Origin of the sequence: Pseudomonas sp. 6D_7.1_Bac1 (assembly GCF_025465945.1) — a bacterium.
Lineage (GTDB): Bacteria > Pseudomonadota > Gammaproteobacteria > Pseudomonadales > Pseudomonadaceae > Aquipseudomonas.
This window is the reverse complement of the sequence record NZ_JANLNW010000006.1, coordinates 1-56,724: the sequence shown is the minus strand read 5'-3', so window position 1 is coordinate 56,724 and position 56,724 is coordinate 1. Positions and strand designations below refer to the sequence as shown.

At 60.0% G+C, this 56,724-nt stretch carries 51 protein-coding genes and 2 pseudogenes (1 of these 53 only partly in view); 29 read left to right on the top strand and 24 right to left on the bottom strand.

The window, feature by feature from the left end; all coding sequences use genetic code 11:
* On the bottom strand, positions 1–106 hold the start of the coding sequence (locus NTD87_RS01545; RefSeq protein WP_262111386.1) for a GDP-mannose 4,6-dehydratase. It extends 809 nt beyond the left edge of the window; 106 of the gene's 915 nt are visible here — the first part of the coding sequence; the start codon lies at positions 104–106; its stop codon lies beyond the left edge, outside the window.
* Between the two features lie 427 nt (positions 107–533).
* On the opposite strand from NTD87_RS01545, the gene NTD87_RS01540 reads away from it, so the two are divergent.
* From NTD87_RS01540 to NTD87_RS01510, 7 genes are all read left to right on the top strand, one after another.
* A complete protein-coding gene (locus tag NTD87_RS01540; RefSeq protein WP_262111385.1) occupies positions 534–2,111 on the top strand; it encodes a glycosyltransferase in 1,578 nt (525 codons plus the stop codon).
* Complete coding sequence (locus NTD87_RS01535) at positions 2,105–3,409, top strand: glycosyltransferase (RefSeq protein ID WP_262111383.1); 1,305 nt, start codon at positions 2,105–2,107, stop codon at positions 3,407–3,409. The genes NTD87_RS01540 and NTD87_RS01535 overlap by 7 nt, the downstream gene beginning before the upstream one ends.
* On the top strand, positions 3,406–4,293 hold the full coding sequence (locus NTD87_RS01530) for a class I SAM-dependent methyltransferase (RefSeq protein ID WP_262111381.1): 888 nt from the start codon (positions 3,406–3,408) through the stop codon (positions 4,291–4,293). Before NTD87_RS01535 ends, NTD87_RS01530 begins: the two co-directional genes overlap by 4 nt.
* Positions 4,290–5,444 carry an acyltransferase family protein gene (locus tag NTD87_RS01525; protein ID WP_262111379.1) on the top strand — a complete coding sequence of 385 codons (1,155 nt, stop codon included), beginning with the start codon at positions 4,290–4,292 and terminating at the stop codon, positions 5,442–5,444. The genes NTD87_RS01530 and NTD87_RS01525 overlap by 4 nt, the downstream gene beginning before the upstream one ends.
* Positions 5,438–6,271: a class I SAM-dependent methyltransferase gene (locus NTD87_RS01520; protein WP_262111377.1), complete on the top strand. Its 834-nt coding sequence runs from the start codon at positions 5,438–5,440 to the stop codon at positions 6,269–6,271. The genes NTD87_RS01525 and NTD87_RS01520 overlap by 7 nt, the downstream gene beginning before the upstream one ends.
* A 75-nt stretch (positions 6,272–6,346) precedes the next feature.
* Positions 6,347–7,549 (top strand): DUF3142 domain-containing protein, encoded by a 1,203-nt coding sequence (locus tag NTD87_RS01515; RefSeq protein WP_262111376.1) that lies wholly within the window; start codon positions 6,347–6,349, stop codon positions 7,547–7,549.
* On the top strand, positions 7,536–9,680 hold the full coding sequence (locus tag NTD87_RS01510) for a hypothetical protein (RefSeq protein WP_262111375.1): 2,145 nt from the start codon (positions 7,536–7,538) through the stop codon (positions 9,678–9,680). Before NTD87_RS01515 ends, NTD87_RS01510 begins: the two co-directional genes overlap by 14 nt.
* On the opposite strand, the gene NTD87_RS01505 is transcribed toward NTD87_RS01510, so the two are convergent.
* Entirely contained in the window at positions 9,677–10,306 is a 630-nt protein-coding gene (locus NTD87_RS01505; protein WP_262111373.1) for a LysE family translocator, read from the bottom strand. The genes NTD87_RS01510 and NTD87_RS01505 overlap by 4 nt on opposite strands.
* A gap of 143 nt (positions 10,307–10,449) precedes the next feature.
* Here NTD87_RS01505 and NTD87_RS01500 point away from each other — a divergent pair, with 143 nt between their 5' ends.
* From NTD87_RS01500 to cfaB, 7 genes are all read left to right on the top strand, one after another.
* Positions 10,450–10,923 carry an Lrp/AsnC family transcriptional regulator gene (locus NTD87_RS01500; protein ID WP_054594814.1) on the top strand — a complete coding sequence of 158 codons (474 nt, stop codon included), beginning with the start codon at positions 10,450–10,452 and terminating at the stop codon, positions 10,921–10,923.
* 177 nt (positions 10,924–11,100) lie between these two features.
* Positions 11,101–13,074 (top strand): protease modulator HflK, encoded by a 1,974-nt coding sequence (gene hflK, locus NTD87_RS01495; protein ID WP_262111369.1) that lies wholly within the window; start codon positions 11,101–11,103, stop codon positions 13,072–13,074.
* Positions 13,071–14,120, top strand: coding sequence for a protease modulator HflC (gene hflC, locus NTD87_RS01490; protein ID WP_262111368.1), 1,050 nt, complete (start codon positions 13,071–13,073; stop codon positions 14,118–14,120). Before hflK (NTD87_RS01495) ends, hflC begins: the two co-directional genes overlap by 4 nt.
* Entirely contained in the window at positions 14,117–15,175 is a 1,059-nt protein-coding gene (hflK, locus tag NTD87_RS01485) for a protease modulator HflK (RefSeq protein ID WP_262111366.1), read from the top strand. The genes hflC and hflK (NTD87_RS01485) overlap by 4 nt, the downstream gene beginning before the upstream one ends.
* A complete protein-coding gene (locus NTD87_RS01480; RefSeq protein ID WP_262111364.1) occupies positions 15,172–17,082 on the top strand; it encodes a heavy metal translocating P-type ATPase in 1,911 nt (636 codons plus the stop codon). Before hflK (NTD87_RS01485) ends, NTD87_RS01480 begins: the two co-directional genes overlap by 4 nt.
* Entirely contained in the window at positions 17,079–17,276 is a 198-nt protein-coding gene (locus NTD87_RS01475) for a hypothetical protein (RefSeq protein ID WP_410017447.1), read from the top strand. Before NTD87_RS01480 ends, NTD87_RS01475 begins: the two co-directional genes overlap by 4 nt.
* Before the next feature lie 84 nt (positions 17,277–17,360).
* Positions 17,361–18,548: a C17 cyclopropane fatty acid synthase CfaB gene (gene cfaB / locus NTD87_RS01470; protein WP_262111362.1), complete on the top strand. Its 1,188-nt coding sequence runs from the start codon at positions 17,361–17,363 to the stop codon at positions 18,546–18,548.
* Positions 18,549–18,558: 10 nt separating this feature from the next.
* Here cfaB and cls read toward each other — a convergent pair whose 3' ends face one another.
* Positions 18,559–19,998: a cardiolipin synthase gene (cls, locus tag NTD87_RS01465; RefSeq protein ID WP_262111360.1), complete on the bottom strand. Its 1,440-nt coding sequence runs from the start codon at positions 19,996–19,998 to the stop codon at positions 18,559–18,561.
* A gap of 131 nt (positions 19,999–20,129) precedes the next feature.
* Between cls and NTD87_RS01460 the strand changes: the two genes are divergently transcribed.
* The gene (locus NTD87_RS01460) at positions 20,130–20,651 is read left to right on the top strand and encodes a DUF3617 domain-containing protein (protein ID WP_262111358.1); all 522 of its coding nucleotides are present in this window, start codon (positions 20,130–20,132) and stop codon (positions 20,649–20,651) included.
* Between the two features lie 19 nt (positions 20,652–20,670).
* Here the strand turns inward: NTD87_RS01460 and NTD87_RS01455 are convergent, their stop codons facing one another.
* Genes NTD87_RS01455 through folE2 form a run of 6 tightly spaced genes read right to left on the bottom strand, consistent with a single transcriptional unit; the run spans position 20,671 to position 25,891 of the window.
* Complete coding sequence (locus tag NTD87_RS01455) at positions 20,671–22,008, bottom strand: dihydroorotase (protein ID WP_262111356.1); 1,338 nt, start codon at positions 22,006–22,008, stop codon at positions 20,671–20,673.
* Positions 22,009–22,010: 2 nt separating this feature from the next.
* Entirely contained in the window at positions 22,011–22,571 is a 561-nt protein-coding gene (locus tag NTD87_RS01450; RefSeq protein ID WP_262111354.1) for a DapH/DapD/GlmU-related protein, read from the bottom strand.
* On the bottom strand, positions 22,568–23,452 hold the full coding sequence (locus NTD87_RS01445) for a metal ABC transporter substrate-binding protein (protein ID WP_262111352.1): 885 nt from the start codon (positions 23,450–23,452) through the stop codon (positions 22,568–22,570). Before NTD87_RS01445 ends, NTD87_RS01450 begins: the two co-directional genes overlap by 4 nt.
* An 11-nt stretch (positions 23,453–23,463) precedes the next feature.
* On the bottom strand, positions 23,464–24,330 hold the full coding sequence (locus NTD87_RS01440) for a metal ABC transporter permease (RefSeq protein WP_262111350.1): 867 nt from the start codon (positions 24,328–24,330) through the stop codon (positions 23,464–23,466).
* Positions 24,330–24,998, bottom strand: coding sequence for a metal ABC transporter ATP-binding protein (locus NTD87_RS01435; RefSeq protein ID WP_262111349.1), 669 nt, complete (start codon positions 24,996–24,998; stop codon positions 24,330–24,332). The genes NTD87_RS01440 and NTD87_RS01435 overlap by 1 nt, the downstream gene beginning before the upstream one ends.
* Positions 24,995–25,891, bottom strand: a complete 897-nt coding sequence (gene folE2 / locus NTD87_RS01430; RefSeq protein ID WP_262111347.1) for a GTP cyclohydrolase FolE2 — start codon at positions 25,889–25,891, stop codon at positions 24,995–24,997. Before folE2 ends, NTD87_RS01435 begins: the two co-directional genes overlap by 4 nt.
* Positions 25,892–25,977: 86 nt before the next feature.
* Between folE2 and NTD87_RS01425 the strand changes: the two genes are divergently transcribed.
* Positions 25,978–27,189 (top strand): N-acetylmuramoyl-L-alanine amidase, encoded by a 1,212-nt coding sequence (locus tag NTD87_RS01425; protein ID WP_262111346.1) that lies wholly within the window; start codon positions 25,978–25,980, stop codon positions 27,187–27,189.
* Here the strand turns inward: NTD87_RS01425 and NTD87_RS01420 are convergent.
* The gene (locus NTD87_RS01420; protein ID WP_262111345.1) at positions 27,186–27,563 is read right to left on the bottom strand and encodes a glutamine synthetase; all 378 of its coding nucleotides are present in this window, start codon (positions 27,561–27,563) and stop codon (positions 27,186–27,188) included. The two genes, NTD87_RS01425 and NTD87_RS01420, sit on opposite strands and share 4 nt — an antisense overlap.
* Positions 27,564–27,666: 103 nt before the next feature.
* Between NTD87_RS01420 and NTD87_RS27925 the strand changes: the two are divergent.
* From NTD87_RS27925 to NTD87_RS01410, 3 genes and pseudogenes are all read left to right on the top strand, one after another.
* Positions 27,667–27,783 (top strand): annotated as a pseudogene (locus tag NTD87_RS27925) (RNA polymerase-binding protein DksA); the annotation flags it as partial.
* A gap of 27 nt (positions 27,784–27,810) precedes the next feature.
* Positions 27,811–29,019 (top strand): zinc metallochaperone GTPase ZigA, encoded by a 1,209-nt coding sequence (gene zigA / locus NTD87_RS01415; RefSeq protein WP_262111343.1) that lies wholly within the window; start codon positions 27,811–27,813, stop codon positions 29,017–29,019.
* A complete protein-coding gene (locus NTD87_RS01410; protein WP_262111341.1) occupies positions 29,019–29,660 on the top strand; it encodes a DUF1826 domain-containing protein in 642 nt (213 codons plus the stop codon). The genes zigA and NTD87_RS01410 overlap by 1 nt, the downstream gene beginning before the upstream one ends.
* A gap of 1 nt (position 29,661) precedes the next feature.
* Here the strand turns inward: NTD87_RS01410 and NTD87_RS01405 are convergent, their stop codons facing one another.
* Positions 29,662–30,018: an NADH:ubiquinone oxidoreductase gene (locus tag NTD87_RS01405; RefSeq protein WP_262111339.1), complete on the bottom strand. Its 357-nt coding sequence runs from the start codon at positions 30,016–30,018 to the stop codon at positions 29,662–29,664.
* A 27-nt stretch (positions 30,019–30,045) separates the two neighbouring features.
* Between NTD87_RS01405 and NTD87_RS01400 the strand changes: the two genes are divergently transcribed.
* Complete coding sequence (locus NTD87_RS01400; RefSeq protein WP_262111338.1) at positions 30,046–31,017, top strand: CobW family GTP-binding protein; 972 nt, start codon at positions 30,046–30,048, stop codon at positions 31,015–31,017.
* Between the two features lie 12 nt (positions 31,018–31,029).
* Here the strand turns inward: NTD87_RS01400 and NTD87_RS01395 are convergent, their stop codons facing one another.
* Positions 31,030–31,428: a DUF3301 domain-containing protein gene (locus tag NTD87_RS01395; protein ID WP_262111336.1), complete on the bottom strand. Its 399-nt coding sequence runs from the start codon at positions 31,426–31,428 to the stop codon at positions 31,030–31,032.
* Between the two features lie 115 nt (positions 31,429–31,543).
* Here NTD87_RS01395 and pdxY point away from each other — a divergent pair, with 115 nt between their 5' ends.
* Positions 31,544–32,416 carry a pyridoxal kinase PdxY gene (gene pdxY / locus NTD87_RS01390; RefSeq protein WP_262111334.1) on the top strand — a complete coding sequence of 291 codons (873 nt, stop codon included), beginning with the start codon at positions 31,544–31,546 and terminating at the stop codon, positions 32,414–32,416.
* Positions 32,417–32,481: 65 nt separating this feature from the next.
* Here pdxY and NTD87_RS01385 read toward each other — a convergent pair whose 3' ends face one another.
* Positions 32,482–32,964, bottom strand: a complete 483-nt coding sequence (locus NTD87_RS01385; RefSeq protein WP_071552703.1) for an acyl-CoA thioesterase — start codon at positions 32,962–32,964, stop codon at positions 32,482–32,484.
* A 254-nt stretch (positions 32,965–33,218) separates the two neighbouring features.
* On the opposite strand from NTD87_RS01385, the gene NTD87_RS01380 reads away from it, so the two are divergent.
* Positions 33,219–34,982 (top strand): cation:proton antiporter, encoded by a 1,764-nt coding sequence (locus NTD87_RS01380; protein ID WP_262111333.1) that lies wholly within the window; start codon positions 33,219–33,221, stop codon positions 34,980–34,982.
* A 21-nt stretch (positions 34,983–35,003) separates the two neighbouring features.
* Here the strand turns inward: NTD87_RS01380 and NTD87_RS01375 are convergent, their stop codons facing one another.
* The 4 genes from NTD87_RS01375 to uvrD form a co-directional block, all read right to left on the bottom strand.
* Positions 35,004–35,411 (bottom strand): SMI1/KNR4 family protein, encoded by a 408-nt coding sequence (locus tag NTD87_RS01375; protein ID WP_008073570.1) that lies wholly within the window; start codon positions 35,409–35,411, stop codon positions 35,004–35,006.
* A 135-nt stretch (positions 35,412–35,546) separates the two neighbouring features.
* Positions 35,547–36,416, bottom strand: a complete 870-nt coding sequence (locus tag NTD87_RS01370) for a Tim44 domain-containing protein (RefSeq protein ID WP_262111332.1) — start codon at positions 36,414–36,416, stop codon at positions 35,547–35,549.
* Between the two features lie 178 nt (positions 36,417–36,594).
* Positions 36,595–37,035 carry an EamA family transporter gene (locus NTD87_RS01365; RefSeq protein WP_071552707.1) on the bottom strand — a complete coding sequence of 147 codons (441 nt, stop codon included), beginning with the start codon at positions 37,033–37,035 and terminating at the stop codon, positions 36,595–36,597.
* A gap of 164 nt (positions 37,036–37,199) precedes the next feature.
* Positions 37,200–39,383, bottom strand: coding sequence for a DNA helicase II (gene uvrD / locus NTD87_RS01360; protein WP_262111330.1), 2,184 nt, complete (start codon positions 39,381–39,383; stop codon positions 37,200–37,202).
* 259 nt (positions 39,384–39,642) lie between these two features.
* Here uvrD and NTD87_RS01355 point away from each other — a divergent pair, with 259 nt between their 5' ends.
* From NTD87_RS01355 to NTD87_RS01345, 3 genes are all read left to right on the top strand, one after another.
* The gene (locus NTD87_RS01355; RefSeq protein ID WP_262111328.1) at positions 39,643–42,513 is read left to right on the top strand and encodes a putative bifunctional diguanylate cyclase/phosphodiesterase; all 2,871 of its coding nucleotides are present in this window, start codon (positions 39,643–39,645) and stop codon (positions 42,511–42,513) included.
* Positions 42,514–42,667: 154 nt separating this feature from the next.
* On the top strand, positions 42,668–43,534 hold the full coding sequence (gene hexR / locus NTD87_RS01350; RefSeq protein ID WP_123427501.1) for a transcriptional regulator HexR: 867 nt from the start codon (positions 42,668–42,670) through the stop codon (positions 43,532–43,534).
* Positions 43,535–43,748: 214 nt separating this feature from the next.
* Entirely contained in the window at positions 43,749–43,958 is a 210-nt protein-coding gene (locus NTD87_RS01345) for a PA3496 family putative envelope integrity protein (protein WP_262111325.1), read from the top strand.
* On the opposite strand, the gene NTD87_RS01340 is transcribed toward NTD87_RS01345, so the two are convergent.
* The gene (locus NTD87_RS01340; RefSeq protein ID WP_262111324.1) at positions 43,900–44,862 is read right to left on the bottom strand and encodes a LysR family transcriptional regulator; all 963 of its coding nucleotides are present in this window, start codon (positions 44,860–44,862) and stop codon (positions 43,900–43,902) included. The genes NTD87_RS01345 and NTD87_RS01340 overlap by 59 nt on opposite strands.
* Positions 44,863–45,052: 190 nt before the next feature.
* Here NTD87_RS01340 and NTD87_RS01335 point away from each other — a divergent pair, with 190 nt between their 5' ends.
* Positions 45,053–46,468, top strand: a complete 1,416-nt coding sequence (locus tag NTD87_RS01335) for an acetyl-CoA carboxylase biotin carboxylase subunit (RefSeq protein WP_262111323.1) — start codon at positions 45,053–45,055, stop codon at positions 46,466–46,468.
* Between the two features lie 11 nt (positions 46,469–46,479).
* The gene (gene oadA, locus NTD87_RS01330; protein ID WP_262111322.1) at positions 46,480–48,303 is read left to right on the top strand and encodes a sodium-extruding oxaloacetate decarboxylase subunit alpha; all 1,824 of its coding nucleotides are present in this window, start codon (positions 46,480–46,482) and stop codon (positions 48,301–48,303) included.
* Between the two features lie 79 nt (positions 48,304–48,382).
* Here oadA and NTD87_RS01325 read toward each other — a convergent pair whose 3' ends face one another.
* On the bottom strand, positions 48,383–49,885 hold the full coding sequence (locus tag NTD87_RS01325; RefSeq protein WP_262111321.1) for an autotransporter domain-containing protein: 1,503 nt from the start codon (positions 49,883–49,885) through the stop codon (positions 48,383–48,385).
* A gap of 341 nt (positions 49,886–50,226) precedes the next feature.
* On the opposite strand from NTD87_RS01325, the pseudogene NTD87_RS01320 reads away from it, so the two are divergent.
* A pseudogene (locus tag NTD87_RS01320) lies at positions 50,227–50,328 on the top strand (transcriptional regulator); the annotation flags it as partial.
* A 491-nt stretch (positions 50,329–50,819) separates the two neighbouring features.
* On the opposite strand, the gene NTD87_RS01315 reads toward NTD87_RS01320, so the two are convergent.
* Genes NTD87_RS01315 through NTD87_RS01305 form a run of 3 tightly spaced genes read right to left on the bottom strand, consistent with a single transcriptional unit; the run spans position 50,820 to position 52,587 of the window.
* On the bottom strand, positions 50,820–51,491 hold the full coding sequence (locus NTD87_RS01315) for a GNAT family N-acetyltransferase (protein WP_262111319.1): 672 nt from the start codon (positions 51,489–51,491) through the stop codon (positions 50,820–50,822).
* Between the two features lie 17 nt (positions 51,492–51,508).
* Positions 51,509–51,955: a GNAT family N-acetyltransferase gene (locus NTD87_RS01310; RefSeq protein ID WP_262111318.1), complete on the bottom strand. Its 447-nt coding sequence runs from the start codon at positions 51,953–51,955 to the stop codon at positions 51,509–51,511.
* A 2-nt stretch (positions 51,956–51,957) separates the two neighbouring features.
* Positions 51,958–52,587, bottom strand: coding sequence for an FMN-binding negative transcriptional regulator (locus tag NTD87_RS01305; RefSeq protein WP_262111317.1), 630 nt, complete (start codon positions 52,585–52,587; stop codon positions 51,958–51,960).
* A 104-nt stretch (positions 52,588–52,691) separates the two neighbouring features.
* Between NTD87_RS01305 and NTD87_RS01300 the strand changes: the two genes are divergently transcribed.
* Entirely contained in the window at positions 52,692–54,242 is a 1,551-nt protein-coding gene (locus tag NTD87_RS01300) for a PLP-dependent aminotransferase family protein (protein WP_262111316.1), read from the top strand.
* 90 nt (positions 54,243–54,332) lie between these two features.
* Here NTD87_RS01300 and NTD87_RS01295 read toward each other — a convergent pair whose 3' ends face one another.
* Together NTD87_RS01295 and NTD87_RS01290 are read right to left on the bottom strand one after the other, a co-directional pair.
* Entirely contained in the window at positions 54,333–55,448 is a 1,116-nt protein-coding gene (locus tag NTD87_RS01295; RefSeq protein WP_262111315.1) for a polyamine ABC transporter substrate-binding protein, read from the bottom strand.
* A 12-nt stretch (positions 55,449–55,460) separates the two neighbouring features.
* Positions 55,461–56,492, bottom strand: coding sequence for a histone deacetylase family protein (locus NTD87_RS01290; RefSeq protein ID WP_262111314.1), 1,032 nt, complete (start codon positions 56,490–56,492; stop codon positions 55,461–55,463).
* Between the last annotated feature and the right edge of the window lie 232 nt (positions 56,493–56,724).

Here is a 56,724-nt window from a genome sequence, read left to right as displayed (position 1 = left end):
ATGGGACAGGCGACAACTCCCAGCCCGAGTCAGAAGAGTTCAGACGGGATTGGATATGACGTCCTACGAATCCACTCAGACCCGTAACGAACAGACGCTTCTTCAAGCAGCAGCCCCCTCAATGAGCCAACTTCGGCAACCCCAGTCTTTGCTGGGTAAACCGGATAGCACTAACTGCTTTCTCGGAAATTTCTGACATGCGAAGTCGTTGTTGTAGTTGTTTGGTAGCCAATCTGTGCCAATTGCGCGGCAATTTCAACAGGTCCTACCGTGACTGGTCAGTTCTCGTTTGCGTAGCCTGATTTATTCTCGCCAGGCGGTTCACGAATCCTCAACGGATGTGTTTAGAATGCCCCTCATCACGATTGCCCAGCGATCGGCATGGCGGTTATCCGACCAGGCGAAGCTGACCATTAAAACAAGAACGCAGGCGGGCATGCAGACGATGGGCGAGCACCGTTTAACGGTCCGACCTGTGGCGCTACCGTCATAAGAGTGAGGCTGCCGGGACGGCGGCTTCATCGTGGGATGCCATGAATTTCATTCTCTACTCGGACGTCAACGACAGCTCCATCAGCCAGAGCCTCGGTCGCCCCGAATACAGTTACTACTTCGTGCTCAAGGCCTATCGCCCAGTGCTTGAAAGCCTGGGGCGGGTGCATGTGGTGTCCTCCACCGCCGAGGTCGATCCCCTCTACCGACAATGGCTTGCCGCTGGCGAAGACAGCCTGTTCCTGTCCTTCACGCCGCTACAGAAAACCCCGATCGACCTTGAGTGCCCGACGATCTGCGTGGTGGCCTGGGAGTTCGACTCGATTCCCGATGAGCAGTGGGACAACGACCCGCAGCAGAACTGGACGCACATGCTGGCTCGCCAGGGCCGGGTCATTACGCTCTCCAGTCACACCGCCCGGGCGATTCGCCGAGCCATGGGCGAAGACTTCCCGGTGTTGGTATTGCCGACACCGTTGTGGGAAAACTTCGCGGCCATTCGTAGCCGACACACCAGTCTACCGGTCAATCCGGGTTCGTCCCTGGACATCAAGGGGTGCATTCTCGATACCCGCACGCTCGGGTTGTCTGCCGATGCGCTGATTCCCGTTCCGCTGACCGCCGAGCAGTTGGCTGAGAGGGAGGCTGAGCTGGAGGCTTTGCGGCCGCCACCGCTGACGCTGAAACGGCGCTTCGTCATTGCCCGCCACTACCTGCGCCTGTGGGCGCTGGATCTGGGCAAGGCGCAACCGGTGCCGGTCGATCGCACGCATTTCCTGAGCCAGTGGTACCGGGAGGGGATTCGCGATCTTTTGTCGGACGCTGCCCATGACCGACTGGCCAGCTACCTGCCCGCTATCGCCGGCCCGCAGTCGGTTGCGGTGCCCGAGCCTGCCTCGACGGGTTTGCCCGACACTACGGCCCAGGTCGAAACCCGGGTCGATGGCGTGGTCTACGTCAGCGTGTTCAACCCCCAGGACGGTCGCAAGAACTGGCATCAACTGATCACGGCGTTCTGCTGGGCCTTCCGGGAAACCGAGGACGCCACGCTGGTGCTGAAGATTACCCACAACGATCTGTCGTCCTACTACAGCGAACTGATGACCTTGCTGGCGCAGCTGTCGCCCTTCGCCTGTCGGGTGGTGGTGATGCACGGTTATCTGGACGATCCGCAATACGCCCGGCTCTACGAAGCCGCCAGCTATTACGTCAACGCTTCGCGCTGCGAGGGCCTGTGCCTGCCGCTGATGGAGTTCATGGCCAGTGGCAAACCGGTGATCGCCCCGGACCACACCGCCATGGAGGACTACATCGACGAGCGCGTGGCGTTCGTGGTCGGGTCCAGCGAAGAGCTGACCATCTGGCCTCAGGACAGTCGCATTATCTATCGCACCCTGCGTTACCGACCGGACTGGGGCTCGTTGAAAACGGCTTACGAAAACAGCTATCGAATGGCCAAGGAGCGACCGCAGCAGTATGAGCATATGTCCCGCGCCGCCATCGAACGCATGCACGACTACTGCGCCTTCGCCCCGGTGCAGCAGCGCCTGTCGGATTTTCTCGGGCTGGTACCGCTGGTTTTGCCGGCAGCGGCCGTGACGGATAACGCCTCATGCTGATCATCATTCATTCGGAAACCAACCAGCACACCATTGCCCAGAACCTCGGCCGCTCGGAGTACAGCTATTACTTCGTGCTGAAGGAGTACCGACCGGTGCTGGAGCGGTTGGGGCGGGTGGTGGAGGTCAGCGACCCGCAGACCGAAGTCGATGCCCTGTACCTCGACTGCCTGTCCCGTGGGGAAGACTGCGTGTTCCTGTCGTTCTCGCCACCTCATCGCACACCGGTACATTTCGCCTGTCCGACCCTCGCGGTGTTTGCCTGGGAGTTCAGCACAATTCCCAACGAGCCGTTTGCCGGAGAACCCCGCAACGACTGGCGTAACGTATTGCGAGCGTCAGGCGCGGCGATTACCCATTCCAGCTATACCGTCAACGCCGTGCGCGAGGCCATGGGCTCCGACTATCCGATCATGGCGGTGCCCGCGCCGGTGTGGGACCGTTTTGCCGCGCGCGGTGCGCAGTTACAACGCCAGCCGCTGGCCAGTCAGGTGCGATTGACGATCAAGGGAGTGCTGGCAGACAGTCGCCTGCTCGACTTGCGTGCCTTTGGTCCTGCGCATTTGCGCGCCGGCGAGGGTATCGATTTCCAGGCGCCGGCTCGCGAGCACGAACTGGTACTCGACGGTGTGATCTACACCTCGGTGTTCAACCCAAGTGACGGGCGCAAGAACTGGGAAGATATGCTCAGTGCCTTCTGCGTGACCTTCCGCGAGGTGGAAGACGCGACGCTGGTGCTCAAACTGACCCACCATGATGCCGAAGAAGCGCTGAGCGACATCCTCCATCACTTGTACAAGAATCAGTCCTACCGCTGCCGCATCGTACTGATTTACGGCTACCTCGCGGATGCGGACTACGAGCGTCTGGTGCAGGCCACTAGTTACGTGGTGAACACCTCCTACGGCGAAGGCCAGTGTCTGCCGTTGATGGAGTTCATGTCCTGCGGCAAACCGGCCGTGGCACCACGCACCACGGCGATGATTGATTACCTGGACGCCGATAACGCTTTCCTGATCGACACTACCGATGAGCTGACCGCCTGGCCCCATGATCCGCGCCGGGCGTTCCGCACACTGCGTTACGTCACCAACTGGGCGTCGTTGTGCAGGGCCTATCGGGCCAGCTATGACGTCGCCAAAGACGATCCCGTGCGTTACGCGCAGATGTCCGCCCACGCGGTGGCCAGTCTCGAAACCTTCTGCAGTCAGGCAACCGCGGAGCAACGCCTTGGCGGATTTTTCGCCCGACTGTTCCAGGCCCATGCGGTGTCTGCCGTGGAAACCCCCGAGGCATGATCCGCGCACTGGTGAAACGTCTGTTTCCTGCGGTGAAAGCCGAACCGTTAGCGGTCGTGCCAAGCCCGGTGTCCCCCAGGGATGTAGGCTTGCACGACGCCATGCTCGACGGCTGGTTTCTGGGTGACAGCGGTGAGTTGCTCAAGGGCTTCGCCATCACGGCGGATGACACCTTGCTGGATGTCGGTTGCGGTGAAGGGGTGGCGACGTTGTTTGCGGTACGTCAGGGCGCGTCGGTGATCTTCACCGACAGCGAACACGACAAAGTCCGCGACCTCGCCCGGCAGGTAGCGGCGCAGTCGGACAAGCCGAATCTTGGGCTGGTGAGCAACAGCCTGCCGCTGCCCTTGGCCGATGGCTGTGCGAGCAAAGTGGTGTGCATGGAAGTGCTCGAACACATCGATCAGCCCGAGCCATTCATGGCCGAGCTGGTGCGTATGGGACGTCCCGGCGCGTTGTACCTGCTGAGCGTGCCGGCGCCGGTGGGCGAGCATTTGCAGCAGGGCATCGCACCGGCCAGCTATTTTCAATCGCCTAATCATGTGCAGATTTTCACCCCCGAGCGGTTTGCCGCATTGGTGGAGGACGCCGGACTGGTGATCGAGCATTGTCAGGCCACGGGATTTTTCTGGGTCATGGGCATGATCTTTTTCTGGGCCAGCGAGCGGGCCGCCGGGCGAGATCCGGGGGGCGCGGTGCGAGACCGGATTCAGGCGCCGTACCCGCCGCTGATGGAGAGCTGGGCGAAAACCTGGCAAGACTTGCTGACACACCCCGACGGACTGGCAATCAAGCAGATGCTTGACCGGTTCATGCCCAAGAGTCAGGTGATCATTGCCCGTAAACCGGTGGATGCCGATGCAACGTCCAGGAGGATGGCATGAGCAGCAAGCGAATCATGGATATCGAGTTGTTGCGCGGCATTGCGGTGCTCGGGGTGTTGTTTCATCACATGCAAGGCAGCCTGTTCACCGACACGGTGCCCCTGCTGCAAGCCATCACCGCGTTTGGCCAACCCTGGTGGGGCGTCGATCTGTTTTTCGCCATCTCGGGCTTTGTCATCGCACGCAGTCTGATACCGGCGTTGCAAGGTTGTAGCACACGTCAGGAGTACTGGGAGCAGACGCGCAACTTCTGGCTGCGCCGAGCGTTTCGGCTGTTGCCGTCGGCGTGGCTGTGGCTGGTGCTGATGTTGCTGGCGTGTGTGTTTATCAACCGCTCCGCCGCCTTCGGCACACTGCACGCCAACCTGCAGGCGACGCTGGCCGCGGTGGCGCAGTACGCCAATTTCCGCTTCGCCGACAGCTTCTACCATTACGAGTACGGCACCAGTTTCGTCTACTGGAGCCTGTCGCTGGAGGAGCAGTTTTACCTGTTGTTTCCGCTGTTGATTCTGGTCTGCCGCAAGCACCTGGTCTGGGCGTTGCTGGCGTTGGTCGCGGTACAGCTGTTTACGCTGCGTACGCCGATTCTGATGGTGGTCCGAACCGATGCACTGGCCCTGGGCGTGCTGTTGGCCATGTGGAGTGCGCAACCCGGTTACGTGCGCTGGGAACCGACGTTTTTGCGTCGGCCATGGGTCGGTGTGTCGGTGCTGTTGGCCATTGCGGTGGCGCTGAGTGTGCTGGCGACTGATCGTTTCACATTCATCAACTCGCGCATCGGTGCGATTGCCGTGCTCAGCGCGGTGTTGGTCTGGGTGGCGTCCTACAACCGTGATTACCTGATGCCAGCTGGACTGCTGAAGAGCCTGATGACCTGGATCGGCAGCCGCTCCTATGGAATCTACCTGATCCACATCCCGGCCTATTCGCTGGTCCGCGAATTGATCTTCCGCTTGCAGGCGGCCGGTCTGCCCAGTCCAGCCGGCCATCCGATCCTGACAATACTGATCGCTGGCGGGGTGATCGTCCTGTTGAGCGAGCTCAATTATCGCTTCGTCGAAATGCCCATGCGCAATCGCGGCGCTGCCCTTGTGAAACGCCTTGGCACGTCCCGAACCGCCGTTCCATCCTCTGGAGTCACCTCATGCTGAGCCTTTTGAAGAAACTCACGGCGAGGGCCCCAGCCCCCGCTCCCGTGCAGCCAGAAGTGCCTGCAGCCAAGGTCGATCCGTACATGCTGGGGCTGTATGACGCGACCCTCAGCGGCTGGTTCAATCAGCAAACCGGCGAGCTGTTCACTGGTTTCCCGGTGACCACCGAGGACACGTTGCTTGATGTAGGCTGCGGTGACGGCGGTAACGTACATTTCTGTGCCACACGCGGCGCGAAAATTATCATCGCCGACATCGATGCGGCCAAGGTCGAGGCGACTCGTCAGCGTCTGAGCGACACCATCGCGCCTAGCGTCGAGTGTCACGTGACCGACTGCGCACCGCTGCCGATCGCCGATGCGACGGCGACGCGGGTGGTCTCCACCGAGGTCATCGAACATGTGGACGATCCGGCACAGTTCCTCGCCGAACTGGTCCGCGTGGGCAAGCCCGGCGCGCTGTATTTGCTGACTGTCCCCCATCCCAGTTCCGAAAACCTGCAAAAAGGCATCGCCTCTCCCGAGTATTTCCAGAAACCCAACCACATCCGCATCATCAGCGAAGCGCAGTTCAAGCAGATGGTCAGCGATGCCGGCCTGGAACTGATCAGCCACAGCCAGTACGGCTTCTACTGGTCGATGTGGATGCTGCTGTTCTGGGAAGCCAAGGTCGATTTCAGCAACGCCGATCATCCGCTGCTCAATCACTGGGCTAACACCTGGCAGGCTGTGCTGGATTCGCCGCGAGGGGAGCAGATCAAGCAGGCGCTGGACGCGGTGGTAGCGAAAAGTCAGGTGATCATTGCCCGCAAGCCTGTGGCTGCGTAGGCTGACACGCTGAGCAACAAGGGCCCTGCGAGGCCCTTTTTGCGTTAAGGGATAACGTTCCGCTCAAAGGCCTTTATGTCAGCGACTTATTTCGCTCTGTGCGCGGTTTTTCTGGCCGTTTTGGGGCTGCTCAACGGTTGCCGGCAGCAGGACGCGCCACCGCTCGATCAACAACTTTACGTCTGGCAGCGGCAATGGACTGACGCCCATGACGCCGCCCTGGCGCAATCGCGCGAGGACTTTTCGACGCTGCGGGTGCTCGCCTTGCAGACTTATCCACAGGCCGGCTGGCGCCGTGCGCGGATCAATCCGGCGCTATTGAAAAACGATGGCCGTCCACTGATCGCGGTGATTCGACTCGATGGCCAGCTCAAGTCGCTGGATCAAACCGAAACCACAGCGCAGATCCAGCAGGTAGTCGCTGATTGGCAGGCCCAAGGCCTGACACTGACCGGCGTCGAGATTGACCACGATGCCGGCACGGCGCGCTTGCCGGCTTACCGTGAGTTTCTCGCCAGGTTGCGCAACGTACTGCCGGCCACGCTGAAACTCAGCATCACCGCGCTGCCTGCCTGGCTCGACAGTCCACAATTGCCGGCGTTGCTGGCGGTGGTCGACAGCAGCGTGTTGCAAGTGCATGCGGTGAGCAATCCCGAGCGCGGGTTGTTTGATCCCGTTCAAGCAAAAGAATGGGCCGGGCGCTGGAGCCGGATCACCGCGAAACCCTTTTACCTGGCGTTGCCGGCGTACGGCATCGCGCTGCTGCCGGGGGACGGCGGGGCGCCGCTGGTTGAAAGCGAAGTGCCGATCGAGCGCGTTGGGTCGCGCCGTGAACTGTTGGCCGATCCGCTGCAATTATCCAGGCTCGCCTCCCAACTGCGCGCCGAACCACCGGCCCATCTGGCGGGGTTGATCTGGTTCCGTCTGCCGCTCAAGGGCGACCGACGCGCCTGGAGCCTGGCAACGTTACGCGCCGTGTCGCAGGGTGATCGGCTGGAGAGCCAACTGAAGCTGAACCTTTCCGACAACGACGGTCTGTACGACATCGCCGTGAGCAATCGCGGCAACCTCGATGGTGGTCTACCCCAGCGCGTGACGCTGGCCGTCACGCAATGCGATGCGGTGGATGCGCTCAACGGTTATGCCGTGCAACAGACGCCCGGACAACTCAGCTTTACCCGCCTCAAAGACGGCCGTTTGCCGGCAGAGGCCGAGCGCGCCATTGGTTGGGCGCGCTGCACAAAAATTGATCAAGGAAGCTCGCATGTCTATCCGTAACTGGCCGCGTCACTTACTCGCTATAAGCCTCTGTCTACCGCTGGGTTCGGCGATCGCCTGTGGGCCTGATTTTCCGCTGCGTTTGCTGGGTGACCGGACGCAAACCCTGGGCGAAATGCCGGAAGGCAGCTTCCTGTTCGAAGTGAATCGCCTGGGCAAAACCATCGCCGGTCTGAAGCCTGCCGAGAGGATGACGCAGGTCTACGTTTACGGCTCGGGCGACGATTTTTATGTGCAGGCGCGAAACACCGATGAGCAGGTGGGGTTGAGCGACGCTCAGCGGGCGCAGGTGGCTCAGCTGCGAACGCAACAGGTTCAAGCCGACGGCGTCAGCCTGCCGCCTGAACTCAGTCTGTACACCACAGGTGCTGTGGCCTTCAACGCGGGCGAACATGCCGTGGCAGCGGAGTATTTTCGCAAAGTGCTGGCGCTGCCGGCCGATCAGCGCGCGTTGCGCAGCACATGGGCCGCGTATTCGCTGGGTCGGGCCTTGTTCGCCATCAGCCAGGAGGCCAATGACCTCGACGACGCTGGCCGTCGTGAGGCGCTGCAACAGGCCCGACAGGTGTTTGTGCTGACCCGCCAATTGAGTATCGAGGGCTTCAGCGATCCTCAGGAGTTGGGCATCGCCAGCCTCGGCGAAGAAGCACGGCTGGTACGTCTGGCAGGCGATTGGAACACCGCCGTCGAGCTTTACGCGACCCAGAGCCTGCAAGGCTCGCAGGTCGGTCTCAGTTCGCTCAAGCAATTGCTGCAAGAGTTGAGCGCAATGCCTGAGGAGCCGCTGCGCGAGTTGCTCAAAGGCAAAGCGGTGCAGCAATTGGTCACGGCGGCGTTGATCAGCCATGTCGGCTGGTCGTACGGTGAACACCCCCCCAGTGAACAAAAATTGATCAAGGCGCTGACAGGGAGCACCGTCGGCAGTCTGGATAACGCCGACCGCCTGGCGGCGCTGAATTATCAGATCGGTGACTACGCCACCGCCAAAGCCCTGCTTGAACACGCCGGCGATAGTGGTCTGGCCTGGTGGTTGCGAGCCAAAATGGCCCTGCGTGAGGGCGACAAAGCGGCGGCTGCCAGCGCCTATGCCAAGGCGGCCAAAGCCTTCCCGCAGAATGAAGACTGGGGATATCGCAGCACCTCAAGTGGCGATTATGAAACCCTTAAACCGGGCTGCCGGGTCGACGGTGAAAGTGCGCTGCTGGCGCTGGAGCGTGGCGATTATCTGCAAGCGTTCGAGCAGTTGTATCGCAGTCAGGATCTGTATTGGGAGGACGCGGCCGTCGTGGCGGAGCGGGTGCTGACCGTCGATGAGCTCAAGCAGTTTGTCGACCGCCAGGTGCCGGCGCCGACGCCGTTGACCCAGCAGGATCGCGACCGCCACCAGCCATTGTCGGTCGCGGCACGTCTGCGTGAATTGCTTGGGCGGCGCTTGCTGCGAGAGGAGCGCTACGACGAAGCGCCGGCTTACTTTGACAATCCCGAGTTGCAAGCCAAGGCACGAGCCTACGGGCAGTTACGTCAGGATGCCGAGTCGCGCTGGTGGCCAACCCGTCGTGCAGCGGATTATTTCAACGCAGCCTGGATGGCACGCGAGTGGGGGATGGAGCTTCTCGGCTACGAAATGGCTCCGGATTACGTGACGTTTGACGGCAACTACAGCCTCGAGCGTACTGAGCTGAAAGTCGGGCCGCTGATCACTGAAGGTGAGGTACAACGCCAGCTAGCCAGTGCAGCCAGACCGGATGAGCGCTTCCACTATCGGTATGTCGCCACGGGGCTGGCCAGCAAAGCCGCCGACCTGCTGCCCCACAGCAGTCAGGCGTTCGCGGCGGTGTTATGCGCAGCGGCGGGTTGGGGAACCAGCCTTGAGGAAGAAAGTGCGTTCTATCAGCGCTACGTCAAAGAAGGTCCGTATGTGGAGTGGGCGGTGAACTTTGGGCATCAATGCCCGTATCCCGATTTCCAGAACGCCGACAAACGTTATGTGACCCAAGTGCTGGAACCCGTGCGCTCAGCTTTGCGGCCGTATAAACCGTATAAAAAATGGCTGCAAATGGGTTCCGTAGTGGTGTTCACGGCTCTGGCGCTGTGGCTGATCAATCGCCACAAGCGCAAGGCAAGACCTTAGGCCTGTTGCACGAAAGTCAGGCGCAGTGCAAATCCGATCAGCAGGCTGCCAAACAGCCATTGCTGCACGCGCTGCGCCGACGGGCTGCGTTCCAGCCAGCGACCGAGCCAGGCCCCGATCAGCGCGTAGCAACTGTCGAACAGCAAACCGGCCACCACCAGCAACATGCCCAACGTCGCGAATTGTGTCAGTACTGGCCCTGCCTGCGGGTCGATGAATTGCGGCAACAGCACCGAGCAGAACAGCAATGCCTTGGGGTTGAGCAGGTTGGTCAGCAAACCGCGTTGGATTGCCTCGCGCCACGCCAGTTTCGACGGTGTGACACCTCCGGCGTTCAGGTTCGGCAGCATGTTCGAGCGCAGGCATTGAATCCCCAGCCATAGCAGATACGCAGCGCCGGCCAGACGCACCACTTCGAAAGTCCAGGGCGCCGCCTTGAACAGCGTCGCCAGACCCAGCGCGGCCAGCGCAACGTGGCAACCACGGGCAATCGCCAGGCCGATGGCGGTGGCCAGCGCCGCGGCTTTACCCTGCCTGGCGCCGGTTTGCAGCAGCAGAATCATGTCCGGGCCGGGCAACAGGTAAACCACCGCCAAGGCCAAAAAGAACATCCAGAGCTCTGCCATGTTGCACCCACTCGTTAGCGATTCGGTGATCAAAGTCTAGGGCCGAAGGGCAGGGCAGGTGCTTGCGTAGTCGCTCTCGGAAACAGCTAGACTTGGCAGCTTCTGCCAATCAATGAATCAAAACAGTCGGGAACTGCCAAACCATGAAACTGGACGCTTACGACCGCCGAATCCTCGCCGCGCTGCAACGCGACGGTCGCCTGAGCAACGTGCAACTGGCGGACGAGATCGGCCTGTCGGCCTCGCCGTGTTTGCGTCGGGTGCGGATGCTGGAAGAGGCTGGGGTGATTCGCGGGTATCAAGCCAACCTGGACCGTGACGAAGTGGGGCTGGGGTTGACCGTGTTTGTCGGGGTCAAGGTCGAGCGCCACAACGACGAAGAGGCCGAAGCGTTTCGTTTGGCCGTGACGGCCTTGCCCGAGGTGATTTCGGCGTTTCTGGTGTCAGGTGAGTCGGATTTTCTGCTGCAAGTGGTGGTGCCGGATTTGCGCGGTTACGAGCGCTTTCTGACCGGCAGCCTGCTCAAGTTGCCGGGCGTGAGTGATATCCGCAGCAACTTTGCGATCCACACCGTGAAAACCCCAGGGCCATTGCCGTTGGGGCATTTGCCGAGCTGATGCCCTTGGTCAGCCCGGCTAAGCTTTCATCTTGCTGCTTCATCATTTGTGCGGGTTTGGTGATGGGATAGCAAAAAACTCACTACCCTCGTTATATCGTAACAATTTGCAACAAACACAACGGCCTGATGACTTATCCTCTGGCCAGGTTCAGGTATCCGTAAGTACTGAGGTGGTATGCAAGTCGATCTGGAGTCTGAGGGGGCGAACGTGGAAGGGCTGCCGCGTTTTCTGCAGGCGGTGTTTCATGGGCGTCGGTTGAAGCTGGTGGGCATCGGCCTGGCGGGCCTGGCGGCGGCAGGATGGGTGCTGGCGTTTTTTGTCGGGCTGTTTGCGCCGCAATCGCTCTGGGCGCCGCTATTGGTCAATCAGGCCTCGGCGTTGATCGTCGTAGTCGCCGGCTTGCAATCGGCCTGGTGGGTCACCCGATGGCGGGCGCGGGCGCTGGTTGAACCGGTGGTGGTGCTGGCTGCAGAACAGGTCGAACCCACCGAGGCGCTCGGCTGGTATGAGCGACTGCTGGCACGTGCGGGTGTGCGCTGGGTCGGGGTGCTGAGGCAGATCGGCGCGCCGACGTTATGGCTGGCTGGTTGGTCATTGCTGGCGTTGTTCAGCATTGAACAGTTCTGGAGCCTGACACTGCCCGCCACTGCACTGGGCCTCTCGGCCAGCGTTGGGGCGGCGATTTCGTTGCTGCTGGCCTTCGGGTTGCTGGTATTCGAGCGTCAATTGGCCCAGGAAAATGTGGCCGAATGGCCTGAAGCCGGACAGTTGGCGCAGCACACCCGTGTGGCGATCATCTGTCTGGTGATCGGCGCGCTGTGCCTGTTGTTCAGCAGCGAAAGCGCCATCTGGCCGGTGCGCCTGGCCGTGTTGATCGGTTTGCTTCCGGGCCTAGTCGCTGCAGAGTTGTTGCTGCGTGCGGTGTTGTCGTTGTTCAGTCCACGTCGTGATCTGCTCGAACCGACGCTGCTGGCGCGCAGTTTTGTCGCGGATATGTTGCGTTGGCCGCCGCAGCCCTTGCTGGCGTTGCAGCACGAACTGCATAACCGTTTTGGCATCGACCTGCGGCAGATCTGGGCCTTCACCTATATACGTCGGGCGTTCTTGCCGGTGTTGACGGTGGTGCTGGCCGTGGGCTGGTTGCTGACCGGGATTCACGAAATACCGCTGCAAGGGCGGGGGATCTATGAGCGCTTCGGCAAACCGGTGCAGGTCTTCGGCCCGGGTTTGCATGCCGGTTTGCCTTGGCCACTGGGCCGGGTATTAAGCGTTGAAAATGGAGTGGTTCACGAGTTGGCGACCAGCGTCGGTGACGCGCCGGCGGTGACGGTGGCCGAACCTGCTGAAGGGCCAGCACCGGCGATTGCCAACCGGTTGTGGGACGCCAGCCACGTGAATGACAAGTCTCAGGTCATTGCCAGTAGCAGCAACGACAAGCAGAGTTTTCAGATCGTTAACATGGACGTGCGTTTCGTCTATCGAATCGGTTTGAGCGATCAGGCCGCGTTGGCGGCGACCTATAACAGCACCGATGTTCCGACGCTGATTCGCAGCACCGCCAGCCGGGTTCTGGTGCACGACTTCGCCTCGCGGACCCTTGATGGTTTGCTTGGTGCAGATCGGGTAGGGCTTGCCGAAGACATTGGTCGTGCAGTGCAGGCCGATTTGCAGAAACTCGACAGCGGCGTGGAAATTCTCGCCACGGTGGTCGAAGCGATTCACCCGCCGGCGGGTGCAGCCAATGCCTATCACGGTGTGCAAGCGGCGCAGATCGGCGCGCAAGCCTTGATCTCCCGCGAGCGCGGTGCGGCTGCCGAGCAAACCAATCAGGCGCAATTGCAGGCCAGTGTCGCCAATGACCAAGCGCTGGCCACGGCCCGCGAAGTCAACGCCGCGGCCCAGGCTGCCGACCTGCGTTTCGCTGCCGAGCGCAAGGCTTATGCCGCAGCCGGTCGGGCCTTCGTGTTGGAGCAATACTTCGCCCAGCTGACGCAGGGCCTGGCCAGCGCCAAAGTACTGGTTCTCGATCATCGTCTGGGCGGCAACAGTACGCCGACCATCGACTTACGCAGCTACACGTTACCCGCCACCTTACCGACTGACATTTCGCCGTCACGTCAACCCGTTCAGTCAGGAGCCGTCAATTGAGCCCGTCGCATTCCCACGAGCCGCATGATAATCACGACGACCACGCCGGCCATGACCATGGCCATGGCGGGCATCATCACGGCCACCATCATCACCATGGCGACCCACAAGAGGCGGGTCCATTTCCATGGAGGCGAATGGGCTGGGCAGCGTTGCTGGTGCTGTTTGCCGTTGCTGCGGCCAGCCTGGTGCAAGTGCGCTCGGGCGAGGCGACGGTGATTACCCGTTTCGGCAATCCGTCGCGGGTGTTGCTGGAGCCGGGCCTCGGCTGGCGTTGGCCGGCACCGTTCGAGGCAGCGATTCCGGTGGATTTGCGACTGCGCACCACCTCCAGCGGTTTGCAGGACGTGGGCACCCGCGATGGTTTGCGGATCATCGTTCAAGCCTACGTGGCGTGGCAGGTGCAGGGCGATCCGGACAACGTGCAGCGCTTCATGCGTGCCGTGCAGAATCAGCCGGACGAAGCAGCGCGGCAGATTCGAACATTTGTGGGCTCCGCGCTGGAAACCACCGCCAGCAGTTTCGACCTGGCCAATCTGGTGAACACCGACGCCAACCAAGTGCATATCGCCGATTTTGAGGCACAACTGCGCAAGCAGATCGATCAGCAACTGCTGACCACTTACGGTGTGCGTGTGCTGCAAGTCGGCATCGAACGGCTGACGTTGCCTTCAGTGACCCTGACCGCCACTGTCGATCGTATGCGCGCCGAGCGTGAAACCATCGCCACCGAACGCACCGCCATTGGCAAACGCGAAGCGGCGCAAATCCGTTCGGCGGCCGAGCGCGATGCGCGGATTGTTCAGGCCGACGCGACGGTGAAAGCCGCTGATATCGAAGCTCAGTCTCGGGTTGAAGCGGCGCAGATTTACGGTAAGGCCTACGCCGGTTCGCCGCAGCTGTATAACTTGCTGCGCTCGCTGGACACCTTGGGCACGATGGTAACGCGGGGCACCAAGCTGATATTGCGTACCGATGCCGCCCCATTCCGGGTATTGGTCGACGGGCCACCGACGCTGGATAACAAGTCTGGGTCGCAGCCATGAGTGAGGTTCCACGTGGAACAAATGAGCTCAGCAGCCCGTGGATTCAGGCAGGGCGTCTGACATTTCTCGCGCTTTATGCCGTAACGGTGCTGGCTGCGCTGGCCTGGGCTTTTTCCAATGTGCGGCAGATTGATCCGCAGAATCGCGCCGTGGTACTGCACTTCGGTGCGCTGGATCGCATTCAGAACGCTGGCTTGTTATTGGCGTGGCCGCGTCCGTTCGAGCAGGTAGTTTTACTCCCGGCGGCGGATCGGGTGATCGAGCGGCGGGTGGAAAATCTGCTGCGCTCTGATGCCGCGCTGCAAGGTGAGCGTGTGGCGAGTTTCGCCGCACCGCTGAGCGATGCGTTGGCCGGCTCTGGGTATTTGCTCACCGGTGATTCGGGTGTGGTGCAACTGGACGTTCGGGTGTTTTACAAAGTGACCGAACCTTACGCCTTCGTCCTGCAGGGTGAACATGTGCTGCCGGCGCTGGATCGGTTGGTGACTCGCAGTGCGGTGGCGCTGACGGCTGCACGAGACCTGGACACCATTCTGGTCGCTCGGCCGGAGTTGATCGGTGCCGACAATAAGGCCGCCGAGCGTCGCGAACGATTGCGCGGTGATCTGGTGCAAGGGATCAATCAACGCTTGGCCGAATTGACCGCGACGGGGCAGGGATTGGGGATTGAGGTGGCACGGGTCGACGTGCAGTCGAGTCTGCCAGGACCTGCGGTCAATGCTTTCAACGCGGTACTCACGGCGAGCCAGCAGGCAGATAAAGCCGTAGCCAACGCGCGCACTGAAGCTGAAAAGCTCACCCAGACCGCCACCCAACAAGCTGACCACACGCTGCAAGTGGCTCACGCTCAAGCCAGCGAACGCCTGGCCAAAGCGTCGGCCGACACCGCTACGGTGCTCAGCCTTGCGCAGGCGCAACAGCAGGGTACCGATCCGGAAATGCTCTTGCGGATCTACCGCGAGCGCATGCCAAAAATTCTCGGTCAGGCCGGTTCGGTCACCACGGTCAACCCTAAAGACGATTCCCGCCTGATCATTCAGGGAGCCGAACAATGACAGCTCAAACTGCCGCCGCGCCAAGCATGCTGACCACCGCAGAACAACGCAGCGCCGCGCGCCAACTGACCCTGGCGATGCTCGCCCTGGGCTTGCTCGGTCTGGGGCTGGTCTGGCGCTGGTTATCGCCAGAGCAAACCGGCGTCAGCCAACTGCTGCTCGGGTTAGCGTCGTTGCTGGTGGCTGTTCCGGTCATGCGTTCGGCCTGGTACAGCCTGCGTTATCCGAGCCTGCACGGAATCACCGATCAACTGATCGCTTTGGCAATGATGGGTGCCTGGGCCACGGGCGATCTGCTGACGGCGGCGTTGTTGCCGATCATCATGATCTTCGGCCACGTGCTGGAAGAGCGCAGCGTGATTGGCTCTCAGGAAGCGATCCACGCCCTCGGTCGTCTGACCCGCAGCCACGCGCGCAAGGTTCAGGCTGATGGCTCGATTGTCGAAATCGACAACGGTGCGCTGAAGGCTGGGGACATCGTGGAAGTGCGCGCAGGTGATCGGGTGCCGGCCGATGGGCTGGTGCTGTCCGGTCAGGCCAGTCTGGACACTGCGCCGATTACCGGTGAGTCGGTGCCACTTGAGGCCACCGTCGGCATGCAAGTGTTCGGCGGGGCGATCAACCTCGATGGCTTACTGCGGCTGGAAGTGACCCGCACCGGCAACGAATCGACCCTCGGTAAAGTCATCGCACTGATGCAAAGCGCCGAGCGTTCCAAGCCGCCGATCACCCGTTTGCTGGAGCGCTACGCCGGTAGCTACATGGTACTGGTGTTGCTGTTGGCCGCCGTGACCTGGTTCGTCACCAATGATGCGCAAGCCATGCTCGCGGTGTTGGTTGCCGCGTGCCCATGTGCGTTGGTGCTGTCGGCCCCGGCGACGGCGATTGCCGGGATCGCAGTGGCGGCGCGCCACGGCATTCTGATTCGCAGTTCGGCATTCCTCGAAGAGTTGGCGGACCTGACCTCGCTGGTGGTCGACAAGACCGGTACCCTGACGTTCGGCACATTGCGTCTGCAGTCGATCGACAGTCCGGTCGAGGACCGCAGCACGTTGCTGAAACTGGCGGCCAGCCTCGGTTCGGCGAGCAGCCACCCGGTCAGTCGGGCGTTGGCCGGGTTGGTTGCCCAAGAGCATTTCCTGCTGCTGTCGGACATCCGTGAACGTCAGGGCTTGGGTGTGGTGGCGATGACAGAGCAGGGCGAAGCAGCGCTCGGTCGGCCAGAGTTGTTTGCGCAGTTGGGTATCGCCACCTCGACGGTGCCAGAGCACGACGGGCCGATTGCCGGTCTGGCGTTGAATGGGCGTTTCCTTGCGTGGTTGTTGCTGGCTGACAGCGTCAAACCGGAAGCGCGCTTTGCCTTGAGTGAACTGCGCGAGTTGGGCCTTGGCCGGCAGTTGTTGTTGACTGGTGATCGGCAGAGCGTCGCCCATAGCCTGGCCCGGGAGGTCGGCATCAGCGATGTTGAAGCCCAAGCCTTGCCGGAAGACAAACTCAACCGCGTGTTGACGGAAATCGGCAGTGGCTTCCGGCCAATGGTGGTCGGTGATGGCATCAACGATTCGCTGGCGCTCAAGGCTGGCGTAGTGGGTGTGGCGATGGGTGCAGGCGGGGCGGATATCGCCCTGGCCTCGGCTGACATCGTACTGATCGGCAGCGATCTGCGCCGGCTCGGCACCTGCGTACGCCTGAGTCGCCAGTGCCGGCAAACGTTGCAGGTCAATGTAATCATCGGTCTGGGCTGGACGCTGGCGATCGTTGCGTTCGCTGCGTTTGGCTGGCTTGGCGCGGCAGGGGCGATGATTGCTGCGATCCTGCACAACCTCAGCACCTTGCTGGTACTGGGTAATGCCGGGCGTTTGCTGCGGTTCCAGGAGCCGCTGCTCAAGCTGAAAGAGGAGGGTTGAGGGTCTGGCCCTACCAGGCCAGCCCGCCACCCGACGAAGCACAGGCATTGACCGGCATGGTCAATGAAGGCTGGGGCTTTGCCGAACTGTGCGCACAATTGACAGTCAACTATGAAGAGGGCGTACCTCTTCAGGCCGTCACCTGGCTGAGACAGTGGATTTACGACAGTTTGTTGCACCGTCGTGATTCATAGGAAAAGGCTATTAAATCGATAGCCAGCTAATTTTCCACGATGGTCTACCCTCAAGACAGACGTCTGAAACAAGGGGGACTATTCATGCTCGCGCAACTGCCACCGGCCTTACAGAATCTGCAATTACCGCTTCGCTTGCGACTCTGGGATGGCCATGAAATTAATCTGGGACCCGCGCCCAGCGTCACGATTGTGGTCAAGGACCCGCAACTGGTGCCTCAATTTACCCGTCCAAGCCTCGACCTGTTAGGCGCCGCCTTCGTTGAGGGCAAGCTCGAACTCGAAGGCTCGATCAGCGATGTGATCCGGGTGTGTGATGAATGGAGCCAGGCATTGCTGGAGGATGCTGACGACAATCAACCGGTGCGTTCTGTCCATGACAAAGCCACAGACGCGGCGGCGATTTCCTACCACTACGATCTTTCAAATGCCTTCTATCAGCTCTGGCTCGACAGTGACATGGCGTATTCCTGTGCCTACTTCGAGACCGGCAGCGAGACCCTGGAACAGGCCCAGCAAGCAAAATTCCGCCACCTGTGTCGCAAACTTCGGCTGCAACCCGGCGAATATCTGCTGGATGTCGGCTGCGGCTGGGGAGGGTTGGCGCGTTATGCGGCGCGGGAGTTTGGGGTGAAAGTATTTGGCATCACCCTGAGTAAAGAGCAATTGGCCCTGGCCCGGGAACGGGTGATTGCCGAAGGCTTACAGGATCAGGTCGAGCTACAACTGCTCGACTACCGTGATCTGCCCCAGGATGGTCGGTTCGATAAGGTGGTCAGTGTCGGCATGTTCGAACACGTTGGTCACGCCAACCTGGCGCAGTACTGCAAGACATTGTTTGGTGCCGTGCGCGAGGGTGGCCTGGTGATGAACCACGGTATTACCGCCAAGCACACGGATGGCCGGCCGGTCGGACGCGGGGCTGGCGATTTCATTGAGCGTTACGTATTCCCGAACGGCGAGTTACCGCACCTGGCGATGATTTCGGCCGAGATCAGCGAAGCGGGGCTGGAGATCGTCGACGTCGAGAGCCTGCGCCTGCATTACGCGCGCACGCTGGACCATTGGAGCGAGCGGCTGGAGGACAACCTCGAAGCCGCCTCCAAAGAGGTTCCAGAGCAGGCGTTGCGGATCTGGCGGCTGTATCTGGCAGGCTGCGCCTACGCGTTCGCGCGGGGCTGGATCAACTTGCACCAGATCCTCGCGGTCAAGGCCCACGCTGACGGCAGCCATGAGCTACCGTGGACCCGCGACGACATCTACAACCCTTAAAGGACCAGCCTTAAAGGATCGGCGAGATAAGCCGGGCGACCCGCATGCCGAGCTGTTGCAGGCGGTGGGTCTTGCGGCTTTCGCCTTTGGCAATTTCGTGCGCCTGGGCAAAGTCGTCGTTGAGCATGTGTTCCACCTCATTGGCGAATTCGCTGTCGACGGTCAGTAGCATCACTTCGAAGTTGAGCCTGAACGAACGGTTGTCCAGATTCGCACTGCCGATGGCCGTGATTTCGCTGTCGACCAGCACGACCTTCTGATGCAGGAAGCCCGGCTGGTAACGGAACACCCTGACCCCTGCGCGTACCGCTTCGAAGGCGTACAGGCTGGAGGCGGCGTAGACGATCCGGTGATCGGGTCGCGATGGCAGCAGAAGCCGCACATCGACACCACGCAGCACGGCCAGGCGTAGCGCGGCAAACACCGCCTCATCAGGGATGAAATACGGGCTGGTGATCCACACACGCTCGGTCGCGGAATGGATGGCTTCCACGAAAAACAGCGAGCAGGTTTCGTAAGGGTCCGCCGGGCCGCTGGCCAGCAGTTGGCAGAGCACACCGTCATCGGGGTAGCTCTGCGGCAGTATCAGCGGTGGCAGTTTTCGGGAGGCCCAGAACCAGTCTTCAGCGAATGACTCCTGCATGCACGCCACCACGGGGCCGCTGGCGGCGATGTGTGTATCGCGCCAGGGTGCCAGCGGTGGTTTCTCGCCCATGTATTCGTCGCCGACGTTATGCCCACCAACAAATCCCAGCATGCCGTCGACCACGACAATCTTGCGGTGGTTACGGAAGTTCACCTGGAACCGATTGAGCCATCCACTGCGGGTGGCGAATGCTTCGACCCGCACCCCGGCGTCGCGCAGGGGTTGAACGTAGGTGTGAGGCAGGGAGTGGCTACCAATCCGATCGTAGAGCAGGTAAATGGCCACACCTTCTGCGGATTTTTCCATCAGCAGCTGTTGCAGGCGCCGACCCAGTTGGTCGTCATGGATGATGAAGAACTGAATCAACACCGCTTCGCGGGCGTTGCGGATAGCTTCGAAAATCGCCTCAAAGGTCGCCTGGCCGTTGATCAACAGACGCACCTGATTATTCGCCAGGCAAGGCATGCGCCCCAGCTTCGGCATTGCCCGTAACGAGGCGTAGGCATGTGACGCGCGGGCGGTCAGCGCTTCCTCGACCCACGGGCGCCAATCCAGGTCGGCGATGGCCTTGCGCATTTCTTCGTTGGCCTGACGGCGAGCCTGGATATAGGCATCGAAGGTGCTGCGGCCGAAGACCAGGTAAGGGATGAGCGTCAGGTAAGGTATGAACACCAGCGACAAGGCCCAGGCAATCGAGCCTTGTGCAGTCCTGACGGTCAATACGGCGTGTATGGCTGCTATCGTGCCCAGCGAGTGGATGAGCGCGATCAGATAAGCGAATAGATGGGGTCCAAAAAAATCCATGGGGCAACCTTGCTCCTGAAAATTCAATGCTTAACAGACCATGTTCCATGGCGAATGTCGCTATTTAATTAGACATGCAACCGAAGTAGATTGGCGACGTCTAACGGCCACTATTGTCTAGGAGTTATTCGATGAACGTTCGTCTGCTGGGTTTGGCCATGGCTGTTGGCTTGTCACTTCCTCTGGCCGCTCAGGCGCAGATGCTGCAACCGGGTTTGTGGGAGTTGACCTCAAGCAATATGAAGGTCGATGACCAGAACCTGCCGGATCTACAGTTGATCCTTAACCAGCTGGGCAGCCAGATGACGCCGGCACAAAGAGCTGCACTTGAGAAACAGGGCATCACCATGGGCGGTAAAGGGATTCGCGTGTGCCTGACTCAGGCGCAGGTTCAATCCGACACCATTCCCCTGCAAGATCCGCAATCGGGTTGCCAACAGCAGATCACCGACCGTACCGGTAACCAGTGGAAGTTCCGCTTCAGTTGCCCGAAAGCCCAGGGCGCCGGTGTTGCTACGTTCCTTAGCGACCGTGAGTTCAGCACCACGGTCAACGGCACGTTCAACGCCACCGGTATCCAGCAAAAGGGCAGCATGGATACTCGCGCCGTGTGGCTGGGGCAGGATTGCGGGACGGTCAAACCTCGCGCCTGATAGCGATGTCAAACGCGATTTAGCGCATGAACCGCAAGGGTAAACCCTGGCAGCTGTCATAGAGGCGTTCGGCGTGCCAGGCTATTTGCCCCGAAACCAACGTGGTGCTGACGCTGTGGCGAAAACGTCGCCCGGCGAACGGTGTCCAGCCGCATTGAGCGAGGATTGGCTGTCGGGAAACGGCTTTTGCTTCGGGCTCGGGTTTGATCAAAACGAGGTCCGCCCAATAGCCTTCGCGCAGGTAACCGCGATCCGGGATGGCGAACAGGTCGGCGACTCGATGACTGGTTTTTGCCACCAGCGTGGTGAGCGGCAACAGCTGATCGGCTACCAGCTCCAGCAACGCGGGGAGGGCGTGCTGTACCAATGGCAACCCGGAAGGCGCCCTTCGGTAGGGCAATTGTTTTTCGGCCCAGGTGTGCGGCGCGTGGTCACTGCCGATAACGTCCAGCCGATTGCTCAGTAACGCCTGGCGCAACGCATCGCGGTCGGCTTGAGTCTTGATCGCCGGGTTGCATTTGATCAGGTTGCCCAGGCGCGGATAGTCGCGATCATCGAACAGCAGGTGATGCAGGCAGACTTCGGCGCTGATGCGTTTTTCCGTCAGCGGTTTGTCTTCGAACAACGCCAGTTCACGCGCGCTGGTCAGGTGCAAAACATGCAATCGGGTGCCATGCCGTTTGGCCAGATCTACCGCCATTGAGGATGAACGAAAGCACGCCTCGGCATTGCGGATCAGTGGATGAGCTGCGGCGGGAATGTTCTCACCGAACAGTTCGGCAAAGTTGTTTTCGTTGGCTTGAATACTTGGCGTGTGTTCGCAATGGGCCAGCAGGATCGTCGGAACCTCGGCAAAAAGCCGCTCGAGAATCTTCGGGTCGTCCACCAACATATTGCCGGTAGAGGCACCCATGAACACTTTGACCCCGGCGACTTCGCTTGGATTGAGCGCCGCGACGGTGTCGAGGTTGTCGTTGCTGACGCCGAAGTGAAAGCCGTAGTTGGCCACCGAACTCATCGCCGCCCGACGCTTTTTGTCGGCCAACGCATCGAGCGTCAGGGTCGCCGGTCGGGTGTTGGGCATGTCCATGAAACTGGTGATGCCACCCGCCACGGCCGCCCGGGATTCGGTATAGAAGCTGCCTTTGTCCGGCGCCCCAGGATCGCGAAAGTGCACCTGGTCGTCGATCATTCCCGGCAGCAACCATTGGCCATTGGCGTCGATTTCCAGCGTCGCGTTTTCGCCTTCGATGCTGCTGGCGATTTTCACGATACGCCCGTGATCGACCAGCAGATCCGAGTCGAATTCACGGCCTTCGTTGACCACTCGGGCGTTGCGAATCAGCACGCTGCTCATGCTCAAAACTCGTTTTGCAGGGCTTTATAGCCGCGCACCAGATCGACGTTGGTACGTGCCACGTCCTCGGAAAACTCCGAGGCGCTGACGCTGACGGGCGGGAACTGAGACAAGTCGGTCGTGGGGCCGATGCGTGTGGTGGATGGCACGTAGAAGTCGGCTGGCAAATCTCGCCCATCGACCACCGAGTTGTGCCGCACTACGCAGCCGTCGCCGACTGCGCAGTTGAATAGCACGCTGTTGAAGCCAATGAACACCCGGTTACCGACCGTGCACGGGCCATGGACGATGGAGCGGTGAGCGATGGAGCTGAATTCGCCGATGGTCACCGCTGCACCGGATTTGGAGTGGATCACCACGCCGTCCTGAATGTTCGAGTTGGCGCCGATGGTGATCGGCTCCATCTCACCCGAATCGTCGACTTCATCGGCGCGGATTACCGCATAGGGACCCACGAAAACGTTCTCGCCAATCACTACCTTGCCGCAGATGATCGCGGTTTTATCGACGTAGGCGGACTCGGCAATTCGCGGCAAATCGCCGGACGGGTTTTTGCGGATCATGGCTTGCTCAGGGCATCGTAAAGTGTGTTGAGGTTGTACTCGAACAGCCCGGCAAAGGTGCTGGCCGGGCCTTCGGCGGCAAGTGCATCGGAGTACAGGGTGCCGCCAATTTGTGCGCCACTTTCATCGGCGATTTGCTTGAGCAGGCGGGCGTCCTTGATGTTTTCCATGAATACCGCTTTGACCTTGGCCTGACGGATCTGGGTGATCAATGCGGCCACTTCGGCCGCCGAGGGTTCGCGCTCAGTCGACAAACCTTGAGGTGCCATGAAGTCGATACCGTAGGCCTGACCCAGATAGCCGAATGCGTCGTGGGAGGTGACGATCTTGCGGTTACCCGGCGGCAGGGAGCCGAACTTGGTTTTGGCCTCGGCCAGCAGGCGGTAGATCTGTTTCAGGTAAACCTGGCTGTTGTGTTCGTAGTCGGCTTTGTTAGCCGGGTCTGCGGCGATCAACGCCTTGGTGATGTTGTTCACATAGAGTTCGGTGTTCGCCAGGTTATGCCAGGCGTGCGGGTCGGGGATGGTCTCGCCGTCCTCCTCCATAGACCTGGGGATCACTCCGTGGCTGGCGGTGATCACCGGAGTTTTGGTTGCGGTGCTGGCGACCATGCGGTCCAGCCATGGCTCGAAACCGAGGCCGTTTTTGAAGATCAGCTTGGCCTTGAGCAGGGCCTTCGCGTCGTCCGGAGTCGGCTCGTAGGTGTGAGCGTCAGCGTCCGGGCCCACCATGTTGGTTATCTGGATGTGCTCGCCGCCGACCTGATGAACCATGTCGGCAAGGATGCTGAAGCTGGTGACCACCGGGAGTTTTTCTGCTGCCGATACCGTTGATAACGACATCGACAACCACACACTGAACAGCACGAGTAGAGCGCGCATCGGGAAACACCTCATTGGGATGTGAGCAAAGGCGGGCGGCGCAGCAAACCGTGCACCGGACCGAACACCACGGACAGCAAGTACAACGCGCCGGCTACCAACACGATGGCTGGACCGCTGGGCAGCGAGTAGTAGAACGACAGCAACAGACCGAGCCACACCGAGAGGCAGCCAAGTACTGCGGCGATGGCCATCAGCATCGGCAAATGACGGCTCCAGAAGCGTGAAGCTGCTGCTGGCAGCATCATCAACCCGACCACCATCAGCGCACCGATGGCCTGGAAACCGATCACCAGATTCAGCACCACCAGGGTCAAAAACACAGCGTGCGCCAAAGGGCCGAGACGGCTGACGGTTTGCAAGAACAATGGGTCGAGCGTGTCCAGTAGCAATGGCCGATAGATCAGCGCCATGGCGATCAGACTGATCCCCGAGACCCAGAGCATGCCGGTCAATGTCGGGCCGTCGACGGCCAATGCCGAGCCGAACAGCAGGTGAAGCAAGTCGAGGCGTTTGCCGGCGATCCCCAGAATCAGCACGCCACTGGCCAACGAGATGGGGTAAATCGCCGCCAGGCTTGCGTCCTCCCGAAGGCCGGTGCGGCGGGTGATCCATGCCGCCAATCCGGCCATGCTCAGGCCGGCACCGAGGCCACCGATGGTCAGCGCGGGCAAGCTCAAACCGGCAAACCAAAACCCTAACGCGGCACCGGGCAAGATGCCGTGAGCCACGGCGTCGCCAATCAAACTCATGCGTCGCAGGATCAGAAACACCCCAAGCGGTGCGGTGCTGCAGGCTAATACCAGTCCGCCGATAAGTGCCCGGCGCATGAACACGAATTCGTGGAACGGTTGCCAAAGTTGCGCGGCGACGACCATCAGGCCACCTGCGTGTAAGGTTGCTGAAGGATCAGTTCACTGCTTGGCGCCAGGACGCAGCCCGTATTTTTTATCAGCAATGCTTGAGGAATGTGTTGGCGAACCGCAGCGAGGTCATGACACACCACGACCAGGGTTCGACCCTCGTCGTGCCAGGTGTGGATGTGTTTCCACAGCAGCGCCTGGCCAAGTTCGTCCAGTGCCGCGTGAGGTTCGTCGAGCAGCAACAGTGGCGCCTCGGCGAGGCTCAAGCGGGCGAGCAGGGCGCGTTGCAATTCGCCGCCTGACAGTGCCATCAATGGGCGCTGCTCCAAGCCGTTCAGGCACCAGTCATTCAACACGCTGTCGAGGCGCTGGCGGCGAACGTCCGGTGTTTGTTTGCTGCCCCAGAATCCGGCGCTCACCAACTCTTGAAGGCTGATGGGGAATTGGCGGTCGAGGTGCTGTTGCTGCGGTAGAAAAGACAAACCACCCCGCCGTGAAATGTTCAGGGCAACTTTGCCAGCCAGTGGCTTTTGCAGGCCGGCGATGACTTTCAGCAAGCTGCTTTTACCCGAGCCGTTGGCACCGATGACTGCCGTCAGGCTGCCACTGGGCAAATCGAAATCGACGGGCGGGGTCAGAGGTTGGCCGGGCGCCCCCCAGCGTAGTCCTTGGCAACGAATCATGCGGCCTCCCAGTTCCAGCGACTTTCGGCCACCGCATCGTGGGCGTGCAAACTTTCGGCGTGAACCACGCGTAACTGAAAAGCCTTGATGCCGGGAGAGTCTTTCAACGCCTGATTCAACCGTCGTGCGGCGTCTTCACAGAACATCAGGTTCTGACCGTTAGCGAGTGCGAAGGCTTGTTCGTCGGCGCGCTTTACTGCGGTTTGGACGGCAGTACCGAGCGCGGCTTCAGCATCGTTGATCGCGGCGATCAAGGGCAGGCCGTCCGGACAGTCATCCAGGCGTAGCTGCAACCGGGCGCTGCTGCGTTGGCTGTGAGGCGTCGCGACGATGCCTTTAGAAGAACCGAGCCAAGCCAGAACGTCAGCGTGTTGCAATGGCGTGTTAGCAAAGTCGTCGATGAATTGCTGCTGAATAAGTTGTCTCGAAAGCGCCGCTGAACAGGGGCAGGTGGACGAGTAAGAAACCTCAATTTTAAGTTCCACGTGGAACACTGTCTTTTCCAGGCGCGCTTCGACGCTGACGGGATAGTGTTTCCAGCCAGCCAAAGGGCTGACCAACGCTGGGCGTTTGAGCAGCAAATCAGTGTGAATGCGCAAGTAAGCCGTATTCGATAAACCCTCGTGGCTGTCGAGGAAACGTTGCAGAACTCGCCGCAGCAACGACGGTGTAAGGCTTTCCTGATCAAGCATTTCCAGCGCCAGATACAGTCGCGACATATGGATGCCACGTGCTTCGCCATCATCGAGACTGACGCCTGCGTCGGCTTTCGCACTCAATCGCTGGCCGTTGAACATTACAGGAAGAGCAACGCCGCACATGCCCACCCATTCGAGTGGCAAGGCTTGGCGTGAGGCCTGCGCGGCGATATCCGGCAGAGTCAGCGCATTCATGAGCAGGTCCATCGTTGGAAATGTTTTGCCATGTTATATTATAACCAACAAGTCGACGATGCCTTTTTCTCAAGCGGTCTTTCTCTATGCACAGGCGACAATTGCTCAACCTGCTGTTGGCCAGCGCCGCGCTGGTTTTACCTTTCGGCGTGTCGGCCACGCAGATCCGCAATGCGCGGCTCTGGCGTTCGGATGACAAGCTTAGGCTGGTGCTCGATTTGAGCGGACCGGTGCAGTACAAAACCTTCTCGTTGAGCGCACCCGAACGACTGATCATCGACTTGAGCGGTGCACAACTCAGCGGTGACTTCAGCCAGTTAGCGCTTACCAACACGGTGATTCGTTCGATCCGTTCAGGGCACTTCGGGCAAGGCGATACGCGAATCGTCCTCGACCTTACCGGCCCGGTGCAGCTCAATAGTTTTCAACTGCCGCCACAGGACGGGCAGGGCCATCGTCTGGTGCTCGATCTGCTCAGCGCCGCCCCCGTGCAAATCGCTGCCGCTACACCATTGGTTCAGCGTGAAACACTGGCCGATAAGGCTCACCCCAAGCGCGACATCATCGTCGTGGTCGACCCCGGCCACGGTGGCAAGGACCCCGGTGCGATTGGTGCCAAAGGCGAGCGCGAGAAAGATGTGGTGCTGTCCATCGCACAATTGCTGGCCAAACGCTTGAAACGCGAGAAAGGTTTCGATGTGAAATTGGTGCGCAACGACGACTTCTTTGTGCCGCTGCGCAAGCGTGTGGAGATCGCCCGTACACACAAGGCCGACATGTTCATCTCGGTGCACGCTGATGCTGCGCCACGGCTCACGGCCTCTGGTGCCTCGGTTTACGCATTGTCCGAAGGTGGCGCGACCTCGGCCACGGCACGCTTCATGGCACAACGGGAAAACGGTGCCGACTTGCTGGGTGCGACCAGCCTGCTCAACTTGAAGGATAAGGACCCGATGCTCGCCGGAGTTATCCTCGACATGTCGATGAACGCCACCATCGCCGCCAGTTTGCAGCTCGGCAACACGGTACTTGGCAGCCTGGCGGGCATTACCACATTGCATCAGAAACGCGTGGAACAGGCGGGGTTTGCGGTACTGAAATCACCGGATGTGCCATCGATCCTGGTAGAGACCGGCTTCATTTCCAACGCCCGCGACAGTCAGCGATTGGTCACGGCGCGGCATCAGCAGGCGGTAGCCGACGGTCTTTTTGAAGGCTTGCAGCGTTACTTTCAGAAGAATCCGCCAATGAACAGTTACATGGCTTGGCAGCAGTCGCAGCAAAAGTCGCAGGTTTAGCAGCCCGTCAGTCGGCTGCAGGTGAACTTGGCGCTGGAACCGCCGGAGCTGGAAAACCGATTGATGGTGGTCCAGCCAACGCGGCGGGTGTAGCCGACCCACGCTTCACCATCCGACGCCAAACCGGTGAAGAACGTCAGTTGGCCGTAACGGCTGCTGGTCTGCGCCCAATAGCGTTTGCCGGTCACTTCAAACCCGCGCAAGTACGTCGTGCTGCCTGCCGTGGCGACGCTGTAGGCGTTGCCATCGGGGTCCACGCAGGCCAGCAGATTCGCACTGCGTGTGCACTTCGCCAGGCTCGGCATCTGCGCAAAGGCATCTGCTGCGACAAACAGCGAAAGGCTCAATAGCGTGCATTTCAAGGCGTTGTGCATGGGCTTTCTCTGAGTGCGAACAAACCCAAGCATTACGCCCTTCGTCGTTGTGAGCAAGAGGGGATTGGCTTCCTTGTGCTGTTATACTATAACATTAAAAGATCGCCTGACCTGTGATCCACCCATGACTGAACAAGAACTCCTCGCCCAACTTGCCACCCTGTGTATCGAAGCCAAAGAACGTGAAGAGCTGCGCGAACGCCATCAACGGGCGATTTGACCGGCCACTCCCGACAAGGAATACCTGATGCCCAATCGTCTCCCCGTTACTGTGCTGTCCGGCTTTCTCGGCGCCGGCAAAAGCACGCTGCTCAACTACGTACTGCGCAACCGCGAGAACCTTCGGGTTGCGGTGATCGTCAACGACATGAGTGAAATCAACATCGACGGCAGCGAAGTTCAGCGCGATGTCACCTTGAACCGCGCCGAAGAAAAACTCGTAGAAATGAGCAACGGCTGCATTTGCTGCACCCTGCGCGAAGACCTGCTGGAAGAAGTCAGCAAACTGGCCAGGGACGGTCGCTTCGATTACCTGCTGATCGAGTCCACCGGCATTTCCGAACCTCTCCCGGTTGCGGAAACGTTCACCTTCCGCGACGAGGAAGGTCAGAGCCTGGCCGACATCGCGCGGCTCGACACCATGGTCACAGTGGTCGATGGCATGAACTTCCTGCTCGATTACCAGGCCGCCGAAAGCCTCGCTTCACGTGGTGAAACCCTTGGCGAAGAAGACGAACGTTCGATCACTGATCTGCTGATCGAGCAGATCGAGTTCGCCGACGTTCTGCTGATCAGCAAGATCGACCTGATCAGCAGTGCGCAACGCGAAGAGTTGATCGCGATCCTCAAACGGCTCAACGCTCAGGCGCAGATCATCCCGATGGTCATGGGCGAAGTACCGCTGAAAAACATCCTTAACACCGGCCGCTTCGACTTTGAAAAAGCCTCTCAGGCGCCGGGCTGGCTGCAAGAGTTGCGCGGCGAGCACGTGCCGGAAACCACTGAGTACGGCATCGCTTCAATGGCGTATCGGGCACGTCGGCCTTTTCATCCACAGCGTTTTTTCAGTTTCATCAATCGTCCCTGGGTGAACGGCAAGCTCCTGCGTTCCAAGGGCTTTTTCTGGTTGGCCAGCAAGCATCAGGATGCCGGTAGTTGGTCCCAGGCCGGTGGTTTGATGCGTCACGGATTCGCCGGTCGTTGGTGGCGTTTTGTGCCGAAAACACAGTGGCCGCAGGATCAGGAGAGCACCGCGGCAATCATGGAGAACTGGGCCTCGGCCACGGGCGATTGCCGTCAGGAACTGGTGTTCATCGGCCAGAACATCGACTTCGCTCAGCTCACTGAGCGCCTCGACAACTGCTTGCTCAACGATGACGAAATGGCCTTGGGCGTCGAAGGTTGGCGCCTGATGGCTGACCCGTTTGGTCCATGGCTCGAAGAGGATGCGGCCTGATGTTGGCGCCGAGTCTGAAAGCGCGCCCAGTGGTTCGTCAGGTGCAGGGCCAAACCCCTGAAATCTTCACGCAGATACTGGAAGACGGCACCAACCTGGCCCTCTGGCAGCGCCGTTTGCCGTCCCACATCGCCGATTTCGGCACATTGCTGTTATCGCTGAAAGAGCCGCTGGCTGAGTCGTTGGTCGTGGAGTTAGCGACTGACGAAGCTGATCCGGATCTGCGTGGCCTGGTAGCAGGTTATAGTGATCTGGAAGGTTATGAAGGGTTTATCACCGACGTTTCATGGCTGGTCAGCGCGTTTGCCTGCTTGCTCGGCGCCAAACGCATCGGCTTGCGCTTGCGGGTGCTGGATAAAGCCATGTGCCCGCGTTTCCACGTTGATCATGTGCCGGTACGGTTGATTACCACCTACGCCGGCATCGGCAGTCAGTGGCTAAGAGAAGGCGCCATGGATCGTAAGAAATTGGCCATGGTGGAGGCCGAGCCGCAGGACTGTGAGCAAATGGTTTGTGGCGAAGTGGCGTTGCTTAAAGGCGAAAAGTGGCACGGTAACGAGGGTTTCGGGCTGATTCATCGTTCGCCGCAACCCGCACCGGGTGAGCGCCGGCTGATCCTGACCCTCGACTGGCTCGGTTGATTCAAGGCGTGAGCCACGCGCCCTGGCTCTGGCTTTCGCAAAACGGCTTCAGGTACGCCGCGTCTGTCGCTATGCCGTAATAGTGAATATCCTGCCGGTAAGGCATATTGGTGACGTGAGCGTTGCTGCACACGCCGAAGGCGCCGCTGGGGCACTGGTCGAGGAATGCGACTTCGACTTTCTGCCCCGCAAGGGTTGGCTGACAGAAGCCGTCATGGAACAGCTTTTCCGGGATGTTGCGGTTCTGCTGGCAGACTTTGACGTCGAGCCGCTCCGCTTGGCTATGCACCACGCAGGCCTGAGCCAGCGCCTCGCTTGAAGCGAAAGCCAACAGTAATGGCAAGCCGATCAGTCGCATCCATTCCCTCCCAAGAAACCGTCGAACATGTTGCAGAACATTCCCACCCACGTCATTGCCGGACCGTTAGGCGCCGGCAAGACCAGCCTGATCAAGCACCTTCTGGCGCAGCGGCCGGCGAATGAGCGTTGGGCGGTGCTGATCAACGAATTCGGCCAGATCGGTCTCGATGCCGCACTGTTGACCACCAGCGCCGATGGTATCGCACTGGGTGAAGTGGCTGGCGGCTGTTTGTGTTGCGTCAATGGTGCGCCGTTTCAGATTGGCCTCGGGCGGTTGCTGCGCAAATCGCGGCCGGACCGCTTGTTTATCGAACCCTCCGGGCTTGGACACCCGACGCAATTGCTCCGGCAGTTAAGCGAGGCGCCCTGGCAGGGTGTACTGGCGATTCAGCCAAGTGTCCTGGTGCTCGACGCTCAAGCACTCGCTGCCGGAAAACCACTGCCAGCGGCGCAGCAGGAAGCACTCTCGGGCGCGGGTCTGTTGCTGTTGAACAAGGCTGAACAGTTGACCGACCAGGATCGCCAGCGGATCACCGCGCAGTTGCCGGAGCACCCGTTGTACTGGACGCAGCAAGGCGCTCTGGCGTTGAGTGAGTTGCCGGGCGTGCAAAGCCGAGCGGTCGAGGGTGTGGATAACTTCAGTGTGCCTAAAGGCCTGGCGCAAATGCCGGCAGTCTGGACTGACCCGACGCTGCCGATTTGCCTGAACCAGCAGCAGGAGGGTGGCTGGAGCATGGGTTGGCGTTGGCATCCGAGCCAGTCGTTCGATCTTTCGCTGATCCAGACTTGCCTGGAGACACTGGACTGGCGCCGGGCCAAACTGGTTGTCCACAGCGCAGGCGGTTGGGTGTCGGCCAACTCGCTGGATAACGCCGCGCTGTACTGGCAACCCAGTGAATGGCGTCAGGATTCGCGTATCGAGCTTATTTTTGATGAGCCGCAGGATGCCGAATCACTACAAAGGCTACTCGCGAGCTGCCGTGTAAGCCGGATTTAACGCGGCTCAGGTTCAATGACGCCACTTGTTATGGTCCTGGCGCCATTGGCTCAGTTCGATCACCTCGGCACTGGGTAGCACAGGTTTTTCCTCGAACGGAAACGGGTAGGGCGCCAGCTCGATTTGTGCGCTGTGGGCGCCGAACTGGGTGATGGTGCCGGCGTGACGCGTTTCGCCGGTCACGGTGAATTCGAAGTTATACACACGGGCCAAGCGTCGGCGCCCGTTGGCATCCTTCACGAAGCCGATCTTCTTCAGCGCTACATTGCCGTCGAGCAATTCGATGTCGAGTTTGGCGCAGTGCCGCTTGACCCGTTCCAGCGCCTGCTCGCGCAAGCCATGGTTGTGCCACAGCCAGGCGGCACCGGTCGCCAGCAGCATCAGCACGAATATATTTCCAAGGGTCAGCATGAACAGTGCTCCAACAAATTAGTGTCAGCTTAACTGCGTATTTGGTCTGTCGTACAGGCCGCGATTAGTCGCATACTGCGCGGCTCGAATTTCAATCGTTTTACGGAAATCCCGCATGAAACGTACTCCCCATGTGCTCGCCATCCAGTCCCACGTGGTTTTCGGTCACGCCGGCAACAGCGCCGCGGTTTTCCCGATGCAGCGGGTCGGGGTGAACGTCTGGCCGCTCAATACCGTGCAGTTCTCCAACCACACTCAATACGGCCAGTGGGCCGGTGAAGTGCTGGCGCCGCAGCAGATTCCCGAGCTGGTGGAAGGGATCGCGGCCATCGGTGAACTGGGCAACTGCGACGCGGTACTGTCCGGTTACCTGGGCAGTGCTGCTCAAGGGCGGGCGATCCTCAGCGGTGTGGCGCGGATCAAGGCGATCAACCCTAACGCCGTGTATCTGTGCGACCCAGTGATGGGGCATGCGGAGAAAGGCTGCATCGTGCCGCCCGAAGTCAGCGACTTCCTGCTGGATGAAGCGGCCGCAGTGGCGGATTTCATGTGCCCGAATCAGCTGGAGCTGGACAGCTTCTCCGGACGCAAGCCTCTGTCGCTGTTCGATTGCCTGGCGATGGCCCGTGCGTTGCTGGCGCGTGGCCCGAAGGCGGTGTTGGTCAAGCATCTGGACTATCCCGGAAAATTGCCGGACGGCTTCGAGATGTTGCTGGTGACGGCCGAAGGCAGTTGGCATCTGCGTCGTCCATTGCTGGCGTTTCCACGTCAGCCGGTGGGCGTGGGTGACCTGACGTCGGGCTTGTTCCTGGCGCGGGTGCTGTTGGGGGACAGCCTGGTCGCGGCCTTCGAATTTACGGCGTCAGCGGTGCATGAAGTGCTGCTGGAAACCCAGGCCTGTGCCAGCTACGAGCTGGAGCTGGTGCGCGCCCAGGACCGCATTGCCCATCCTCGGGTGAAGTTCGAGGCGACGGCGATCAGTTTGTAACGGCGTCGCGGCGGAAAAGATCGCAGCCTTCGGTAGTTCCTACAGAGGCTGCGATCCGCGCGGTGTCAGGCGTCAGCCTTTATTTCACGATACCGTTGGTCCAGCTCCTGACGAATCTGCCGGCGCTGCTTGGCTTGGGCGAATCGGCGTTTATCTTCGCTGTTCTGCGGTTGCAATGGTGGGACAGCCGCCGGTTTGCGCTGATCGTCGACCGCGACCATGGTGAAGAAGCAGCTATTGGTGTGACGCACCGAGCGCTCGCGGATGTTCTCGGTCACCACCTTGATGCCCACCTCCATTGAGGTGTTGCCGGTGTAGTTGACCGAAGCCAGAAAGGTTACCAGCTCACCGACATGGATCGGTTCGCGAAAGATCACCTGATCCACCGACAGGGTCACCACGTAGCGGCCGGCATAACGGCTGGCGCAGGCGTAGGCGACTTCGTCGAGGTATTTGAGCAGGGTACCGCCGTGGACATTGCCAGAGAAGTTGGCCATGTCGGGGGTCATCAATACCGTCATCGACAGCTGGGCGTTTCCGGGTTCCATAGCAACTACTCACGGTTCAAGGCTGGGATTGCGGGAGCACCTCTATGGGTGCCTGGCTGGTTTTTCAAAACCACCGTTAACGGGACGCCACGCCGATGACGGCCGTCACGCCCGAATCGATCTGTTTCCATATATTGCACCGCCTTTCTGCTCGAAGTCGCGGTGTTACCCTTCAAAAGCCCATCCAACGGGTCCTTTCTATCGATCTGGTAATCAACAACGCCCTCAGCACACCCACCCAGGAGCCCCTCGCCATGCATGCCATCAGTTTTATTCAGGATCTGGCAGTGATCATGCTGGTTGCGGGTGTGGTGACCATTGTTTTTCATCGGCTCAAACAGCCGGTCGTCCTGGGCTACATCGTTGCCGGTTTCATCATTGGCCCGCACACCCCGCCGTTCGGGCTGATCCACGACGAGCAAACCATCAAGACCCTCGCCGAGCTCGGGGTGATTTTCCTGATGTTCTGCCTGGGCCTGGAGTTCAGCCTGCGCAAGCTGTTCAAGGTTGGCGCCACGGCGTTCATCGCAGCGTTCCTGGAAATTGTGCTGATGATCTGGATCGGCTACGAAATCGGCCGCTGGTTTGACTGGAGCACCATGGATTCGCTGTTCCTCGGCGCAATCCTGGCGATTTCCTCGACCACCATCATCGTCAAGGCGCTCAATGACCTGAAGATGAAGAACCAGCGCTTTGCGCAGTTGATCTTTGGCGTATTGATCGTCGAAGACATCCTCGGGATCGGCATCATTGCCTTGCTCTCAAGTATCGCCGTTAGCGGCACGGTGAGTTCTGGCGAAGTGTTTTCCACGGTCGGCAAGCTCTCACTGTTCATGATCGTCGTACTGGTGGTCGGCATCCTGCTGGTGCCGCGTTTGCTGGCCTATGTGGCGAAGTTCGAAAGCAACGAAATGCTGCTGATCACTGTGCTTGGCCTGTGCTTTGGCTTCTGTCTGCTGGTGGTCAAGCTTGAATACAGCATGGTGCTTGGGGCGTTTCTGATTGGCGCGATCATGGCCGAATCCCGTCAATTGGTGAAAATAGAGCGGCTGATCGAGCCAGTTCGTGACATGTTCAGTGCCATCTTCTTTGTTGCGATCGGCCTGATGATCGATCCGCAGATTCTCCTGCAATACGCCTGGCCGATTGCGGTGATTACCGTCGCCGTGGTGCTCGGCAAGATGCTCTCCTGCGGCCTTGGGGCGTTTATCGCGGGCAACGACGGGCGCACCTCACTGCGGGTTGGCATGGGTCTTTCGCAGATTGGCGAATTCTCTTTCATCATCGCGGCGCTGGGTATGACCTTGCAGGTCACCAGTGATTTCCTCTATCCGGTGGCGGTAGCCGTCTCGGCCATCACCACGTTACTGACACCCTACCTGATCCGTGCCGCCGATCCGCTTTCGCTGAAGCTGGCGGCGGTAATCCCGCAACGCCTGGGCCGTGTGCTGGGGATGTATGGGGAATGGCTGCGCAGCATTCAGCCGCAGGGCGAGGGTGCGCTGCTGGCGTCGATGATTCGGCGAATTTTGCTGCAGGTGGGGGTCAATCTGGCGCTGGTGGTGGCGATCTTCTTCTCGGGCAGCTTTTTTGCCGAGCGGATTTCCGGTTACCTGCACGTCTGGATCAATGATCCGAGCTGGCAGAAGGCGCTGATCTGGGGCGGCGCATTGCTGCTGTCGTTGCCGTTCCTGATAGCCGCTTATCGCAAGCTGAAGGCACTCTCGATGCTGCTGGCGGAAATGGGCGTGAAACCGGAGATGGCCGGCCGCCACACGCAGCGAGTACGTCGGGTCATCGCCGAAGTGATCCCGATCCTCTCGCTGCTGGTGATTTTCCTGCTGTTGGCAGCCTTGTCGGCCAGTATCTTGCCGACCAACAAGTTGCTGGTGCTGATCGCGGTAGTCACCGCCGCGGTGGCGGCCCTGCTCTGGCGCTGGTTCATCCGCGTGCACACGCGGATGCAGGTCGCTCTGCTGGAAACCCTGGACAACCACAAGGATTCGTCCGGGCATTGACCCGGCGGGGCGTCAAGCCAATCAGCTTTCCAGCCAGACGTCCCGCGCCCAGTGCCACACCGATTCCCAGGTTTCTTCGGCCAGTAGCTCTTCCTCGGCCAGCCACAGCACCACGGTGCCGTCTTCTTCGACCAGGTAGTAGTTATCACCGTCCTGGCAGATCGGGATCATGCTGCGATCAACGCCAGCATCCCAAGCGTTGGCGGCAACGTCCGGCAAGTAGGTGTGCGATTGCGGGTCGGTGACGGTTACCGGTTCAAGGCTGCCGTAGACGACGTCGCTGACGGTCAGCAGGAATTCTCTGAAGACAAACGGGATATCGATGAACAGTTGTTCTTCGATTTCCACGATCTGATCTTCGTCGGGCAACTCCAAGGGGACCGGTACCGGTTCGTTGGCTTCACGCAGTTGTTCGATGATTTCTTCCACGTCCGGGATCCTCTTGCTTTATGGCGCGGTTTAGTTGGGGCGGTTTATACAGTAGCTCGCTATAGATGCAACCGCGAAATAGAAAACCCCAGCCGAGGCTGGGGTTTCATTACAGCATGCGAAACTCGGGCGGTATTAGCCGTTCTGACGGATACCGGCCACCAGCCAAGGCTGGTTCTCGCCCTGCGGACGTTCCATGTTCCAGCTTTCGCTGAACACTTCGCCTTGGTCGAAACGCGAGTTTTTTGACACGCCGCTGAAGGTCAGAGTGGCGATGGTCTTGTCTGCGCGATCATCCACGCCGTCCAGTTGAATGGTGAGGTTGTCGATATAAGTGGACTGGAAGCCGTCACCCAGATCGGCACGTTCGCGCTTGAGGAACTCCAGCATTTGCGGGGTTACGAACTCGGCGATCTTGTCCATTTCATTGGCGTCCCAGTGCTGTTGCAGGGACAGGAAGTGGCTGCGCGCCGCTTCAATGAAGCGCTCTTCGTTGAACCAGGCCGGAGCGTTGATCACCGGACGAGCAGCAGGTGCTGCCGAGCCGCCGAAGATCGAGCCCATGGCCGGCTTCTGTTCGTACACTTCACGCTGCATTGGCGCGCCTGCAGGAGCCATGTGCTCTTGCTGCTTGCGACGACGAGCGGCGATGAAGCGGAAGATCACGAAGGCGATGACCGCCATGATCAGAATGTCGAAAATCTGCATGCCCTGGAAGCCGCCGCCCATGAACATGGAAGCCAGCAGGCCACCGGCAGCGATGCCGGCCAGAGGGCCGAGCCAGCGCGAAGCACCACCGGCTTTGGCGGCAGCGCCTGCGGCACCCGCAGCACCGGCGGTCGCGGCAGCAGAACCCATGCCAGGCGAGGACGGCGCCATTTGGCTGGTCTGGTGAGTAGGCGCGGCGCCTACGCTTTTGCCGCCACCGAAGCGCTTGGCGTTGGCGTCGAGGCTCATCGTCAGGCCGATGCACAACGCCATGACGATGCTAAGAAAACGTTTCATAAAGGGAATTCCCATTTGTGGATGGCACGCGCGCCATGTTGCACAGGTGAAGTGACACTGGCTAGCGGCAGAGTGTTTCGGGCTTTTGCCTGACAGGCTGCGTTCAGCTCGGTCGGTACAAGGAGGCGTGTGTACTTTTGTCTGTAGGACAAGTGGATTGATTCAGCAGGAACGTTTCCTAACGTCGCAATGCCAACATCACCACGCCGGCCGTGATCAGACCGATTCCGCCCCATTGGCGCAGGTCGAGCCGCTCACCCAGCAACACTACGCCCAGTACGGCCACCAGCACCACACTGAGTTTGTCGACAGGTGCTACCAGCGAGGCTGGCCCGAGTTTCAGCGCACGGAAGTAGCAAATCCACGAGGCACCGGTTGCCAGGCCAGACAACAGCAGGAACAGGTAGCTCTTGGCGGATATCGATCCTAATGACTGATATTGGCCCGTTGCGTACAAAATCAAGGCCAGGCTGACCAGTACCACGATTGTGCGTAGCAGCGTGGCGAAGTCGGAATTGACGTTTTCGATGCCGACCTTGGCGAAAATCGCGGTCAGCGCCGCGAATGCCGCCGACAACAGGGCCCAGAATGTCCAGGAAGAAAAGAAGCCTGAGCCCATGTTTTACGCCTTCTACCAGATAAACCTGCTGAGGTGGGGTCCACACAAAACCCTGTGGGAGCGAGCCTGCTCGCGATAGCCGCACCGCGGTTATCAGATATACCGAGGCGCTTCTATTCGCGAGCAGGCTCGCTCCCACAGAACAGCTATCAGACAGATAGCGTTTAGATCGCTTCCAGCTTGGCATAGCCAAGCATCAACCACTTGCTGCCTTCGCTGAAGTTCACTTGCACCCGGGCCTGCGCGCCGGCGCCTTCGAAGTTGAGGATCACCCCTTCGCCGAAGACTGCGTGTTGCACCTGCTGACCGAGGCTGAACGCGGTTTCCGGGATCTCCGTACCGGCGAACAGGCTGCTCGAGCTTTGCTTCTGACCGCCACCGAACGGGCGGCTGACGCTGTTGGACAGTCGCACTTCCTGGATCAAGCCTTTAGGCACTTCGCGTACGAAGCGCGAAACCTTGTTGTAGGTTTCGCTGCCGTACAGGCGTCGGGTTTCGGCATAGGTCATCACCAGGTTCTGCATGGCCCGGGTGATGCCGACATAGGCCAGACGGCGTTCTTCTTCAAGGCGGCCGGGTTCTTCCAGGCTCATCTTGTGTGGGAACAGGCCTTCTTCCATACCCACCAGGAACACGTAAGGGAATTCCAGGCCTTTGGCGCTGTGCAAGGTCATCAGCTGAATGCTGTCTTCGTGCTCGTCGGCCTGGGTGTCACCAGCCTCCAGCGAGGCATGGCCGAGGAACGCGGCCAGCGGCGACAGGTCTTCGTCTTCTTCGGCGCTTTCGAAGTTGCGCGCCGCGCTGACCAATTCCTCAAGGTTTTCTACCCGAGCCTGGCCTTTCTCGCCTTTTTCCGCTTCGTGATAGGCAATCAGGCCGGACTGCTCGATGACCGTTTGAGTCATCAGGTGCAGCGGCATCTCGGCGGTTTTGGCCGCCAGGTCCTCGATCAGCTCGATGAATGCACCCAGGGCGCCGGCTGCTCGACCGGTGAGGCCTTTATTGGCCACCAGCTGACGCATGGCTTCCCACATCGACACATCGCTGTGACGGGCGTGGTCGCGAATCGCTTCGACGGTTTTTTCGCCAATGCCACGGGCCGGAACGTTGATCACCCGTTCCAGCGCCGCGTCGTTGCCACGACCTTCGAGCAAACGCAGGTAGGCCATGGCGTTCTTGATTTCGGCTCGTTCGAAGAAGCGCTGGCCGCCATAGATGCGGTATGGAATGCGCTCGCGCAGCAAGGCTTCTTCCAGAACCCGCGATTGGGCGTTGGAGCGGTACAAAATCGCGATATCGCTGCGGGCCATGCCGGTTTTCAGCGCACTTTCGATGGTTTCCACCACGTAGCGTGCTTCGTCATGTTCGTTGAACGCGGCGTACAGGTTGATCGCTTCGCCTTCGCCGCCGTCGGTCCACAGCTCTTTGCCCAAGCGCCCGGTGTTGTTGGCGATCAAGGCGTTGGCGGCCTTGAGGATCCCGGCGGTGGAGCGATAGTTCTGTTCCAGTCGAATGACTTCCGCGTCCGGGAAGTCGGCCGAATACTGGTGAATGTTCTCGATTTTTGCGCCGCGCCAGCCGTAGATCGACTGGTCGTCGTCGCCAACCACCATCAGGCTGTCGCCGCCCTTGGCCAGCAGTCGCAACCAGGCGTACTGCACGGCGTTGGTGTCCTGGAACTCGTCCACCAGCACATGGCGGAAGCGTTTCTGATAATGCGCCAGCAGGCCCGGATGGTCGCGCCACAGGTCGAGGGCGCGCAGCAGCAGTTCGGAGAAGTCGATGACACCGGCACGCAGGCACGCGGCCTCGTAGGCTTCATAGATGCTGCGCATGGTGGCGAGGAACAGATCGCCGCTGGCTTGAATATGTTGCGGACGAAGACCTTCGTCTTTCTGCCCGTTGATGAACCACTGAGCCTGACGAGCCGGCCAGCGTTGTTCGTCGAGGCCCAGCTCACGGATCACCCGCTTGACCAGACGCTGCTGGTCATCGCTGTCGAGGATCTGGAAGGTCTGGCTCAGGCCGGCTTCCTGCCAATGCGCCCGCAGCAAGCGGTGCGCCAGGCCGTGGAAGGTGCCGACCCACATGCCGGCCGGGTTGATACCCATCAGCTGTTCGATGCGATGGCGCATCTCGGCGGCGGCCTTGTTGGTGAAGGTCACCGACAGGATCGAGTGTGGTGAGGCGTTCTCGACCTGGATCAACCAGGCGATACGGTGCACCAGCACACGGGTTTTACCGGAACCAGCACCGGCCAGGACCAACTGACGACCCACGGAGGCCGCTACGGCCTGACGTTGGGCATCGTTGAGGGAGTTCAGCAGAAGGGAGAGATCATCGCGCATTGGGGCATTCTAGGGCGCCGAGCCATACCGGGCAAACCGAGCTTTGCATTAACCGATGAAAGAATCCTGGAGGACGACCGGTCAGTCACTTGCAGCAAGCCTTGATGGGCCGCGCTTCTGCGGTTTTGAGCGGTTGCAGCGGGCCATTTTTTTTGCTGTTTTTATGATCTGGAGCAGTTTGGTCCGGGCCATTGCTTGTGTATGCTCCGTCGAGTTTCGGGCTCGCATGCTCACCATTATAAGAACAAGAACATTGCCTATGACCCTCAGCTCCAGCCTGTCGGGCCCTCTTGTGGAACCTCGGGTTATCCGCAAACAGTACGCCATGGAAATGGCGGTCGAGCGCACACGCCTGTTGTATCAGGGTTCGTTGCTGCCCACGCTGTTCATGTTGATCAATGGTCTGGTCTGCGCCGGGTTGCTCTGGAGCCCGCAGCGCTACTTGCTGGTGAGCATCTGGCTGATCTGGCTACTGTCGCTGGTGGCGTTGCGAGTGATTCAGGTCGCGGCCTTCGATTCGGCGATGCCCAGCCGTCAGGCGCAGCCGATCTGGCGCCGAATGTTTCTGCTGGGCTCGGCCATCAGCGGCCTGACCCTGGCCGCCGCTGGCATTGCCCTGGTGCCCACCGACAGCTTTCTGCAACAAGCCTGGGTATTCGGCCTGATCGGCGCAGCGACCCTCTCGGCCAGTGTTGCCTATGCGGTGAGCCTGCCAGCTTTCCTGTCGTTTACCTTGCCGTGCCTGTTACCGGCAATCGGCTATTTGTTCTGGGGCGGCGATGAACAGCAGCAAGGCTGGGGCTGGCTCGGGCTGATTCTGCTGGGCTCCTTGAGTGTGGTCGCGTGGCAGGTCAACCGGCTGATCCAGCGCGAGTTGATGCGGCGCTTCCAGAATCAGGCGCTGATCGAACATTTGCAGCAGGCGCAAAGTCGCAGCGAACTGCTCAATCAGGAGCTGGCGCGGGAAATCGAACAGCGCCGCCATGCCGAAGAAGAACTGCGTGAAGCTCAGGTCGGCCTCGAAAGCCGCGTCGCCCAGCGTAGCCGCGAACTGGATGCCGCCAACCAGGCCCTGAGCAAGAGCGAAGCGCGGCTGGCGCTGGCGTTGAAGGCCAGCGAGCTGGGGTTATGGGACTGGAATCTGCAAACAGACGAAGTGCATCACACCCAACTCAAAGAGTTGTTCGGCATTGAGCCGGAATTCGTCACGGCGATGCTCAGCCACCTGAAGCCGCGCCTGCATCCACTGGACTTGCCACCGCTGCGGCGGGCGCTGGTCGAGCATTTGAAGGGTCGCACCGAGGATTATCAGATCGAATATCGCGTGCGCCACGGCGATGGCCATTGGGTCTGGATCGAAGACCGAGGGCGAGCGGTGGAGCGTGGCGCCAACGGGCGGGTGATCCGCATGGTCGGCACCCGACGTGACATCAGCGTCAGCAAAGGCCTGGAAGAACAGCGGCAACTGGCGGCGACGGTGTTTGAAGCGGCCAGCGAAGGCATTGTGATTTTTGACCCGGATTACGCGTTGATCGCGGTCAATCAGGCGTTCAGCCGGGTTACCGGGTATCAGATTGAAGATTTGTTGGGGCGCAATGTAGTCGAGTTGCCGTGCAGTCGTGACGCGCGGCGGCACTATCCGGCGATCCATCAGGCGCTGGAGCAACACGGCAGCTGGCAGGGCGAATTGGTGGAGGCGCGCAAAAACGGCGAGCTCTACCCGCAGTGGCTGCAACTGAACGTGGTGCGCGATATTCGGGGAAATGTCAGCCATATTGTGGGCTTCTTTGCCGACCTATCAGCCCGGCGCGAATCCGAAGAGCGCATGCGCTACCTGACCCATTACGACGAACTGACCGGCCTGGCCAACCGCTCATTGTTCCGCGAACGCCTGAATGAAGCCCATCAACGGGTACGGCAGGGCGGCCGGAGCCTGGCGCTGCTGCACATCAATCTGGACCGCTTCAAATTGCTCAACGACAGCCTCGGCCATGAAGTCGCCGATCAGATGTTGCAGAAAATGGCTCGGCGTCTGGTCAACGCGTTACCGGAGGCGGACACCATTGCACGCTTGTCCGGCGACGAGTTTGCGGTGCTGTTCGACGCATACGGCAATCTGTCGAGTCTGGCGCGGGTCGCCACCCGATTGTCGACCAAGCTGCGCTTGCCTTTGACCGTTGAAGGTCATGAGCTGGTGGTCAGTGCGTCAATGGGCATCAGTATGTTGCCGGACAACGCGCGGGAAATTTCTGCATTGGTCAGCCAGTCGAACATGGCCATGCAGCATGCCAAGCACCTGGGCGGAAACAATTTCCAGTTCTATACCGACAGCCTGCAGGCCAGCACCCTTGAGCGTTTGCAGCTGGAGAACCACCTGCGCAAGGCCATCGAAGAAAAGCAGTTGAAGGTGTTTTACCAACCGAAACTCTGCCTCGCCACTGGCCGGCTGAACGCCGCCGAAGCGCTGGTGCGCTGGGACCATCCGACCATGGGCCGGGTGCCGCCGGGAGATTTTATTGGTCTGGCTGAAGAAACCGGGCTGATCGGGCCGATTGGTGAGTTCGTGCTGCGTCAGGCCTGTTGGCAAGCGTGCGAGTGGCAGCGTCAGGGGCTGGAGCCGATTCGGGTTTCGGTCAATCTGTCGGTCCATCAGTTGCGTCAGGGCAAACTGGTCAGTCTGGTGCGTCAGGTGCTTGAGGAAACCGGTCTGGCGCCGCACTACCTCGAGCTGGAACTGACCGAAAGCCAGTTGCTGGACAGCGTTGAGCACATCATCGCGACCTTCCAGCAGTTACGCGACCTTGGGGTGAAACTGGCGATCGACGATTTTGGCACCGGCTATTCGTCGCTGAGCTACCTCAAGCGCATCCCTGTGGACTACGTGAAGATTGATCAGGCGTTTATTCGTGGGCTGGGCGAGGGCGGTGAAGACGCAGCGATTACCCGGGCAATCATCGCCATGGCCCACGGTCTGTCGCTCAAGGTGGTGGCTGAAGGTGTCGAGCGTCCGGAACAGCTTGAATTCCTCAAGGCCGAGCTATGCGATGAGGTCCAGGGTTACCTGATCAGTCGGCCGGTGGAAGCGTTTGCCGTGGCTGAACTATTACGTGCCGATAATCCCTTTGCGTAACGGAGCGCAGACTGCGCCAGTTGCTACATGGGGTGTGCCCGGCCAAAACAGGGGTATCGAGTTACGCATTGAACAGGCAAAAAGCGAATTCTTGTAGTATAACTACAAACTTGCTACATCCCCGGCGTCAGCCAATAACAATGAGTCCTGCCCTTTGAACCTGTTGCAACATATCGCCCAGTCTCGCCACCTGTTACGCAAATCGGAGCTCAAGGTTGCCGATCACGTGCTGCTTGACCCTGCGGCTGTGATGCACAGTTCCATGGCCGATCTGGCCCACAGCGTCGGCATCAGCGAGCCGACCATCGTGCGCTTCTGCCGCGCCATCGGTTGTTCGGGTTTTCAGGACTTGAAGCTGAAACTGGCGCAAAGCCTGGCAGCAGGGGCGAGCTTCGGGCAGTTCGCGATTCACGAAGACGATTCGGTCGCCGACTACAGCCTGAAGATTTTCGATACCACCCTGCACACCCTGATGGAGGTTCGCGAGAAGCTCGATCCGGTGGAGTTGCAGAAAGCTGTGACGCTCATGTCTCAGGCTCAGCGCGTCGAGTTCTATGGTTTTGGTGCGTCTGGCGCCGTTGCTGCGGATGCCCAACATAAATTCTTCCGGTTACTGCTGACCGCTGCGGCCTATTCCGACCCGCACATGCAGGCGATGTCGGCGGTCACGCTGAAACCGACGGATGTGGCGATCTGCATTTCCCAGTCGGGTCGTTCCAAGGACCTGTTGATCACCGCCAATCTGGTCCGTGAGAGCGGTGCCTCGCTGATCACCTTGTGCCCAAGTCAGACCCCGTTGGCCGAGTTGTCGACCGTCAACCTGGCGATCGATGTGCACGAAGACACCGAGATCTATACGCCACTGACCTCGCGTATCGCGCACCTGGTGGTGATCGATGTATTGGCCATGGGCGTGGCCATGGCGCGCGGGCCGAGTCTGGTCAATCACCTCAAGAGCGTCAAACGCAGCCTTCGCAGCCTGCGCCTGTCACCCAAGTCGGTCAAAGCGCTGGACGACTGAGTCTGACCTGAAATGGCTGGAAGGCCGTTCCGGCCTTATCGCGAGCAGGCTCGCTCCCACATGGGACCACGGTTAAATGTGGGAGCGAGCCTGCTCGCGATAGCGTCCTCAAATACACCTCGGCAACGTTCATCACTCTGTCATCGACCCGCCGCCAAACCGTCATCCCTCGCGCCTATCTTGAAATTCCCGTACTCGCCTTGGGAGACTCGAAATGGCCCAGCACTACGAAGAACGCAACAGCGCAGTCAAAACCCGCCGTCAGCAAGAAGACCAGCGTCGCATGGCGTTTCGCCGTGCAATTGAAGATCGTTGCGAGCACCGCCAGCTTCTGGCCGAGATCGGTGAATATCCGGATCTGGAGCTCAACTACTGGCAGGCAAAACCGGCAGCTTCGCGTCGAAGCGCTCAACCAGCGCGCTGATCTGCACCCGTTCACTGCGGATAAACCCCAGGAACGCATGCGCGACCGGTGACAGGCGTTTGGCTTTGGCTTGCACCAGGCACCAGCTGCGATACAGCGGCAGCTCTTCGACTGGCAACTCTTTGAGACCGCCAGTCGCCAACTCCAGGTTCAGGGCGTGGCGCGTTAACAAGGCCAGGCCCAGACCTGCCACCACGCATTCACGCTGGGCTTCGGCCGACGAGACTTCCTGAGTCTGGTTGAAGTGCACACGTTTCTCTTTGAAGTACTCTTCGCACGCCAATCGAGTCCCTGAGCCAGGCTCGCGCAACAGCAGCGTGTAGGGCTCAAGATCCTGCAAGCGCAGAGGCCCCATGTGGCACAGCGGATGATCCGGTGGCGCCACGGCGACGATCGGGTTGTTGAGGAACGGCAAGAACTCCAGCCCCATGTCCTGTGGCACCATGGACATGATCACCAGATCGTCACGATTGTCGGACAGGCGCCGGATCACCTGTCCGCGGTTGACCACCGTCAGTTGCAGGTTCACTTCCGGGTGCTGGCGCTTGAAGGCGGCAAACAGGTGCGGGACGAAGTACTTCGCGCTGGACTCCACCGCCAGTTTCAGCTGACCTTGCAGAGAACCTTGCATGTCCGAGAGCTGCATATCAAGGTTCTCCAGGCGCCCGAAAATATCCCGACTGGCGCGCTGTAACGCTTCAGCCGCTTCGGTCATGTAGAGCTTTTTGCCGACATAATCGAACAAAGGTTGACCAATCAGCTCTTCAAGCTGACGAATCTGTAGGCTGACGGCTGGTTGTGTGAGCGACATTTCATCGGCTGCACGGCTGTAGGAACGCAAATCGCAGACTTCATTGAAGATCTGAAGTTGGCGTAATGTCATACGCATCAAGGACTTACGCATTATCTAGAGACTCTTGCCGCAGGCTGGTCGTTCAACTATAAGTCTTTACTTATGCCTGACCCAATAATTATTGATTTTTGTTAATCCCTTGAGCGGGCTAGTGTGGCTGTGCGACTGGCTTGAAACATTTAGTCACGCGCCGACCCGGTCCAGGGGTCGTGGGTAGCAACCGGCTCAAGGGAACCTCCAAGTGATAAAAAAAATCCTGATTGCCAACCGTGGTGAGATTGCCGTACGAATCGTACGTGCCTGCGCCGAGATGGGCATTCGTTCGGTCGCGATCTATTCCGACGCCGATCGCCATGCGTTGCATGTCAAACGCGCCGATGAAGCCCACAGCATTGGTGCCGAGCCACTGGCCGGTTACCTGAACCCGCGCAAGCTGGTGAACCTGGCGGTGGAAACCGGTTGCGACGCGTTGCACCCAGGTTATGGCTTTCTTTCGGAAAACGCCGAGTTGGCCGATATCTGCGCTGAGCGCGGCATCAAATTCATTGGCCCGTCGGCGGAAGTCATTCGCCGCATGGGCGACAAGACCGAAGCCCGCCGCAGCATGATCAAGGCCGGTGTGCCGGTCACACCAGGTACTGAAGGCAACGTCGCCGACATCGCCGAAGCCCTGACCGAAGGCGATCGCATCGGTTACCCGGTGATGCTCAAGGCTACTTCCGGTGGTGGCGGTCGCGGGATTCGTCGCTGCAACAGCCGCGAAGAACTGGAGCAAGCGTTCCCCCGAGTGATTTCCGAAGCGACCAAGGCCTTTGGTTCGGCGGAAGTCTTCCTCGAAAAATGCATCGTCAATCCCAAGCACATTGAAGCGCAGATCCTTGGCGACAGCTTTGGCAATGTGGTGCACCTGTTCGAGCGTGATTGCTCGATCCAGCGTCGTAACCAGAAGCTGATCGAAATCGCCCCGAGCCCGCAACTGACGCCAGAACAACGCGCCTATATCGGCGACCTGTCGGTGCGTGCGGCCAAGGCGGTAGGTTACGAGAACGCCGGTACCGTGGAGTTCCTGCTCGCCGAGGGCGAGGTGTACTTCATGGAGATGAACACCCGGGTGCAGGTGGAACACACCATCACCGAAGAAATCACCGGCATCGACATCGTCCGCGAGCAGATCCGCATTGCGTCCGGCCTGCCACTGTCAGTGAAACAGGAAGACATCCAGCACCGCGGTTTCGCGCTGCAATTCCGGATCAACGCCGAAGACCCGAAAAACAACTTCCTGCCGAGTTTCGGCAAGATCACCCGTTACTACGCACCCGGCGGTCCCGGCGTACGTACCGACACGGCGATCTATACCGGTTATACCATCCCACCGTTTTACGATTCCATGTGCTTGAAACTGGTGGTCTGGGCACTGACTTGGGAAGAAGCGATGGACCGTGGCTTGCGCGCCCTCGACGACATGCGTCTGCAAGGGGTCAAGACCACCGCCGCTTATTACCAGGAAATCCTGCGTAACCCGGAATTCCGTAGCGGTCAGTTCAACACCAGCTTCGTTGAAAGCCATCCCGAGCTGACCAACTACTCGATCAAGCGCAAACCCGAAGAGCTGGCCCTGGCCATCGCCACCGCCATCGCCGCTCACGCAGGCCTGTGAGGAATATTCCAATGACCAATTCTTTACCTACAAAGCGTATCCACGTAACCGACACAATCCTGCGCGACGCCCACCAATCGCTGCTCGCGACCCGCATGCGCACCGACGACATGCTGCCGATCTGCGACAAGCTCGACAAAGTCGGCTACTGGTCGCTGGAAGTCTGGGGCGGCGCGACCTTCGATGCCTGCGTACGTTTCCTCAAAGAAGACCCGTGGGAGCGCCTGCGCAAACTGCGCGCGGCGTTGCCTAACACCCGTCTGCAAATGCTCCTGCGCGGCCAGAACCTGTTGGGCTATCGCCACTACAGTGACGACGTGGTCAAAGCCTTTGTCGCCAAGGCTGCGGTGAATGGCATCGACGTGTTCCGCATCTTCGACGCGATGAACGACGTGCGTAACCTGCGGGTGGCCATTGAAGCGGTAAAAGCCGCCGGCAAACACGCCCAGGGCACCATCGCCTACACCACCAGCCCGGTGCACACCATCGAGGCGTTCGTGGCGCAAGCCAAGCAAATGGAAGCCATGGGTTGCGACTCGGTGGCAATCAAAGACATGGCGGGCCTGCTGACCCCGTACGCCACTGGCGAATTGGTCAAGGCACTGAAAAGCGAGCAGTCGCTGCCAGTGTTCATTCACTCTCACGATACCGCTGGCCTGGCTTCGATGTGCCAACTCAAGGCCATTGAAAATGGTGCCGACCATATCGACACCGCGATCTCCAGTTTCGCGTGGGGCACCAGCCACCCAGGCACCGAGTCGATGGTCGCCGCGCTAAAAGGCAGTGAGTTCGACACCGGCCTCAGCCTGGAACTGCTGCAGGAAATCGGTTTGTACTTCTACGCCGTGCGTAAGAAGTACCACCAGTTCGAAAGCGAGTTCACTGCCGTCGACACTCGGGTGCAAGTCAATCAGGTGCCGGGCGGGATGATTTCCAACCTCGCCAACCAGTTGAAAGAGCAGGGCGCTCTGAACCGCATGAGCGAAGTGCTGGCCGAAATTCCACGGGTTCGAGAAGACCTTGGTTTCCCACCGCTGGTGACCCCGACTTCGCAGATTGTCGGTACTCAGGCGTTCTTCAATGTGTTGGCCGGTGAGCGCTACAAAACCATCACCAACGAAGTGAAGCTCTACCTGCAAGGCGGCTACGGCAAGGCGCCAGGTGTTGTTAACGAGAAGCTGCGTCGTCAGGCGATCGGCAGCGAAGAAGTCATCGATGTCCGTCCGGCGGATTTGATCAAGCCGGAAATGACCAAACTGCGCGGCGAAATCGGTGCCTTGGCCAAGTCTGAAGAAGACGTGCTGACCTACGCGATGTTCCCGGACATCGGCCGCAAGTTCCTTGAAGAACGCGAAGCCGGCACCCTGACTCCGGAAGTGCTGTTGCCGATTCCAGAAGCCGATGGCGTGACCTCGGCAAGTGGCGAAGGTGTACCGACCGAGTTCGTCATCGACGTTCACGGCGAAACCTACCGCGTCGACATCACCGGTGTGGGCGTCAAGGCCGAAGGCAAGCGTCACTTCTACCTGTCCATCGACGGCATGCCGGAAGAAGTGGTGTTCGAGCCGCTCAACGAATTCGTCAGCGGCGGCAGCAGCAAGCGCAAGCAAGCCAGCGCACCGGGCCATGTCAGCACCACCATGCCAGGCAACATCGTCGATGTGCTGGTCAAGGAAGGCGACACCGTGAAAGCCGGCCAGGCTGTGCTGATCACCGAAGCGATGAAGATGGAAACCGAAGTGCAAGCGGCCATCGCCGGTAAAGTTACCGCCATCCACGTGGCCAAGGGCGACCGGGTCAACCCGGGCGAAATCCTGATCGAGATCGAAGGCTGATTTAACAGCCTCGTCTCTAACGCTTTAAACCTCGGGGGGGCATGTGCTCCCCTTTTTTTTGTCTGGTGTTGTCAGCGTTTTAGAAGCTCATCCGCCACTGACCCATCACGCTGTTATCGCGGCTGTTGCTGCCCTTCTCGCCGTTGTAGGCAACGCTCAGAAAGTGTTGCTTCGAGACCGCCAGATCCAACCCAGCTTCCAGTGTCAGGCTGTTGCGATCCAGTGCAATGCCTTCGACGTAGAAACTCTCGCTACCCGCCAAAAAAAACTGACGCACATGGCTGCTGACATCGCCGTAGGTGTGCTTCCAGCCGGCGCTCATGCGCGGGGTCAGGCTCATGCCGTTCTCCAGGTCACTGCGGTGTGCCAGGCGCAGACCAAAGATGCTGTTGAAGTTGCGTTGGGTTTGCTCGTCGACCTTCAATGCTGCAGCCCCGCCTTTTTCCCGATAGCTGTCGCGTTGATAATGCTCGTGACCGAGGTTTGCAAAAGGCTCGACCTGAAAGGCGCCACTGCCCAGGTTGTATCCTAGCTCGGCGAAAACCTGCTGGCTGCTGGCGTTGTAGCTGCCTTTGAGTCTGTCGCTGTAACGACTGAAGGCAACATTGCGTTTGGTGGTTCCGCTATGACTGCTGTAGGTCGCACCCAGTCGCAATGCCAACGGGCCGCTTTGACGCAGCGCATAGGCACCGAGGTGCCAGCTGTCGAGATCGCCGTCCAGTAGCACCCCATCCAGGCGTGTTTGTGATTTGCCACCGAGCAGGCCTACGCGCCATTCACTGTCGAGTGACCAGTCTGCACCCACCACAACGCCGTGAGTGCGTTGCCGCAGGGCACTGTCGTCCAGTTTGTCATCGAGGGTTGCGGAGTTACCCAGCGCCTGGACCCAGACCCTGCCGTTGGTCTCGTGGCCGGTTGCCGAGCGATCTAGCAGGCTTGCATCGTCGCTCAGCTCGCGCATGGTCGAAAGCATGCTCGCGCTTACCGGCCGGGCGCTGCTCAAGGTGGCAGTAGCGAGGTTGGCGTTGCTGACGCCGGCCAGTTGTTCCAGTGCTATGGCGGCATTCTCGGTGTCGCTGGTGAGGAGGGCATTGATGGCGGCATTGTTCGCATCAGCCTTCGGTGTTTGCGTTGTGCCGGGCTTATCGGTTTCGAGGCTGTTGGCGACCTGGCGGGCATTGTCGGTGGTGGCTGCGCTTTCCAGCGACACATCGAGGGCGTTTGTAGCCAGCTCTGCCGGGAGTTCAGACGTCAGCGCAGCACTCAACCCTTCACTTGCCGTGGGTTCATTTGTGTCATACATCGTGTCGACGGGCAGCGGATCAGGAACGGGAAGCGCTTGCCTGTTATCGGCGGTGATCGACTCTACGGCTGTGGTGGCGAGGACGTCAGATATGGGCTGCCGGGCGGAGTTCTGGGCATCGGGTTTGGGTTTCGCAGGTTTTCGGGCCTTGACCGGACTGGGCTTGGTCTCGGTTACTGCGGGCTCTGTTTGCTGGGCATGGGACATGTCGATGCCGCCGAAGGCGAGGGCGATAGCCAGGGCGAGATGGTGTGGGCGATGAGTGTGCAGAATGAGCATTGAATGCGACCTCTTCCTTGGGGAGGTCGAACTGTAAAAGGGTGGGTGCATGCCCTGATGCCGGGTATTTCCGGCTCTGTTGCAAGGCGCTGGAGTTTCGGTTGTAGCAAAGGACCCGCCCACGAGGCCACATGATCATTGGCCACCTTTCACTGGCGTTTTTCCTTACGCCGTTCTCGGATGTGTCGATTTGCGAAGGCTTGGAAACTCGTCTGCCACTGCGCTTTCGCACTGAAAAGCGCCTAGATATGCAATTTAATGCGTGTTTTATCTGTTTTTACTCTCCATATCTGCAATAGATTGCATAGTCGGAGGGTGAGTTGGATTTGTTCGGAGTCGATGAGCATGGGGAAGGGAACCAGGCGCTGAAGTCGTTGAATACGGTGTTCAGACCGTTTGGGTTTCAAATGGGGGTTGTGAAGGTTCGACGTACGATCAGCTGACTGGCTGGTTGGGGCGCGCCGAGGGCTTGCTCCAATGCGGTAAGTTAAGCGGTTACGCGAACCGTAGCAGCTGGCGAAGCCTGCGTTCGGCTGCGAAGCAGTCGCAAACAGGCAATATGCAGTGTTCCTGAAATGACGAAGTTTGCCATTTTGCGAGCGCTACGCACTCGAACGCAGCCTCGCAGGCTCGACAGCTGCTACGGGGAATGTGTTGAAGGCCCGCGATGGCGACCTCATAGCTAACCGGTTTCAAAAGGTCGTTTTCGCTCATTAGCGTAGGACGGCATCCGAGATGCGGAAACCGGGTTTTGCATCGCTTCTGGCTCGCCTATAGTCCTCGTGTCACTTCCTAAGCCGTGACTGATCTTAGCCGGTCAAATACTAGGAGCAATTCCTCAGCTGTATCGTAAAAATCAAAAGATCGCAGCCTGCGGCAGCTCCGCCGATCTATGGAGCTGCCGAAGGCTGCGATCTTTTGCTATTAGGGGCTGTTATCCCCGGCACTCGACCAGTGTTTTCAACTGACCCGAGTCCGTCTGGTTTTCCTCGCTCAACCACTTCTCAAACCCCGCCCCAATCGCCGGCCACTCCGAATCCAGAATCGAGTACCACGCCGTATCACGGTTCTGGCCCTTGACCACCATATGCTGGCGGAACACGCCTTCGAAGCTGAAGCCCAGGCGTTCGGCTGCGTATTTGGAGCGGGCGTTGCCGTTGTTGCACTTCCATTCCAGGCGACGGTAGCCCATGGCGAACGATTCTTTGGCCAGCAGGTAAACCGCTTCGGTGCTTTTCGGTGAGCGCTGCATCGGTGCGCCGAAGGTGACGTGGCCGATTTCGATGCGGCCTTGGGCCGGGACGATCGACATCAGGCTGAGGATGCCTTGCACTTCACCGCTGGCACGGTCGATTACGCTGAAAAAATACGGGTCGCTGTTGGCGGCGTGGTTGTTCAGCCAATCGTTGAACGCGCTGCGCTCCGGGAACGGGCCGTAAGGCAAGTAGTCCCACAGCTTCGGGTCGGCGCCCGGACCTTGCAAGGCTTTGAACAAGCCATCGGCGTGACGCGCCGGGTCGAGTTTTTCCAGGCGAATGAAGCGTCCTTCGATCAGTTGAACCGTTGGCGCAGGGACGCCTTTCCAGTCGGCGAGTGAAATGCTCATGCTGCTCTCCTTGAACCTTAAAGGCTTTTGCGAAACTGGATGAAGCCTGGGCGTTCGGCGATGCGCTCGTAGAGCTGGATCGCGGTGGCGTTGGTTTCGTGGGTCAGCCAATGAACCTTGCAGCAACCGTCTGCTTTGGCGGTGGCGTAGACGAACTCGATCAGCAATCGACCGATACCGGTGCCGCGTTGCTCGGGCGCCACCAGCAAGTCTTGCAGGTAGCAGGCGTTTTCGATGCTCCAGTTCGAGCGGTGATAGATGAAATGCACCAGACCCACGGCCTTGCCATCGACCCAGGCGAGGGCCGCGTGGGTCGGTTCCTCTGGATCGAGCAAGCGTTGCCAGGTGCTCTGATAAACCGTGTCCGGTAACTCGGTGTTGTAAAAACGCAGGTAGGCTTGCCACAGCGGTTGCCAGGCGGCGTGGTCCTTGGTGGTGACACGGCGAATCTCGATCTGGCTCATGATCATTCCTTGGGTATCAAGTGGGCGAGGGCCTGGTCGCGCAAGTCGGGGCTGGCGATCAGCCCTTCGCGTACGCCGGCGATGTCTGCGGTACTGCGGTTCTGACTGAGCTTGCGCTTGCCTTCCAGGCGCTGGATCGGCAGGGCGAAGCCGACGATGGCCTTGAGCATGCTATCGATGTAATCGGGTGGCGCATCGTCGACTTTCCAGGGCTTGGCGCGGCCGGTTTCATGGCGATCAGTCAGGGCGCTGACCAGATTGCGCAAGCGATGGGCGTCGCTGAACACTTCGGCGTTGCCGTAGGCGTGCACGGCCACGTAGTTCCAGGTCGGCACGACTTTGCCGTGCTCGGCTTTGCTGGGGTAGAACGACGGGCTGACGTAAGCATCGGCCCCGGCAAAAATCACCAGCGCCTCGGCCCCGGCCTCCAGATCCCGCCACTGCGGATTGGCTCGGGCCAGGTGGCCGTAAAGGGTGCCATTGGGGCCTTGTTCCGGGCTCAGCAGCAGCGGTAAATGGCTGGCCTGCAAACCGTGCTCACCATGGGTGACCAGTACGGCCAGGCGAGTGTCGAGAATCTGCTGATGCAGGGCGGGGAGGTCGTCGATGGCAAATGCGCTGGGGGTGTACATGGAAATTTTCCTTGGCGAATGCCTGCATCCTAGGCACGCTATTGGTCTGTTGTAAGAGCCATTAATAGTCAATTTCATAGGTCCATTAACAAGGCTCCATTGCCATGAACAACCCGCTGCTGTCCCTGTCGTTCAACCCGGCGGGTATCGAACTCGATCGCCGTCAGGGCTTGAGTCGCCAGCTCTACCAGGCGCTGCGCCTGCGCGTGCTCGACGGCCGACTGGTCGGCGGCACACGCTTGCCAGCCAGCCGCGATCTGGCGGCAGCGTTGTCGATTTCCCGCAACAGCGTGGTCCGTGCCTACGACCAACTCTACGCCGAAGGTTTCATCGAAGGGCGGGTAGGTGACGGCACGTATGTGGCGCAATTGCCGCAAACGGCGTTGTCCACGAAAAAACTATCCACAAAAGTATCCACAGGGTTTTCAACAGGCTTACCCACAGGGTTATCCACAAAATCGCCCAATTTACCTGTAGTTACATCCAGTAAAGTTATCCACAGCAGTGCTCTGGAGCGGGTCGAGAAGCATCATTTGAGCAGACCACCGAGTGGTCCACCGAGGGCTTTTCGGGTGGGGGTGCCGGCCTTCGATCTGTTTCCGTTCGAGGTCTGGGCCAAGCTGAATGCGGCTTTCTGGCGCAAGCCGGATTTACAGCAACTGTGTTACGGCGCGCCCGAAGGTGACGAACGCTTGCGCGGATTGATCGCGGCCTATTTGCGCAGTTCGCGGGGCATGCAGTGCAGCGCTGAGCAAATTGTGATCACCAGCGGCGCACAGCAGGGGATTAGCCTTTGTGCACAGCTGCTGGTGGAGCCCGGCGATGGGGTGGCGGTGGAAAACCCTGGCTATCGCGCCGCCGGGCATGCCTTCGCGGTCGCCGGTGCGCGGTTACAGGGTGTCTCAGTGGACAGCGACGGCATTAATTGTGCCGAACTCGATCGCCTGAGTGACTGCCGACTGGCCTATGTCACGCCGTCTCATCAGTACCCGACCGGAGTGATCATGAGCCTGGCTCGGCGTCTGGAATTGCTCGCCTGGGCCGAGCGCACTGACGGCTGGATCATCGAGGACGACTACGACGGCGAGTATCGCTACAGCGGCGCGCCTTTGGCGCCCTTGGCGGCGCTGGATCGGCACGGTCGGGTGCTCTACGTCGGCACTTTCGGCAAGGTCGCGTTTCCGGCGTTGCGTCTGGGCTACCTGGTGTTGCCGGTGGGGCTGGTGGAGGCGTTTGCCCAGCGCCGGGCGGTGGACGTGCGGCACTCCGAGGTCAGCACTCAGGCGGTGATGGCCGAGTTTATGGCTACGGGTCACTTTCAGCGGCACATTCGCCGCATGCGCCGTGCGGCTCTGAGCCGCCGTAATACGCTGCTGGCCGGTTGGCCCGCGGATATCCCGGGGGTTGGCAGCCTGCCAACCGTGGCGGCGGGATTACATTTGACCGTACCGGTCGAGAGCCTGGCGCGTGAGTGTGAGCTGATCGAAAAAGCCGCCAGCGTCGAAGTCGAGATCAACGGCTTGAGCAGTTATTGGCTAGCGGACTCAAGCACTCCGGTGGATCAGCGCGCGGGGTTGGTGCTGGGTTTTGCGGCGGTGCCGGAAGCGGCGATCGAGTCAGCGCTGGCGCGTTTGCGCAGTGTCTGGCGTCGGTGAAACAGGTGTAAACCTTATCCAGGACGGGACAGTCAGGTAAAAAAGACCCGCGCGGGGCGGGTCTTCAATGGCGCGCAAACGAGGGGTTGTTCAGGTGCCGGACTTGATCTTGGTCCAGGCCCGGGTCCGCGCCCGTTCCGCTTCACGCGGCAGCGGTTGCAGGGTGTAAAGCGTGCTCATCGCCGCTTCGGTCGGGTACAGGTTCGGGTTGTTGCGAATGGCCGGGTCGACCAGTTCGGTGGCGTCCTTGTTCGGGTTTGGATAGCCGACAAAGTCGCTGACCGGCGCGATGACCTTCGGTTGCAACAGGTAGTTGATGAAGGTGTAGGCGTCTTCCGAGTCTTTTGCCCCTTTCGGGACCGCGAGCATGTCGAACCAGATCGGCGCGCCTTCTTTCGGCAGACGCATGTCGACGATCACACCATTCTTGGCTTCCTTGGCGCGGTTGGCGGCCTGGGAGAAGCTGCCGGAGTAACCGACGGCCACGCAGATGTCACCGTTAGCGATGTCGGCCATGTACTTGGAGGAGTGGAAGTAGGTGATGTACGGGCGAATCTTCATCAGCAACGCTTCAGCCTTGTCGTAATCGGCGGGCTTTTTGCTGTTGGGGTCCAGGCCCAGGTGTTGCAGGGCCAGCGGTAGAATCTCCGACGGCGAGTCGAGCAGGGCTACGCCGCACTGCTTGAGCTTGCTGATGTTCTCTTCCTTGAAGATCAGGTCCCAGCTGTCCACCGGTGCGTTGGCGCCCAGCGCCGCCTTGACCTTGTCCGGGTTGAAGCCGATCAGGATGGTGCCGTACATGTACGGTACGGCGAACTTGTTGCCCGGATCGTTGGCCTCGATCAGCTTCATCAGCTTCGGATCGAGGTGGTTCCAGTTTGGCAGTTTGCTGCGGTCCAGCGGCTGGAAAACCCCGGCCTCGATCTGCTTGGCGAGGAACACGTTGGACGGCACCACCACGTCGTAACCGGAGTTGCCAGTGAGCAGCTTGGCCTCCAACGCTTCGTTGGTGTCAAAGATGTCGTAGACCAGTTTGGTCTGGGTGTTCTCGGCCTTGAAGTCTTCGAGAGCCTTGGGGGTGATGTAGTCGAACCAGTTGTAGACCCGCAAGGTGCGCTCTTCAGCGTGTACTGCGCCGCTGAGGACCGTGGCGCACAGCACTGTGGTGAAGAGTGCCGGCGCGATAAAACGCTTGAGTTGATTCATTGTTCTAATTCCTCATTGGGCGCTTTTGAAACCTTCGAGAACGTTCACGGCATTGATGCCGATTTCTTCCACCGCGTAACCGCCTTCCATCACGAACAGGGTTGGCTTGCCGAGGCCTGCGATACGCTCGCCCATCGCCAGGTAATCCGGGCTGTCGAGCTTGAACTGGGAGATCGGATCGTCCTTGAAGGTGTCGACGCCCAGGGACACGACCACGATGTCCGCACCGTAGCGTTCGATCTCTTTGCAGGCCTGTTCCAGCGCGGCGCTCCAGGTGTCCCAGCCAGAACCTGCGGGCAATGGGTAGTTGAAGTTGAAACCAGCGCCGGCGCCTTCGCCGCGTTCGTCTTCGTAACCGAGGAAGAACGGAAACTCGGCTTCCGGGTGGCCATGGATCGAGGTGAACAGCACGTCGCTGCGCTCATAGAAAATCGATTGGGTGCCGTTGCCGTGGTGGTAGTCGACGTCGAGGATCGCGACTTTCTTGTGACCCTGATCGAGGAATGCCTGGGCCGCGATGGCGGCGTTGTTGAGGTAGCAATAACCGCCCATCAAGTCGCTGGCGGCGTGATGTCCCGGTGGACGACACAGGGCGAACGCACTGCGTGCACCGCGCTGGATCGCGGCTTGAGCGGTCAGTGCGACTTGCGCTGCGCTATAGGCCGCTTGCCAGGTGCCGGCGGTGATCGGCGCGCCGCCGTCAAAGCTGTAGTAGCCGAGCTGGCCATGCAGGCTGGTTGGTATGACGCGGCGCAGTGTGCGGGCCGGCCAGGTGTAGGGCAGCAAGTCGCCGTCACGCTCGAACTCGGTCCAGCGCTGCCAGGCACCTTTGAAGAACGTCAGGTAGTCGTCGCTGTGAATGCGCTGGATCGGTCCAAGTCCGAAGTCTTGCGGCGCTTCCACCGGCCCCAGCTCACGGTATTGAACGCGCGCCAGAACGTGGTCGGCCCGCGAGGGCATTTCGAAGCAGGGCATCAGTTGCCCGTCCATCAATTCGCAGCGTCCGTGGTGCAGGTGGTGATCGTCTGAGTAGATCGTCAGCATTTTCTTGTTCTCCGCAGGCTGATTCGGTTGAACACAGTCTTGCGGCGTGCGCGGTTTCAGAGAACGGCAGGAAAGGCCAAAAGGGGATAAATATGGCCAGAGTGTTTGACCGAAATTCGCCCCTTAAAGGTGCGAATGTGCCCTGTTCAGGGCGTGCAACGCGGAGCCTGTGGGAGCGAGCTTGCTCGCGAAGGCGCCTTCAAGGGCGCCAAAACCATCGCGCGCAAGCTCG

Coding starts and splice junctions, on each gene's coding strand:
- NTD87_RS01540 (WP_262111385.1), top strand. CDS start 534: ATGAATTTCATTCTCTACTCGGACGTCAACGACAGCTCCATCAGCCAG.
- NTD87_RS01535 (WP_262111383.1), top strand. CDS start 2,105: ATGCTGATCATCATTCATTCGGAAACCAACCAGCACACCATTGCCCAG.
- NTD87_RS01530 (WP_262111381.1), top strand. CDS start 3,406: ATGATCCGCGCACTGGTGAAACGTCTGTTTCCTGCGGTGAAAGCCGAA.
- NTD87_RS01525 (WP_262111379.1), top strand. CDS start 4,290: ATGAGCAGCAAGCGAATCATGGATATCGAGTTGTTGCGCGGCATTGCG.
- NTD87_RS01520 (WP_262111377.1), top strand. CDS start 5,438: ATGCTGAGCCTTTTGAAGAAACTCACGGCGAGGGCCCCAGCCCCCGCT.
- NTD87_RS01515 (WP_262111376.1), top strand. CDS start 6,347: ATGTCAGCGACTTATTTCGCTCTGTGCGCGGTTTTTCTGGCCGTTTTG.
- NTD87_RS01510 (WP_262111375.1), top strand. CDS start 7,536: ATGTCTATCCGTAACTGGCCGCGTCACTTACTCGCTATAAGCCTCTGT.
- NTD87_RS01505 (WP_262111373.1), bottom strand. CDS start 10,306: ATGGCAGAGCTCTGGATGTTCTTTTTGGCCTTGGCGGTGGTTTACCTG.
- NTD87_RS01500 (WP_054594814.1), top strand. CDS start 10,450: ATGAAACTGGACGCTTACGACCGCCGAATCCTCGCCGCGCTGCAACGC.
- hflK (WP_262111369.1), top strand. CDS start 11,101: ATGCAAGTCGATCTGGAGTCTGAGGGGGCGAACGTGGAAGGGCTGCCG.
- hflK (WP_262111366.1), top strand. CDS start 14,117: ATGAGTGAGGTTCCACGTGGAACAAATGAGCTCAGCAGCCCGTGGATT.
- NTD87_RS01480 (WP_262111364.1), top strand. CDS start 15,172: ATGACAGCTCAAACTGCCGCCGCGCCAAGCATGCTGACCACCGCAGAA.
- cfaB (WP_262111362.1), top strand. CDS start 17,361: ATGCTCGCGCAACTGCCACCGGCCTTACAGAATCTGCAATTACCGCTT.
- cls (WP_262111360.1), bottom strand. CDS start 19,998: ATGGATTTTTTTGGACCCCATCTATTCGCTTATCTGATCGCGCTCATC.
- NTD87_RS01460 (WP_262111358.1), top strand. CDS start 20,130: ATGAACGTTCGTCTGCTGGGTTTGGCCATGGCTGTTGGCTTGTCACTT.
- NTD87_RS01455 (WP_262111356.1), bottom strand. CDS start 22,008: ATGAGCAGCGTGCTGATTCGCAACGCCCGAGTGGTCAACGAAGGCCGT.
- NTD87_RS01450 (WP_262111354.1), bottom strand. CDS start 22,571: ATGATCCGCAAAAACCCGTCCGGCGATTTGCCGCGAATTGCCGAGTCC.
- NTD87_RS01445 (WP_262111352.1), bottom strand. CDS start 23,452: ATGCGCGCTCTACTCGTGCTGTTCAGTGTGTGGTTGTCGATGTCGTTA.
- NTD87_RS01440 (WP_262111350.1), bottom strand. CDS start 24,330: ATGGTCGTCGCCGCGCAACTTTGGCAACCGTTCCACGAATTCGTGTTC.
- NTD87_RS01435 (WP_262111349.1), bottom strand. CDS start 24,998: ATGATTCGTTGCCAAGGACTACGCTGGGGGGCGCCCGGCCAACCTCTG.
- folE2 (WP_262111347.1), bottom strand. CDS start 25,891: ATGAATGCGCTGACTCTGCCGGATATCGCCGCGCAGGCCTCACGCCAA.
- NTD87_RS01425 (WP_262111346.1), top strand. CDS start 25,978: ATGCACAGGCGACAATTGCTCAACCTGCTGTTGGCCAGCGCCGCGCTG.
- NTD87_RS01420 (WP_262111345.1), bottom strand. CDS start 27,563: ATGCACAACGCCTTGAAATGCACGCTATTGAGCCTTTCGCTGTTTGTC.
- zigA (WP_262111343.1), top strand. CDS start 27,811: ATGCCCAATCGTCTCCCCGTTACTGTGCTGTCCGGCTTTCTCGGCGCC.
- NTD87_RS01410 (WP_262111341.1), top strand. CDS start 29,019: ATGTTGGCGCCGAGTCTGAAAGCGCGCCCAGTGGTTCGTCAGGTGCAG.
- NTD87_RS01405 (WP_262111339.1), bottom strand. CDS start 30,018: ATGCGACTGATCGGCTTGCCATTACTGTTGGCTTTCGCTTCAAGCGAG.
- NTD87_RS01400 (WP_262111338.1), top strand. CDS start 30,046: ATGTTGCAGAACATTCCCACCCACGTCATTGCCGGACCGTTAGGCGCC.
- NTD87_RS01395 (WP_262111336.1), bottom strand. CDS start 31,428: ATGCTGACCCTTGGAAATATATTCGTGCTGATGCTGCTGGCGACCGGT.
- pdxY (WP_262111334.1), top strand. CDS start 31,544: ATGAAACGTACTCCCCATGTGCTCGCCATCCAGTCCCACGTGGTTTTC.
- NTD87_RS01385 (WP_071552703.1), bottom strand. CDS start 32,964: ATGGAACCCGGAAACGCCCAGCTGTCGATGACGGTATTGATGACCCCC.
- NTD87_RS01380 (WP_262111333.1), top strand. CDS start 33,219: ATGCATGCCATCAGTTTTATTCAGGATCTGGCAGTGATCATGCTGGTT.
- NTD87_RS01370 (WP_262111332.1), bottom strand. CDS start 36,416: ATGAAACGTTTTCTTAGCATCGTCATGGCGTTGTGCATCGGCCTGACG.
- NTD87_RS01365 (WP_071552707.1), bottom strand. CDS start 37,035: ATGGGCTCAGGCTTCTTTTCTTCCTGGACATTCTGGGCCCTGTTGTCG.
- uvrD (WP_262111330.1), bottom strand. CDS start 39,383: ATGCGCGATGATCTCTCCCTTCTGCTGAACTCCCTCAACGATGCCCAA.
- NTD87_RS01355 (WP_262111328.1), top strand. CDS start 39,643: ATGACCCTCAGCTCCAGCCTGTCGGGCCCTCTTGTGGAACCTCGGGTT.
- NTD87_RS01345 (WP_262111325.1), top strand. CDS start 43,749: ATGGCCCAGCACTACGAAGAACGCAACAGCGCAGTCAAAACCCGCCGT.
- NTD87_RS01340 (WP_262111324.1), bottom strand. CDS start 44,862: ATGCGTAAGTCCTTGATGCGTATGACATTACGCCAACTTCAGATCTTC.
- oadA (WP_262111322.1), top strand. CDS start 46,480: ATGACCAATTCTTTACCTACAAAGCGTATCCACGTAACCGACACAATC.
- NTD87_RS01325 (WP_262111321.1), bottom strand. CDS start 49,885: ATGCTCATTCTGCACACTCATCGCCCACACCATCTCGCCCTGGCTATC.
- NTD87_RS01315 (WP_262111319.1), bottom strand. CDS start 51,491: ATGAGCATTTCACTCGCCGACTGGAAAGGCGTCCCTGCGCCAACGGTT.
- NTD87_RS01310 (WP_262111318.1), bottom strand. CDS start 51,955: ATGAGCCAGATCGAGATTCGCCGTGTCACCACCAAGGACCACGCCGCC.
- NTD87_RS01305 (WP_262111317.1), bottom strand. CDS start 52,587: ATGTACACCCCCAGCGCATTTGCCATCGACGACCTCCCCGCCCTGCAT.
- NTD87_RS01300 (WP_262111316.1), top strand. CDS start 52,692: ATGAACAACCCGCTGCTGTCCCTGTCGTTCAACCCGGCGGGTATCGAA.
- NTD87_RS01295 (WP_262111315.1), bottom strand. CDS start 55,448: ATGAATCAACTCAAGCGTTTTATCGCGCCGGCACTCTTCACCACAGTG.
- NTD87_RS01290 (WP_262111314.1), bottom strand. CDS start 56,492: ATGCTGACGATCTACTCAGACGATCACCACCTGCACCACGGACGCTGC.